Annotated in this window: 53 protein-coding genes and 1 tRNA gene (1 of these 54 running past the window's edge); 38 read left to right on the top strand and 16 right to left on the bottom strand. The window is 72.0% G+C overall.

Annotated features, from left to right (window positions below; all coding sequences use genetic code 11):
• From glp to ACIQZO_RS32790, 6 genes are all read left to right on the top strand, one after another.
• Positions 1-608, top strand: partial view of a gephyrin-like molybdotransferase Glp gene (gene glp, locus ACIQZO_RS32815; RefSeq protein ID WP_403633305.1) — the final stretch only. Its footprint begins 748 nt before the window's first position; only the last 608 of its 1,356 coding nucleotides appear in the window; its start codon lies off the left edge, out of view; it ends in the stop codon at positions 606-608.
• Between the two features lie 73 nt (positions 609-681).
• Positions 682-1,161 carry a cyclic pyranopterin monophosphate synthase MoaC gene (gene moaC / locus ACIQZO_RS32810; RefSeq protein WP_030012065.1) on the top strand — a complete coding sequence of 160 codons (480 nt, stop codon included), beginning with the start codon at positions 682-684 and terminating at the stop codon, positions 1,159-1,161.
• Between the two features lie 89 nt (positions 1,162-1,250).
• Positions 1,251-1,763 (top strand): molybdenum cofactor biosynthesis protein B, encoded by a 513-nt coding sequence (locus ACIQZO_RS32805; RefSeq protein WP_403633444.1) that lies wholly within the window; start codon positions 1,251-1,253, stop codon positions 1,761-1,763.
• Positions 1,764-1,780: 17 nt separating this feature from the next.
• Positions 1,781-2,389: a GNAT family N-acetyltransferase gene (locus ACIQZO_RS32800; RefSeq protein ID WP_403633302.1), complete on the top strand. Its 609-nt coding sequence runs from the start codon at positions 1,781-1,783 to the stop codon at positions 2,387-2,389.
• 178 nt (positions 2,390-2,567) lie between these two features.
• Positions 2,568-3,590 (top strand): hypothetical protein, encoded by a 1,023-nt coding sequence (locus ACIQZO_RS32795; RefSeq protein WP_403633299.1) that lies wholly within the window; start codon positions 2,568-2,570, stop codon positions 3,588-3,590.
• A 78-nt stretch (positions 3,591-3,668) separates the two neighbouring features.
• A tRNA-Ala gene (locus tag ACIQZO_RS32790) sits at positions 3,669-3,742 on the top strand.
• Here the strand turns inward: ACIQZO_RS32790 and ACIQZO_RS32785 are convergent.
• From ACIQZO_RS32785 to ACIQZO_RS32775, 3 genes are read right to left on the bottom strand one after another with little or no spacing between them, the layout of a single operon-like run.
• Positions 3,724-4,428 carry a hypothetical protein gene (locus ACIQZO_RS32785; RefSeq protein ID WP_403633297.1) on the bottom strand — a complete coding sequence of 235 codons (705 nt, stop codon included), beginning with the start codon at positions 4,426-4,428 and terminating at the stop codon, positions 3,724-3,726. The genes ACIQZO_RS32790 and ACIQZO_RS32785 overlap by 19 nt on opposite strands.
• Entirely contained in the window at positions 4,409-5,797 is a 1,389-nt protein-coding gene (locus tag ACIQZO_RS32780; protein ID WP_403633294.1) for a hypothetical protein, read from the bottom strand. Before ACIQZO_RS32780 ends, ACIQZO_RS32785 begins: the two co-directional genes overlap by 20 nt.
• Positions 5,794-6,723: a hypothetical protein gene (locus ACIQZO_RS32775; protein WP_403633292.1), complete on the bottom strand. Its 930-nt coding sequence runs from the start codon at positions 6,721-6,723 to the stop codon at positions 5,794-5,796. The genes ACIQZO_RS32780 and ACIQZO_RS32775 overlap by 4 nt, the downstream gene beginning before the upstream one ends.
• A 72-nt stretch (positions 6,724-6,795) precedes the next feature.
• Between ACIQZO_RS32775 and ACIQZO_RS32770 the strand changes: the two genes are divergently transcribed.
• Positions 6,796-7,113 (top strand): helix-turn-helix domain-containing protein, encoded by a 318-nt coding sequence (locus tag ACIQZO_RS32770; RefSeq protein ID WP_403633289.1) that lies wholly within the window; start codon positions 6,796-6,798, stop codon positions 7,111-7,113.
• A gap of 198 nt (positions 7,114-7,311) precedes the next feature.
• Here ACIQZO_RS32770 and ACIQZO_RS32765 read toward each other — a convergent pair whose 3' ends face one another.
• The gene (locus ACIQZO_RS32765; protein ID WP_403633286.1) at positions 7,312-7,857 is read right to left on the bottom strand and encodes a hypothetical protein; all 546 of its coding nucleotides are present in this window, start codon (positions 7,855-7,857) and stop codon (positions 7,312-7,314) included.
• A gap of 217 nt (positions 7,858-8,074) precedes the next feature.
• Between ACIQZO_RS32765 and ACIQZO_RS32760 the strand changes: the two genes are divergently transcribed.
• Positions 8,075-8,371: a S1 RNA-binding domain-containing protein gene (locus tag ACIQZO_RS32760; protein WP_403633284.1), complete on the top strand. Its 297-nt coding sequence runs from the start codon at positions 8,075-8,077 to the stop codon at positions 8,369-8,371.
• Between the two features lie 131 nt (positions 8,372-8,502).
• Positions 8,503-8,766, top strand: a complete 264-nt coding sequence (locus ACIQZO_RS32755; RefSeq protein WP_403633281.1) for a S1 RNA-binding domain-containing protein — start codon at positions 8,503-8,505, stop codon at positions 8,764-8,766.
• Between the two features lie 94 nt (positions 8,767-8,860).
• Here ACIQZO_RS32755 and ACIQZO_RS32750 read toward each other — a convergent pair whose 3' ends face one another.
• The 3 genes from ACIQZO_RS32750 to ACIQZO_RS32740 all read right to left on the bottom strand — a co-directional run bounded on the left by ACIQZO_RS32750 (position 8,861) and on the right by ACIQZO_RS32740 (position 11,357).
• A complete protein-coding gene (locus ACIQZO_RS32750) occupies positions 8,861-9,142 on the bottom strand; it encodes a hypothetical protein (RefSeq protein ID WP_403633279.1) in 282 nt (93 codons plus the stop codon).
• Between the two features lie 11 nt (positions 9,143-9,153).
• Positions 9,154-10,011 (bottom strand): YwqG family protein, encoded by an 858-nt coding sequence (locus ACIQZO_RS32745; protein ID WP_403633276.1) that lies wholly within the window; start codon positions 10,009-10,011, stop codon positions 9,154-9,156.
• Between the two features lie 347 nt (positions 10,012-10,358).
• Positions 10,359-11,357, bottom strand: a complete 999-nt coding sequence (locus ACIQZO_RS32740) for a linear amide C-N hydrolase (RefSeq protein ID WP_403633274.1) — start codon at positions 11,355-11,357, stop codon at positions 10,359-10,361.
• Positions 11,358-11,644: 287 nt separating this feature from the next.
• On the opposite strand from ACIQZO_RS32740, the gene ACIQZO_RS32735 reads away from it, so the two are divergent.
• Complete coding sequence (locus tag ACIQZO_RS32735) at positions 11,645-12,394, top strand: CoA transferase (protein WP_403633271.1); 750 nt, start codon at positions 11,645-11,647, stop codon at positions 12,392-12,394.
• A 36-nt stretch (positions 12,395-12,430) separates the two neighbouring features.
• On the opposite strand, the gene ACIQZO_RS32730 is transcribed toward ACIQZO_RS32735, so the two are convergent.
• Positions 12,431-12,928, bottom strand: a complete 498-nt coding sequence (locus ACIQZO_RS32730; protein ID WP_403633268.1) for a GNAT family N-acetyltransferase — start codon at positions 12,926-12,928, stop codon at positions 12,431-12,433.
• A 38-nt stretch (positions 12,929-12,966) separates the two neighbouring features.
• Between ACIQZO_RS32730 and ACIQZO_RS32725 the strand changes: the two genes are divergently transcribed.
• Positions 12,967-13,770 (top strand): exodeoxyribonuclease III, encoded by an 804-nt coding sequence (locus ACIQZO_RS32725; RefSeq protein WP_403633265.1) that lies wholly within the window; start codon positions 12,967-12,969, stop codon positions 13,768-13,770.
• On the opposite strand, the gene ACIQZO_RS32720 is transcribed toward ACIQZO_RS32725, so the two are convergent.
• Positions 13,752-14,495 (bottom strand): MerR family transcriptional regulator, encoded by a 744-nt coding sequence (locus ACIQZO_RS32720; RefSeq protein ID WP_403633264.1) that lies wholly within the window; start codon positions 14,493-14,495, stop codon positions 13,752-13,754. The two genes, ACIQZO_RS32725 and ACIQZO_RS32720, sit on opposite strands and share 19 nt — an antisense overlap.
• Before the next feature lie 171 nt (positions 14,496-14,666).
• On the opposite strand from ACIQZO_RS32720, the gene ACIQZO_RS32715 reads away from it, so the two are divergent.
• From ACIQZO_RS32715 to ACIQZO_RS32700, 4 genes are all read left to right on the top strand, one after another.
• A complete protein-coding gene (locus ACIQZO_RS32715) occupies positions 14,667-16,313 on the top strand; it encodes a flavin-containing monooxygenase (protein WP_403633262.1) in 1,647 nt (548 codons plus the stop codon).
• Complete coding sequence (locus ACIQZO_RS32710) at positions 16,310-17,266, top strand: alpha/beta fold hydrolase (RefSeq protein WP_403633260.1); 957 nt, start codon at positions 16,310-16,312, stop codon at positions 17,264-17,266. Before ACIQZO_RS32715 ends, ACIQZO_RS32710 begins: the two co-directional genes overlap by 4 nt.
• On the top strand, positions 17,263-18,147 hold the full coding sequence (locus ACIQZO_RS32705) for an SDR family oxidoreductase (RefSeq protein WP_403633258.1): 885 nt from the start codon (positions 17,263-17,265) through the stop codon (positions 18,145-18,147). The genes ACIQZO_RS32710 and ACIQZO_RS32705 overlap by 4 nt, the downstream gene beginning before the upstream one ends.
• A gap of 76 nt (positions 18,148-18,223) precedes the next feature.
• Positions 18,224-18,400: a hypothetical protein gene (locus ACIQZO_RS32700; RefSeq protein ID WP_403633255.1), complete on the top strand. Its 177-nt coding sequence runs from the start codon at positions 18,224-18,226 to the stop codon at positions 18,398-18,400.
• 113 nt (positions 18,401-18,513) lie between these two features.
• On the opposite strand, the gene ACIQZO_RS32695 is transcribed toward ACIQZO_RS32700, so the two are convergent.
• Positions 18,514-21,795, bottom strand: coding sequence for a S41 family peptidase (locus ACIQZO_RS32695; RefSeq protein WP_403633253.1), 3,282 nt, complete (start codon positions 21,793-21,795; stop codon positions 18,514-18,516).
• 150 nt (positions 21,796-21,945) lie between these two features.
• Between ACIQZO_RS32695 and ACIQZO_RS32690 the strand changes: the two genes are divergently transcribed.
• Positions 21,946-22,536 carry a TetR/AcrR family transcriptional regulator gene (locus ACIQZO_RS32690; protein WP_403633250.1) on the top strand — a complete coding sequence of 197 codons (591 nt, stop codon included), beginning with the start codon at positions 21,946-21,948 and terminating at the stop codon, positions 22,534-22,536.
• A 130-nt stretch (positions 22,537-22,666) separates the two neighbouring features.
• Positions 22,667-24,874 carry an MMPL family transporter gene (locus ACIQZO_RS32685; protein WP_403633247.1) on the top strand — a complete coding sequence of 736 codons (2,208 nt, stop codon included), beginning with the start codon at positions 22,667-22,669 and terminating at the stop codon, positions 24,872-24,874.
• Positions 24,875-24,959: 85 nt separating this feature from the next.
• Here the strand turns inward: ACIQZO_RS32685 and ACIQZO_RS32680 are convergent, their stop codons facing one another.
• The gene (locus tag ACIQZO_RS32680; protein WP_403633244.1) at positions 24,960-25,397 is read right to left on the bottom strand and encodes an SsgA family sporulation/cell division regulator; all 438 of its coding nucleotides are present in this window, start codon (positions 25,395-25,397) and stop codon (positions 24,960-24,962) included.
• Positions 25,398-25,567: 170 nt separating this feature from the next.
• Here ACIQZO_RS32680 and ACIQZO_RS32675 point away from each other — a divergent pair, with 170 nt between their 5' ends.
• The 4 genes from ACIQZO_RS32675 to ACIQZO_RS32660 are packed head-to-tail and all read left to right on the top strand — an operon-like array spanning position 25,568 to position 29,387.
• Positions 25,568-26,638: an energy-coupling factor ABC transporter permease gene (locus ACIQZO_RS32675; RefSeq protein ID WP_403633241.1), complete on the top strand. Its 1,071-nt coding sequence runs from the start codon at positions 25,568-25,570 to the stop codon at positions 26,636-26,638.
• Between the two features lies 1 nt (position 26,639).
• Positions 26,640-27,401 carry a cobalt ECF transporter T component CbiQ gene (gene cbiQ / locus ACIQZO_RS32670; RefSeq protein WP_403633240.1) on the top strand — a complete coding sequence of 254 codons (762 nt, stop codon included), beginning with the start codon at positions 26,640-26,642 and terminating at the stop codon, positions 27,399-27,401.
• Positions 27,389-28,201, top strand: a complete 813-nt coding sequence (locus tag ACIQZO_RS32665) for an energy-coupling factor ABC transporter ATP-binding protein (RefSeq protein ID WP_403633237.1) — start codon at positions 27,389-27,391, stop codon at positions 28,199-28,201. Before cbiQ ends, ACIQZO_RS32665 begins: the two co-directional genes overlap by 13 nt.
• A gap of 34 nt (positions 28,202-28,235) precedes the next feature.
• The gene (locus ACIQZO_RS32660) at positions 28,236-29,387 is read left to right on the top strand and encodes a serine hydrolase domain-containing protein (RefSeq protein WP_403633441.1); all 1,152 of its coding nucleotides are present in this window, start codon (positions 28,236-28,238) and stop codon (positions 29,385-29,387) included.
• Positions 29,388-29,436: 49 nt separating this feature from the next.
• Here the strand turns inward: ACIQZO_RS32660 and ACIQZO_RS32655 are convergent, their stop codons facing one another.
• Positions 29,437-31,086 (bottom strand): penicillin-binding transpeptidase domain-containing protein, encoded by a 1,650-nt coding sequence (locus ACIQZO_RS32655; protein WP_403633234.1) that lies wholly within the window; start codon positions 31,084-31,086, stop codon positions 29,437-29,439.
• Positions 31,087-31,399: 313 nt separating this feature from the next.
• Between ACIQZO_RS32655 and ACIQZO_RS32650 the strand changes: the two genes are divergently transcribed.
• Complete coding sequence (locus tag ACIQZO_RS32650) at positions 31,400-31,663, top strand: hypothetical protein (RefSeq protein ID WP_403633231.1); 264 nt, start codon at positions 31,400-31,402, stop codon at positions 31,661-31,663.
• Between the two features lie 69 nt (positions 31,664-31,732).
• Here ACIQZO_RS32650 and ACIQZO_RS32645 read toward each other — a convergent pair whose 3' ends face one another.
• Positions 31,733-33,502, bottom strand: coding sequence for a dolichyl-phosphate-mannose--protein mannosyltransferase (locus ACIQZO_RS32645; protein ID WP_403633229.1), 1,770 nt, complete (start codon positions 33,500-33,502; stop codon positions 31,733-31,735).
• Between the two features lie 142 nt (positions 33,503-33,644).
• Between ACIQZO_RS32645 and rsmI the strand changes: the two genes are divergently transcribed.
• The 13 genes from rsmI (at position 33,645) to ACIQZO_RS32580 (ending at position 49,601) form a co-directional block, all read left to right on the top strand.
• Complete coding sequence (rsmI, locus tag ACIQZO_RS32640) at positions 33,645-34,520, top strand: 16S rRNA (cytidine(1402)-2'-O)-methyltransferase (RefSeq protein WP_403633438.1); 876 nt, start codon at positions 33,645-33,647, stop codon at positions 34,518-34,520.
• A gap of 139 nt (positions 34,521-34,659) precedes the next feature.
• The gene (locus ACIQZO_RS32635; RefSeq protein WP_403633226.1) at positions 34,660-35,154 is read left to right on the top strand and encodes a hypothetical protein; all 495 of its coding nucleotides are present in this window, start codon (positions 34,660-34,662) and stop codon (positions 35,152-35,154) included.
• Positions 35,155-35,164: 10 nt separating this feature from the next.
• On the top strand, positions 35,165-36,061 hold the full coding sequence (locus ACIQZO_RS32630; protein WP_403633223.1) for a TatD family hydrolase: 897 nt from the start codon (positions 35,165-35,167) through the stop codon (positions 36,059-36,061).
• A gap of 116 nt (positions 36,062-36,177) precedes the next feature.
• The gene (locus ACIQZO_RS32625) at positions 36,178-37,701 is read left to right on the top strand and encodes a ubiquitin-like domain-containing protein (protein WP_403633221.1); all 1,524 of its coding nucleotides are present in this window, start codon (positions 36,178-36,180) and stop codon (positions 37,699-37,701) included.
• Between the two features lie 29 nt (positions 37,702-37,730).
• A complete protein-coding gene (gene rsmA / locus ACIQZO_RS32620; RefSeq protein WP_403633218.1) occupies positions 37,731-38,651 on the top strand; it encodes a 16S rRNA (adenine(1518)-N(6)/adenine(1519)-N(6))-dimethyltransferase RsmA in 921 nt (306 codons plus the stop codon).
• Positions 38,648-39,565: a 4-(cytidine 5'-diphospho)-2-C-methyl-D-erythritol kinase gene (locus ACIQZO_RS32615; protein ID WP_403633216.1), complete on the top strand. Its 918-nt coding sequence runs from the start codon at positions 38,648-38,650 to the stop codon at positions 39,563-39,565. Before rsmA ends, ACIQZO_RS32615 begins: the two co-directional genes overlap by 4 nt.
• 157 nt (positions 39,566-39,722) lie before the next feature.
• Entirely contained in the window at positions 39,723-41,051 is a 1,329-nt protein-coding gene (locus tag ACIQZO_RS32610) for an acyltransferase family protein (RefSeq protein ID WP_403633214.1), read from the top strand.
• A 28-nt stretch (positions 41,052-41,079) separates the two neighbouring features.
• Complete coding sequence (locus ACIQZO_RS32605) at positions 41,080-42,882, top strand: ABC-F family ATP-binding cassette domain-containing protein (protein ID WP_403633212.1); 1,803 nt, start codon at positions 41,080-41,082, stop codon at positions 42,880-42,882.
• A gap of 180 nt (positions 42,883-43,062) precedes the next feature.
• On the top strand, positions 43,063-44,682 hold the full coding sequence (locus ACIQZO_RS32600; RefSeq protein ID WP_403633209.1) for a PQQ-binding-like beta-propeller repeat protein: 1,620 nt from the start codon (positions 43,063-43,065) through the stop codon (positions 44,680-44,682).
• A gap of 43 nt (positions 44,683-44,725) precedes the next feature.
• Entirely contained in the window at positions 44,726-46,438 is a 1,713-nt protein-coding gene (locus ACIQZO_RS32595; protein ID WP_403633207.1) for a PQQ-binding-like beta-propeller repeat protein, read from the top strand.
• A 122-nt stretch (positions 46,439-46,560) separates the two neighbouring features.
• Positions 46,561-47,265, top strand: a complete 705-nt coding sequence (locus tag ACIQZO_RS32590) for a response regulator transcription factor (RefSeq protein WP_403633205.1) — start codon at positions 46,561-46,563, stop codon at positions 47,263-47,265.
• A 112-nt stretch (positions 47,266-47,377) separates the two neighbouring features.
• Positions 47,378-48,337: a UDP-glucose 4-epimerase GalE gene (galE, locus tag ACIQZO_RS32585; RefSeq protein WP_403633202.1), complete on the top strand. Its 960-nt coding sequence runs from the start codon at positions 47,378-47,380 to the stop codon at positions 48,335-48,337.
• 496 nt (positions 48,338-48,833) lie between these two features.
• Entirely contained in the window at positions 48,834-49,601 is a 768-nt protein-coding gene (locus ACIQZO_RS32580; RefSeq protein WP_403633199.1) for a LuxR C-terminal-related transcriptional regulator, read from the top strand.
• Here the strand turns inward: ACIQZO_RS32580 and ACIQZO_RS32575 are convergent.
• Positions 49,560-50,057: a MarR family winged helix-turn-helix transcriptional regulator gene (locus ACIQZO_RS32575; RefSeq protein ID WP_030386194.1), complete on the bottom strand. Its 498-nt coding sequence runs from the start codon at positions 50,055-50,057 to the stop codon at positions 49,560-49,562. The genes ACIQZO_RS32580 and ACIQZO_RS32575 overlap by 42 nt on opposite strands.
• A 161-nt stretch (positions 50,058-50,218) precedes the next feature.
• Here ACIQZO_RS32575 and ACIQZO_RS32570 point away from each other — a divergent pair, with 161 nt between their 5' ends.
• Together ACIQZO_RS32570 and ACIQZO_RS32565 are read left to right on the top strand one after the other, a co-directional pair.
• A complete protein-coding gene (locus ACIQZO_RS32570) occupies positions 50,219-51,076 on the top strand; it encodes a trans-aconitate 2-methyltransferase (RefSeq protein ID WP_403633196.1) in 858 nt (285 codons plus the stop codon).
• A gap of 2 nt (positions 51,077-51,078) precedes the next feature.
• Entirely contained in the window at positions 51,079-51,471 is a 393-nt protein-coding gene (locus ACIQZO_RS32565; RefSeq protein WP_403633194.1) for a VOC family protein, read from the top strand.
• A gap of 89 nt (positions 51,472-51,560) precedes the next feature.
• Here the strand turns inward: ACIQZO_RS32565 and ACIQZO_RS32560 are convergent, their stop codons facing one another.
• A complete protein-coding gene (locus ACIQZO_RS32560; protein ID WP_403633192.1) occupies positions 51,561-52,235 on the bottom strand; it encodes a TetR family transcriptional regulator in 675 nt (224 codons plus the stop codon).
• The gene (locus tag ACIQZO_RS32555) at positions 52,232-53,212 is read right to left on the bottom strand and encodes an acyl-CoA desaturase (protein WP_403633190.1); all 981 of its coding nucleotides are present in this window, start codon (positions 53,210-53,212) and stop codon (positions 52,232-52,234) included. The genes ACIQZO_RS32560 and ACIQZO_RS32555 overlap by 4 nt, the downstream gene beginning before the upstream one ends.
• Before the next feature lie 348 nt (positions 53,213-53,560).
• Between ACIQZO_RS32555 and ppc the strand changes: the two genes are divergently transcribed.
• On the top strand, positions 53,561-56,323 hold the full coding sequence (gene ppc / locus ACIQZO_RS32550) for a phosphoenolpyruvate carboxylase (RefSeq protein ID WP_403633188.1): 2,763 nt from the start codon (positions 53,561-53,563) through the stop codon (positions 56,321-56,323).
• The last annotated feature ends 154 nt before the right edge of the window (positions 56,324-56,477 follow it).

Genomic DNA, 56,477 nt, shown 5'->3' with positions numbered 1-56,477 from the left:
GAGCCATCGCCTACCGGGTCGGCGCCGTCGCGGACGATGCCGACACCCTGCGCTCCACCATCGAGGACCAGCTGATCCGGGCCGACCTGCTGGTCACCACGGGCGGGGTCAGCGTCGGCGCGTACGACGTGGTCAAGGAGGCGCTGTCCTCGGTGGGGCAGTCCGACGAGGGTGAGGACGTCGACGGCAGCCGGATGGACTTCCGCAAGCTCGCCATGCAGCCCGGCAAGCCGCAGGGCTTCGGCTCGATCGGCCCGGACCACACGCCGCTGCTGGCGCTGCCCGGCAACCCGGTCTCCTCCTACGTCTCCTTCGAGCTGTTCGTGCGCCCCGCGATCCGCGCCCTCATGGGGCTGCCGGAGTCGCAGGTGCGGCGGCCGAGCGTGCGGGCGGTACTGACGGCCGACAAGGCGCTCGGCTCCCCGGCTGGCCGCCGCCAGTTCCTGCGCGGCAAGTACGACGCGCAGAGCGGCACGGTCAGCCCGGTCGGCGGATCGGGCTCCCACCTGATCGCCGCGCTGGCGCACGCCGACTCCCTGATGGTCGTACCGGAGGACGTCACCTCGGTGGAGCCCGGGAGCGAGCTGGAAGTGATCCTGCTCGGCTGAAGTGCGGCCGGTGCGGGTAGCGTGTGTCGCACCACACAGGCTCCTCGGGGGCCCAGAGCGGAGCGGCGCAGCAATGAGTACCGAGAGCAGGCTCACCCACATCGACGAGGCCGGTGCGGCCCGGATGGTCGACGTGTCCGGGAAGGACGTCACCACCCGGACGGCGCGGGCCAGCGGACGCGTACTCGTCGCTCCGCGGGTGATCGAGCTGCTGCGCGGCGAGGGCGTGCCCAAGGGCGACGCCCTCGCCACCGCACGGATCGCCGGGATCATGGGGGCGAAGAAGACCCCCGACCTGATCCCGCTGTGTCACCCGCTGGCCGTCTCGGGCGTGAAGGTCGACCTGCGGGTCGCCGACGACGCGGTCGAAATCCTCGCCACCGTGAAGACCACCGACCGTACGGGCGTCGAGATGGAGGCGCTGACCGCCGTCGCCGTCGCCGGCCTCACCGTGATCGACATGGTGAAGGCGGTCGACAAGGGCGCGGTCATCACGGACGTCCGGGTGGAGGAGAAGACGGGCGGCAAGTCCGGCGACTGGGCGCGCTCGTGAACGCCCCGCGCGGCGGCGAGGTGCACAGCCACAGCCACACCTCGACCCCCAGCCACGGCCCCGGGGCTTCGGGCGAGGCCGCGGCGCCCGTGCGGCCGCCGGTCCGGGCCCTGGTCGTGACGGCCTCGAACCGGGCCTCGCAGGGCGTGTACGCCGACAAGGGCGGGCCGCTGCTCGCCGAGGCGCTGGAGCGGCTCGGCTTCACGGTGGACGGCCCGCGGGTCGTCCCGGACGGCGACCCGGTGGAGCAGGCGCTGCGCGAGGGCGTGGCCGCCGGGTACGACGTCATCCTGACCACGGGCGGTACCGGAATCTCGCCGACCGACCGCACCCCGGACGCCACCGCGCGCGTGCTGGACTACGAGATCCCGGGCATCCCGCAGGCCATCCGCGCCGAGGGCCTGGCGAAGGTGGCGACCGCGGCCCTGTCCCGGGGCCTCGCCGGCGTGGCCGGGCACACCCTGATCGTGAACCTCCCCGGCTCGACGGGCGGGGTGCGCGACGGGCTCGCCGTCCTGTCCCGCGTCCTGCCGCACGCGGTCGACCAGATACGGGGCGGCGACCACGCCAGACCGGCGGCACCCTCCGGGAGCACGAACTGAACGGCCCGACCTGGCCGGTGGTCCTGTCGGACGGCGATGTCACGCTCCGGCCGATAAAGCTGCGGGACCAGAAGGCCTGGCGCGAGGTCAACCGGCGCAACCGCGACTGGCTCCGGCCGTGGGAGGCCACGATTCCGCCGCCCGCGCCGTGGGGGCCGGTGATCCAGCGGCCCACGTACCGCCAGATGGTCCGCCATCTGCGGGCGGAGGCGAACGCGGGCCGGATGCTGCCCTTCGTCATCGAGTACCAGGGCCGGCTCGTGGGCCAGCTGACGGTCGCCGGGATCACCTGGGGCTCGATGTGCGCGGGCCACATCGGCTACTGGGTGGACCGCGAGGTGGCGGGCCGCGGCGTGATGCCGACGGCGGTCGCGCTGGCGGTGGACCACTGCTTCGGGAAGGTCGGCCTGCACCGGATCGAGGTGTGCATCCGCCCCGAGAACACGCCGAGCCGGCGCGTCGTGGAGAAGCTGGGCCTGCGCGAGGAGGGACTGCGCCCGCGGTACCTCCACATCGACGGGGCCTGGCGCGACCACCTCGTCTACGCGGTCACGGTGGAAGAGGTCCCCGACGGGCTGCTGCGCCGCTGGCACCGGGCGCGGCACTCGCCGACCCCGCCGAAATAGCGGGGTACGGCCGAACGCGCTAAGCGAATATCTGTTCGAATTAATGGCCTCGAGTAACCGATTCGCCCATAACTTGATCCGAAGAATCACAAAAAAAGTCCGTGATATCAGCGAGATCGCGCGACACACCGGCTCAATTGGCCGATCCCCTCGGCCGCGCCCCTCTACGGTATGAAGTGTGAGCAGCAGCGGCCTCATCTACGCAGTCATTGTCGGGGCCTGGGCCGCCTACTTGGTGCCCATGTGGCTCCGGAGGCAGGACGAGCTGAACGAAGCCCGTCCGACGGAACGCTTCTCCACTGCCATTCGGCTGCTTTCCGGCCGGGCGGGAATGGAGCGCCGTTACGCCAAGGGGCTGCGTGAGCGCGGAGACGAGCAGGCGGAGCCCCACGCGGACCCGGACGCCGCGACGGAAAAGGTTGATTCCGTCGACGCCGACGCCCGGGCCTTTGTCGTGCCCCCGACCAGGGCGGAGCCGAGACCGGCCGCCCACGAACGGGAGCAGCGCGCGGAGCGGGCCCGGCGCGAACAGCGCCTCCAGGCCCTCGCACGCCGCCGGCGCACGACCGCGCTCCTCTTCCTGGTCTTCACCCTCGGCGCCGTCGTCGCCGCGGTGGGCGGCCTGCGCTACCTGTGGGCGCCCGCTGTGCCCGCCCTCCTGCTGAGCACGTACATCGTCCACCTGCGGGTGCAGGAGCGGCGGCGCTACGAGTTCACGATGGACCGGCGGCGCGCCGAGGCCGCCGCGCGGCAGCTGCGCGAGAACCGCCCGAGCCGCCGTGAGCCCGAGGCGGCCTCCGGCAGCGAACCGGACCCTGCGCCACCGGTCTCCCCGCAGGAGGCCGGACGGCGCGCCCTGGTCGAGCAGACCGACCACGCCGAGTGGGTGGACCAGCAGCGCGAGCGCGAGCGCGGCCCCGCCCGCGGTGACAGCTGGGAGCCGGTCCCGGTCCCGCTGCCCACGTACGTGACGGCCCCGGTGGCCCCCCGCGCCACGGGCCCCGCGGCCCCGGACGCCTGGAGCGCGACCCGCTCCAGCACGGCCGAGCCGACGGAACCCCGCCTGCGCGCCCAGCCCGGCCCGGCCAAGCCGGACCCGAAGCCGCAGACCACCCCGCGCCCCCGCGGTCAGGGCCGGGGACGCACCCCACTGTTCGACCAGTACGAGGGCGAGGACCGCCCGCGCGCCGCGAACGAGTGATCGATGACCTGCGCGGACGCTCCGGGATATCGGTTTTGGAGCACCCGCGCGGGGATGCTAATGTTTCACACGTCGCAAGGGCCTGTGGCGCAGTCTGGTAGCGCACCTCGTTCGCATCGAGGGGGTCTGGGGTTCAAATCCCCACAGGTCCACAAACGGCTGTTCTTGAGTAGCTCTCAAGAAACGTCACGAGATCCCGTTCAGCCGAGAGGCTGGGCGGGATCTCGGCGTTTGTGGGGTGTGTTCGAGGTGATGTCCGAACTCGGGCGGGGCCTCGGGCGGTCGCCTGGCGGGGGATCAGCCTGGATTTCGGGGTGGTTCGGGTGCGTGGAGGGTGCCGGGGCTGCTGCTGGGCGTGCGTGAGCCCGGTGTGTGGTGCTGGGATGTCAGGCACTCGTGCCGTCCGTAGCCACCGGCCGGGTGGAGGAATCCCGTTCGCGGTGATGGAGGCTGGAGCGGTTCCCGCGAACTCCGTGATCGCATCGGCAATGCCACTGATGCCTGTGGTGCCGGTGGTCTGGGTCCAGCTGAGGAGCATCTGCAGGTTGGCGCTGCAGATCACCAAGGCGAGAAGGATGGTCCGGCCGTGGGCGAGCCGCTTGCTCGGGTCAGCGATGTTGATGCCGTGGCTCTTGAGCCTCCCGTTCACGCCTTCGATGTTCGCCCGCTCGGGTCGGTAGGCGTCCTGCCAGGTGGGGTGGAGGTAGTGCCGATCCTGGCGGAACTTGTCGAGCTTGCCGAGGTCACCCGGGCGGACGGTGATCGTGGGCTTCTGGCAGATCCTCAGCAGTTCCTTCTTGGGCAGAGCCCGAAGGCGCTCAGCAGGGGGGATCGGCACCGTCGGCTTGGCCGCGGTGTGTGCGGCGGTGGCCCGCCGGTTGGTGAGGTCGACGGCGGCCGGCCGTTGGTGCGGGGATCTGGTGGACCTGGTTGAAGCGGGGGCAGGCCACGGCGGGCGAAGGCCCGCTGGCAGGGCACTGGAGCCGGATCGCGCCGCGCTCGTCCGCGGACTCCTTGAGCCGGAGGAAGTAGGGCTCACGTGCGGTGATCTGCTCGCTGAGCTGGACGTTGTCGTCGATGCCGCGTACGGCATCGTCGTCGAGGCCGTTGGTGGCCTGGGCCAGGGTGGTGGGCATGGCGGGGCAGGCGAGGGAGCCGTCGACGAGCAGGGCACCTTGGTGGGTGCCCTGAATGCCTCGATGCTCCTGCTTGTAGTCAAGGACGAGCTGGTAGCCCAGGCGGCGGGCGGGCTGGGCGAAGTGTTCGGAGATCTGGTCGGTGTAGGCGCGGTCGGAGGCCGGGATCCCGGCCGGGAACCCGAAAGGGACCAGCTTTGTCAGGGCGTGGATCGCGTTCGGTCCGATCCGCTTGCCGGGGGTGTCCAGGACCAGGCCGAGCACGAGCTGCGGGTGCCCGCTCACGCGTTTCCCGGCCTGGGGGTGGCCGGTTGGGTGCCGGCGGCTCGCGGCAACGAGGAGGGTGGCCGAGTGCCCGAAGATCCCTTCGTCGGAGCCCCCGCAGAAGTGCCAGCCGGCCGTGATCTCGACGGAGGCGAGATTGCGTCGTCTGCTGGGCGGGCGGTGCCAGGCGGGGACCGGGGTGGTATCGACGCCGACGTCGCCCCGCCAGCCCTTGAACATGCCACGGCGATGGGCGAGACGGACCGTGGTCAGGACCAGGCGATCGCTGATCTCCTGCAACAGGGCCCTTCGGCGCACGCGCTCGTCATCAACGCCCTCCCAAGCCGCAACAGCAAGCGCTGCCGCATCTGCGGGCAGCCGACGGCGCCGGTCACAGCGGAACGGGTCCAGGGCAGTGGTCAACCGGTCGAAGGACCGGTAGACGCACCGGGTGAACGCGTGCCGACCGTGATCGTCAAGCGGGCCGGGATCCGGAACCCCCAGCCAGCCCCGGGCAGGGGCCCGCAATTCGTCCAGGAGAACGCGGCAGACGTCCGCGAGGCTCGCGCTGCGGTGGTAGTGCAAAGACAGCAGCAGTCCCACGAGCACTGTTCGCACCGGCAGCCCGTCCGGACCGGGGCGGCCCGCCAGCTCGGTATCGATCAACTCCAGCACCCTGGAGCCGTGCAGGAGAGCATCGAGCTGGCCGACCTTCGAGTCCGGGATCTCGAACGGCGCGTCCGTGACCGGCCGCGGCCGGCACTTCCTGATCTCCTCCGGACTCCGCCAGGCTCGGGGCTTGCTCACCTTTCGGGTCCGCGCAGGAGCCGTACGGCGGTCGTGACGTCGACGGGAGGGACCAGATGCTGCCAGCGGGCCAGGGATGCGGCCGAGGCGAGCCCGGCCGCCTGGGCGATCAGATGGTGATCGATGTGCGAGCGCATCAGCTCGACGATCCACGTGGCCCGCGCCCGGCCCACCGACACCGCCGGCAGGCCCTTGGGCGGCCGGTGGATCAGGGACCAGGAGCCGATCAGGTTCTTGGAGTACTCGACGGTCCGCCGGGGCCGGAACAAGTACCCGCCCCCAGCCAGGTCGGCGAGCTCGCCCAGCACCGAGTCCCAGGCGGCCCGGGCCACGAGCGGGACCAGGCGGTCGACCCTTTGGTGCAGCAGGGGCCCTTCCCTGCTGGGACGCCGCAGATCCAGCCCCCGGCTGGCCGCCACCTCCCGCGGCGTCAGTCCCAGACCGGCACCCAGACCCAGCAGCGCCAGCGCATCGGTCCTCTGCTGCCGGGGCAGATGAGCGGCCCAGTGCCGCAGCCCCGCCAACTCCGCCGCGCTGTAGGGCTGGTGCGGACTTGTCTCGGCGTGCATCCGCGCCGGGGCCGCCTCACCGCGTTCGCTCCAGGCCAGCGCGTCCCGTACTCGCAGCAGCCACGTCCGGTACGTCCGCACCGACGACGCTTCGATGTCCCCGGCGCGCGAGAGAACAAACGCGTCGATCACCTCGTTGCGCAACCACGCGTCCGCAGAACGCTCGAGCCCCGCCGCCTCGGCCCACAACGCCAGCCGGCCGGTGACGTGCAGCAACCTCTCCACGTCGTAGGGAACCGCCATCACGCTCGCGACGACCACCGACCTGACCAGCGGCGCGACCTCCTCCCAGAGCGGCGGCGCGGCCCGCGGCCGATACCGGGCGATCTTCGCGGACGTGACGGGATCAAGGACCACAGTCCATGCATACCGGCTGGACAAGCAGCCATTCCACAACTGATCAACTTCAACAGACAAGGTGGTGCGCGCATGGTCGGCGGACGCGCCCGCGCACGCTCCCCCCGGCAACTCACCCAGGATCCGAAAGCCTGGCCCGAGCAGGCCAGCGCCGACCCGGCCGCCGACGCGGTCCGCCAGATCGCCCGAACCCTCGCCCAGGCCCTCGACGGCCACGGGCTGAGTCTGCGGGCAGCCGCAGCCGGCTCCGGCGTCAACCGCCAGGCCATCGCCGACTTGCTGGCCGGACGGTCCTGGCCCGACGTGGCAACCGTCGCCCGCCTGACCCACTTCACCGGCACCACACTGTGGCCGGACAGCATCAATATCGAACGGAAGAGAACGCATTGAGCCTCGATCCGCGCCCGGAATCACCAAACAGCGAACGGGCATAACGAACTTCGTGGCTCCGGACGCCGAGCGGAGAATGCCTCTACTACGCTCGGACGTGCGGAAGCCACCCTCAGCTGGGCGGTCACGCAACCCGGCACCGCCGAGCTGAACCCTCGGCGGTGCCACCCCTGGAATGCCGCACGCTCGCGGCCGTGCTCACGCCATGGCGACCCCGTCCCCCACGTTGCTGCCAGTGGTCGGGGCGATCGCAAACCAGGCCGTAGGGTCCTCAACGACCCGGCCCTCCCGGACCAACGCCTTCAACCGCGACCGGGTCGTCTCCGTCCTCCGCCCGTTCGAGGTATCCGAGACGTCCTCGCCGATCGCCGCGGCAATGTCCTGCGCCTTCATCGCCCGCCCGGCCCCCGCCAGCAGCACCAGCATCCGCTCGCGGGCCACCGCCAACGCCAGCGGCCCCGACGAGACCGGCGGGCCACCCGGATCCGCGACGTCGTCGGGCGGGGCTTCGGACGCCGACGCATCCACGGGGTCCTCGCCGCCAGCTGATCCCTGCTCCTGCGGCTGAGGTTCGTCGCTGTCATCGGCAGTGTCGGCATGGCCTGTGAGGGAGCGCAGGGTTTCCCGTGTGATCGTCAGGTGGGCCAGACGTTCCTCCGCAGTCGCGATCTTCTCGCGAAGCGTGGACAACTCCCCACGCACGATGGCTTCTTCCGTGTCAAGACGCTCGAAGAGCGACGTCATCGCGGCCCTGCCTTCACCCAGCCGGCATCGGGGCCTCGCGGCACTGGAAGCCCCAGCCAAACGTAGGGCGAGCCGCAACAAGATCGCAGAGGGTGACCGCAGATGCTCCCAAACGACCACGCTCGCCCGCCTCGCGTCCGCACTCCTTAGCTGACGGACAACTCGCGCCCGCAATGGCCTTGCCACTGCACGGCCTCTGCGTCGTAGGGCCACGAGCGTGACCGAACCCCACTCGAGCGAGGCATTGAAGAGATTCCTGAACACGCTGCGGGCCGGCGAAGTCCGCACCGGCCGCGTCATCAGCGTTGAGGGCCTGGAGGTACTCGTCGAACTGGACGGGTTCCCTGGTCCCGGGAAAGCGGTGGGTCGCATCCCTCGCGATGATCTGAACCGCAGGGCGATCGGGCATCCACCCGAAGCCGTGAGCATCGGGCAGCGGCTCACCTTCGAAGTGACAGCCGTCGACTGGCAGCAGGAGCGCGTCCGGGCCTCCACATCAGGGGCCCCGAACTGAGCTGGCGGCGGATCGACCATCCCGCAGACGCCGTCACGGCTGGCCAGCGGGTCATCGGCGAGATCATCGACGTAGACACCCGGCGTGGGCAGGTCCAGCTGTCGCTGAAAGCTCTCCAAGAGGACCCGCTCGTGCCCTTCGCGGACCAGGCAGGCATTGTCACGACCGGGCAGGTCACCAAGCTGATCCCGTTCGGAGCCTTCGTCCGCATCGCCGACGGCGTCGAGGGCCTCGTGCACAACACCGAGTTCCGTAACGAGCCCGTCGAGCACCCCGGCCAGATCGTGAGCGAAGGCGACGCGATCACCGTGGGGATCACCGAAGTCGACCTCGTGCGCCGCCGAATCACCCTGTCCACCCGTAATCTGCAGCCGGGCGGGAAGCGATCCACCTGAAGATCAGCCGAGGCCGCGGTGGCCCCTCCACACCAGCTCAGCAGCCCCCACGGCCACCCGCTCCCTACGCGGGAGCGGGAGCCAGGCTGAGCGGCTACGAGTTCTGAAGCTTCACGGCAGCCCACCAGGCAACGAGCTTGTCAGCTGTCAGGTCGATTCCCAGGCCCAAGGGATCGAGCCCGAAGTGCTCCTCCGCCTCGATCCAGAGATACTCGCTGACCTCTGCCCGGCTCGCACCGCGGTGCAGCCTGCCGAGCAACGGTCCGATCAGACAGTCGTATTCGTCTTGCACGAGGTCAGCGACTCCGATGGGGTCCCACTCGTTCAGAAGGAATCGCAGATTCTCCGATTGATCCGCGACCTGTCGAGCTTCCATTCCGATCTCCCTCAGCCGCACTGCCAGGTGAACATGGCCCGGTCGAAGCGGCGCTCGGCCAGATCCTGGGGGCGGATCAGCCAGTACAGAGCTCCGCAATCACCCCACATCATGTCCGCGACATCCTCGCTGTCGAACTGGGCCAGCAGCAACCACTGGCCAACCTCCTCCGACAGCCTCGGGTCGTCCCACGACGTATCGCCGTGCAGGACCGCTTCGGCGACCTCTATCTCCACAGGGTTCTGTATCGAGTGCGCGTGGCCACCGATCTGGTGACCCACCTCGCCGTCGAAGTCCCACACCGCGTCGAGGAACTCCTGCTCACACACCGGGTGGTCGTACCGCTGGCCAAGGGGGGCTTGCGGGGCGAAGGCGTCGCGGATCTGCGGATGCCACGGCTCGGCCGCCGTCATCGCCAACTGTGCCGTCAGGGGCACCGCGCGGTACGGCTGCAGCTCTGCCGGCGCCTTCCGCTCGGACCCGCCGGACACGTGGAGTACGCGGGCACCGGGCCAGCTGTCGCGGTCTTCCGCCAGGACCAGGGCCTCGCCGTCGTCCAACTGGCCGTCAAAGTAGAAGAAGAGCAGCGTCCCCTCGGCCGGGAGGTCGATGTCGAGGCCACCGACGGGTAGTGCTGAGCAGTCCACCGAGGCGATGAATGAGAGCGGCCCGTGCCCCTCCCACGTCGGCCAGTCCACATCGTCCGGCAGCCTCGGCAGCCCACCGAGTCGGCCGATCACTCCGTCCGACCCGACGGCCACCTCAAGGCGCACCGCAGGGCGTAGCAGGCCGACCCACTGCTCCGCCGCGTCGGAGGGCAGGTGCTGCAGAGCGAGATCGCGGAGGGCGCCGGAGGATCCATGTGTCATACGCCCGATCATGCACCACACCACCGACAGGCCACCCGGCCCTCCCCGCCAGCGGGAAACGATCAGCCTTCGAATGGGAAACGATCTTCAAGGCGTCGTATTGGCTCAGGTCAGCGGTACTCGTGAACAGCCCACAAACGACAGTTCGCGAGTAGCTCTCGTGAACGTCAAGAGATCCCGTCCGGTCGAAAGACCGGGCGGGATTTCGGCGTTTGCGGGGTCGATTCGTTACCTGCTCGGGGTGGCGGCCGGCGGACTGATCGTCCGTCAGGCAGGTTCTCGCGGTCCTCGGCCGTCGGAGGCGCCGGGGCGCACGGCGGGCGGCGGGCGGCGGGTGGCGGCCGGCCTCAGAAGGGTGCGGGTGAGGGGGTGAAGCGGTCCGAGACGTTTGCGACCAGGTCGATGTCCTCGGGGTGCAGGGTCATGGTGGGGGCGCCGGGGGATAGGTCGAAGCGGGCGAGTTCGGCCCACAGCAGGTTCGGGCTCGTGGACAGTTCGAAGAAGTACCGCCCGTTGGTGAGGTCGCAGACGGTGCGGTACTCGGTGTTGTAGGTCCGGAACTTCCCCTCGCGGTACGGCGCGCCGAAGGGCACCGAGGCGTTGCGGGTGACCGCAAGGATGGCCGCGACCGCCTGGCGGTCGCCCGCCGGTTCGGGCAGCAGGGCGCTGAAGTAGGCGGCGCGCTGGAAGCGGTCGACGGCGTTGACGTTTCCGGGCAGGGGGACTTCGCTGCCGGGCTCGTCGTGGCCGAGCCCCTGGACGATGCGTACCTGTTCCCGCAGCAGGCGCAGCTGTTCGTCGTAGGCGGGCTCGTTCGTCATGATCGTGTAGCTGCGGTCGTGGTGCACCTGCCGTCGGCCCGCGATGTACTCGATGATCGCGGAGTCCCCCGAGGAGTCCTCCAGGGCCACGTGCACCGTGGCCCGGAAGCCGCGCATCTCGACCGGCACGAGCTGGCAGGTGTCGAGCAGGTCCAAGGCCTCCCGCACGGTGGCTGCGCTGTCCAGCAGGTACTGGATCCACAGGGCGACCTGGAGGCCCGGCCTGGCGGGGTCGCGGGGGCCGAGGTCGGTGCTGTCCAGGTACAGCATGTGCGCGGCGAGGCCTGCTTCGTTGAGGCCGTCGGCCGTTCCGGCGCCGTAGACGGTCGTCACGAGGCTGGCGAACCTGCTCGTCCACCGCAGGGGGTTCTCGCCCACGACGGTCTCGCCCGCGAGCGAGCCGCCGTCGCGTTCCAGCCCGCGGGGAAAGACGGTCAGGACGGGCTCCGTCGACTCCGGCCAGTCCATCGTCCGGCCGGCGAGAACGGCGTGGTCGCTGGTGTTCCACAGGATGCGCGTGCACATGGGTGAGTCCCTCTCTGCGTGAGCCGCACGCATCATCCCCCGGTGGACCGCACAGGTGAGGGGCCCGCCGGCCGGTCGGGGCCGAAAGAACCTGATCGGCCCTGATCGGCCGTGGTGGGCGACGCTGTGCGTGCTCATGCCGACCCGGGCGGCGATGGCCTCGTCGGTGTTGCCGTGACCCTGAGGCGCAGGATCGTGGGCGCAGACGCAGCGGTTCCAGAGCCGCGGCGCCGCATGATCCGGGTGGGGGACATGTCGGCTCCTGCGGCAGGGGGAAGGATTGCGCCATGACGACCAGTGGGGAACGGGACAGCGGGACGGCCCAGGCCTGGAAGGCCCTCGGCGGGGCGCCCGGGCTCGCCGGGCGGGTGCGCTACCGCGGAGTCGGCGACCTGAACGAAGGGCCGGTACCGGTAGGTGAGTTGGCGCGCGCGACCGTCGGGGTGTGCGGGCTGGCCGCGGCGGAGCTGGCTGCGGTACGGGCCGGAGGCGCCGGGCAGGACCTGGCTCCGCCGGTGGTGGACGAGGGCGCGGTGGCGACGGCGTTCGTCAGCGAGCGGCACCTGCGGGTCGAGGGGCGCACCCCGGTGGCCTTCGCGCCGCTGTCCGGCTTCTGGCGCACGAGCGACGGGTGGGTGCGCACGCACGCCAACTACCCGCACCACGAAGCCGCCTTGGTGCGGGCGCTGGGACTGTCGTCGGCGACGCCGGAGGCGCTGCACGCCGCGGTCGTGCGGCGCACGGCCGTCGAGGTGCAGGAACTCGCCTACGGGGAGGGCGGACTCGCCGTCGCCGTGGCACGGGAGTACGGGGGCCCGCAGCCGCTGACGGAACCCGTACGGGTATCAGGGGCGCGGGGACGGACGCTCGGCGATGCGCCGGCCGGCCGGCCCGCCACGGGGGTGCGGGTACTGGATCTGACCCGGGTCATCGCCGGGCCCGTCGCCACGCGGACGCTCGGGCTGCTGGGGGCGGACGTGCTGCGGATCGACTCGCCGCGGCTGCCGGAGGCGGACGACGCGTACGCGGACACCTGAGGCTGGAAGGGGCGCCTCGAGTGCCGGCGGGGCGGATCAGGCGTTTGTGAGGGGTTTTGTCATGCAGCGGCTGGAGTCGTGGTAGCGGTAGTGGCCGAACTTTGTCGACAGGGTGTAGCCCGAGGAGAGGTAGAGGGCTATCGCCTCCGGCTGCTGGTCGCCCGTTTCCAGGACCATGCGGTGGCGGCCCGCCGCGCGGGCGTCGTCCTCCAGGGTGGCCAGGATGCGGCGGGCCAGGCCCAGGCCGCGGGCCTCGGGGACGACGTACATGCGCTTGAGCTCTGCGTCGCCGTTCGCGTAGCCCTCGTCGTTCTCGTCCTGGCGGCGCCAGCCGCCGCTGGCGACCGGGGTGCCCGTGGCGTCGTAGGCCAGCAGGTACAGGCCCTGCGGCGGGGCGAACATCGCGGGGTCGAGGTGGGTGGCGTCGCCCTCACCGTCGTACCGCTCCTGGTACTCCAGCTGGACCTGGTCGTTGAGTTTGACCGCGTCCGGGTGGTCGTACGGCACGGTGCGGAGGTCTATCCGGTGAGACATTCGAATATCGTACGGAACCATCCCGCTATGGTGCTGGGATGCTCACTGTGACCTCCGTGAATGTGAATGGGATCCGCGCCGCCGCCAAGAAGGGCTTCGGGGCGTGGCTCGAGGGATCCGACGCCGATGTGGTCTGCCTCCAGGAGGTGCGGGCCGAGGAGGGGCAGATCCCGGAGGACGTCCGGACCCCCGCGGGCTGGCACACCGTCTTCGCGCCGGCCGCCGTCAAGGGGCGGGCCGGGGTCGCGCTCTACACGCGGCGCGCGCCCGAGCGGGTGCAGGTCGGATTCGGCAGCGCGGAGTTCGACGGCAGCGGGCGCTACCTGGAGATCGATCTGCCCGGTGTGACCGTGGCCAGCCTCTACCTGCCCTCGGGCGAGGCCGGGACGGAGAAGCAGGACGAGAAGTACCGGTTCATGGGGGAGTTCCTGCCGTACCTGGCGGCGCTGAAGGAGCGGGCCGCCGCCGACGGCCGGGAGGTCGTGGTGTGCGGTGACTGGAACATCTGCCACCAGGAGGCGGACCTCAAGAACTGGAAGACGAACCGCAAGAACGCGGGCTTCCTCCCCGAGGAGCGGGAGTGGCTCGGCGCGGTGTACTCGGACGCGGGTTACGTCGACGTGGTGCGGGAGCTGCACCCGGACACCGAGGGGCCGTACTCGTGGTGGTCCTACCGCGGGCGGGCCTTCGACAACGACGCCGGCTGGCGGATCGACCTCCAGGTGGCGACCCCGGGGCTGGCGGCGAAGGCCGTGAAGGCCTTCGTGGAGCGGGCCGAGACGCACCCCGAGCGCTGGTCCGACCACGCGCCCGTGACCGTCGTCTACGAGCTGGGTGCCTGACCGGATCCGGATCCGGATCCGGATCCGGACGCGGTGCCGGCGGCCGTGCCGGCGCCGCCGCCCGAGGCCAGCAGGCGGTCCATCGCCATCGTCAGCTCGGCCTCGACCACGCTCTTGGCCAGCGGGCGCAGCCGGGCGAGCGCGTCGGGTGCGATGTGGGCCGATATGAGCTCGGTGAAGAGCAGGGCCATCGCGTCCGCGTGCTCGCGGACGCGCCGGCCGGTCTCCAGCACCGCCGCCAGCGGGACGCCCTCGCGGACCAGGGCCGAGGAGACGTCCAGCAGGCGGCGGCTGACGTGCACGATCGCGTCGCCGTCGACGGCGAGGTAGCCGAGGTCCAGGGAGGCCGCCAGGTTCTCCGGGGTGACCTCGCCCTCGAAGTAGTCGGAGAGCGCCTCCGGGGTGAGCCGGACCGGGGTCTCCTCGGACCAGCCGATGCCGAGCAGCTCGCCGAGCTGGCCGACGTCGCGGCCGCTCTCGAAGGCGGCGGTGAGCTCGGCGATGCCGCCGAGGGTGTGGCCGCGCTCCAGCAGGCCGGCGATGGTGCGCAGCCGGGCCAGGTGGTGGTCGTCGTACCAGGCGATGCGCCCCTCGCGGCGGGGCGGTGGGAGCAGTTTGCGTTCGCGGTAGAAGCGCAGGGTGCGGACCGGGATGCCGGCCGCCTCGGCCAGCTCCTCCGTGCGGTACTCGCGCACCGTCTTCGCTTGCGTCTCTTCCTTCGCCACGGACGCACCCTATGGCGTACCGGCAGTAACTTTCCGGGTCCGACCCCTACCCATGAGTACGGGGCTGCTCTACTCTCCCGATTGCGCCAGTGATTGCTGGCAGTGTTTCGATGGTGTGGTGCGTTGCGGCGTTGCGTGGCTGGAACTGCGGATGAGCGGAAGGCGGCGGGCATGGGTGGCACGGGTGGCACGGGAGGGCGCGAGGGGCGCGAGCACGTACGAGTGGCGGTGATCGGATCCGGATTCGGCGGACTCGGCGCCGCCGTGCGGCTGAGGCGCGAGGGGATCACCGACTTCGTCGTCCTGGAACGGGCGGGCTCGGTCGGCGGGACCTGGCGCGACAACAGCTATCCCGGATGCGCGTGCGACGTCCCGTCGCACCTGTACTCCTTCTCCTTCGCGCCGAATCCGGACTGGCCGCGGACCTTCTCCGGGCAGCCCGCCATCCGGGAGTACCTGGAGCACGTCGCGGACACCTTCGGGCTGCGCCGGCACATCCGGCTCGACTCCGAGGTGCTGATGATGCGCTGGGACGCCGCCGAGCTGCGCTGGGAGATCGAGACGGCGCAGGGCGAGCTGACCGCAGACGTGGTGGTCTCGGCGACCGGTCCGCTGTCCGAGCCGAAGCTGCCGGAGGTGCCGGGACTGTCCGGCTTCCCCGGCAAGGTCTTCCACTCCGCGCGCTGGGAACACGACTACGACCTCGCCGGCCGGCGCGTCGCCATGATCGGTACGGGCGCCTCCGCGATCCAGATCGTGCCCGCCATCGCCCCCGACGTGGAGCGCCTGACCCTCTTCCAGCGGACCCCGCCGTGGGTGATGCCCCGTACCGACCGGGCGATCTCCGCGGTGGAGCGCTGGCTGCACCGGCAGCTGCCCTTCACCCGCGCCGCGCGCCGCGGACTGCTGTGGGGCATCCGGGAACTCCAGGTCAGCGCCTTCACCAAGCGGCCGAACCAGCTCGGACTCATCGAAGCGCTCGCGAAGGCCAACATGGCCCGGTCGATCAAGGACCCGGCACTGCGCGCCCGGCTGACGCCCTCCTACCGGATCGGCTGCAAGCGCATCCTGCTCTCCAGCGAGTACTACCCGGCGCTGGCACGGCCCAATGTGGACCTGGTCGCCTCCGGGCTGAAGGAGATCCGGGGCTCGGTCCTGGTCGCGGCCGACGGGACCGAGACCGAGGTCGACGCGATCATCTTCGGTACGGGTTTCCACGTCACGGACATGCCGATCGCCGACCGGGTGGTGGGCGCGGAGGGCAGGACCCTCGCGGACGAGTGGAAGGACGGGATGCAGTCGCTGCGCGGGGCGACCGCGGCCGGCTTCCCCAACTGGATGACGATCATCGGTCCGAACACCGGGCTCGGCAACAGCTCCATGATCCTCATGATCGAGTCGCAGCTGAACTACATGGCCGACTACCTGCGCCAGCTCGGCGTGCTGGGCGGGAAGGTCGCGCTGGCCGCGCGCCCCTCCGCCGTGCACCAGTGGAACCGCCGGGTCCAGGCCCGGATGGAGCGGACGGTGTGGAACACCGGCGGCTGCACCAGCTGGTACCTCGATGCGCAGGGCCGCAATACGACGGTCTGGCCGGGGACGACAGGGGAGTTCCGCCGGGAGACGCGCAGTGTCGATCTGGCGGAGTACGAGGTCGTGCGGGCTCCGGACCGCGAGCGGCTCCCGGCCGTCGCCGCGGGTGCCGTCCCGGCCGTCGCCGTGGCGCCGTCGCCGGGGGCGCTGCCCCCGGACCCCCGCGCCTCGCATGCCGGCGAGGCCGGACTCGGTTCGGCCGAGGCCGCCGAGGGTGCCGCGTGAGCCGGCCGGGGCACGTCGTCTCCGGTCCCTACGCCCCGCCCGCCCCGCGGCGCGAGCTCGTCGCCGTCTCCGCCGACGGGGCCCGGCTGCACGTCGAGGTCCACGGGGAGCGGGGCGCGCCGACCGTGGTGCTGGCCCACGGCTGGACCTGTTCCACCGCCTTCTGGGCCGCGCAGATCCGGGCCCTGGCGGCCACCCACCGGGTCGTCGCCTACGACCAGCGCGGGCACGGGCGCAGCCCCGCCGCCCGGACGCACAGCACCACCGCCCTCGCCGACGACCTGGTGGCTGTCCTGGCGGCCACCCTCGCCCCCGGGGAGCGCGCGGTCGTCGCCGGGCACTCCATGGGCGGTATGACGATCATGGCGGCGGCGGCCCGGCCGGAGTTCGCCGAGCACACCGCGGCCGCGCTGCTGTGCAGTACCGGCAGCTCCCGGCTGGTCGCCGAGGCGCAGGTGCTGCCGGTGCGCGCCGGGCGCGCCCGGACCCGTATCACCGGCGCGGTTCTCGGCTCCCGCGCCCCCCTCGGGCCGGTCACGCCGGTCGCCCGGAAGGTCCTGAAGTACGCCACCATGGGCCCCGGTTCCGCGCCGGACAAGGTCGAGGCGTGCGCCCGTATCGTCCACGCCTGCCCCACCGGGGTGCGCCACGCGTGGTCCCAGGTGCTGGCCGGGCTGGACCTGGACGCGGACGTGGCCCGCCTCGCCGTGCCCACCGCCGTCATCGGCGGCACCGCCGACCGGCTCACGCCGATCGTGCACGCCCGCGGGCTCGCTGCCGCACTGCCGAACTGCGTGGGCCTGACCGAGCTCACCGGCATGGGGCACATGACCCCGGTCGAGGCCCCCGAGGCCGTCACGGCCGCCCTGCGCGAGCTGACCGAGCTGTACCTCGACGCCACCGACGCCAACGACACCGGGCTCGACACCACCGAGAAGGAGAAGACGCCGTGAGCGCTCGCAGGAGTCTGGAAGGCCAGGTCGCCGTCGTCACCGGCGCCGCCCGGGGAGTCGGCGAGCTGCTCGCGCGCAAGCTGTCGGCCCGTGGGGCGAAGATCGCCCTCGTCGGGCTGGAGCCGGAGGCCCTCAAGGAGGTCTCCGAGAGGCTGCACACCGACAGCGACCACTGGTACGCCGACGTCACCGACCACGAGGCCATGGCCCGGGTCGCCGAGGAGGTCAAACAGCGCTTCGGCAAGGTGGACATCGTCGTCGCCAATGCGGGCGTGGCCGCCGGCGGGCCGTTCGCCGAATCGGATCCGCAGGCCTGGCGCCGGGTGATCGAGGTCAACCTGATCGGCGGGGCCGTCACCGCCCGCGCCTTCCTGCCCGTACTGATGGAGAGCCGCGGCTACTTCCTCCAGATCGCCTCGCTCGCCGCGATCACCCCGGCGCCGATGATGACCGCCTACTGCGCCTCCAAGTCCGGGGTCGAGGCCTTCGCGCACTGCTTGCGCGCGGAGGTCGGGTACAAGGGGGTGAAGGTGGGCGTCGGTTACCTCTCCTGGACCGACACGGACATGGTGCGCGGCGCCGATCAGGACGAGGTCATGAGGGAGTTGCGCCAGAGGCTGCCGTGGCCTTCGAACCGCACGTACCCGCTGGGGCCGGCCGTCGACCGGATCGTCGCGGGCATCGAGCGGCGCTCGCCGCACGTGTACGCGCAGTGGTGGCTGCGCGGCATGCAGGGCGTGCGCGGCTACCTGCCCGGCATGATCGCGACGGTCGGGCAGCGCGAGATGAAGCGCTTCGAGCCGCGTCTGGGCAGTGTGTCCAAGGGGCTCGTCGGGGCCGGCGGGGCCGCCGACGAGAAGGAGCGCACACAGAGTCACTGATCGAAATGCGCGCTATGTCCGCTCATGCAAGTCTGGTCGAGGCCCCACCACCGACACCCCTCATGGAGTGAACAGCATGGGTATCAAGGACCAGTTCCAGGACAAGGCGCAGGAGCTCGAGGAGAAGGCGCGGCAGGCGCGGCAGCCCGGCAAGGGCGCGCAGGACGAGAGGTCCGCGCGCGCCCCGCAGCCGAAGGACTCGCCGCAGCGGTCGTTCGACGACATCAGCGACGAGCTCGACGACCGGACCTGACGGCCGGACCCCGGCCCGGCGGTCACGGGCCCGCATGCAGCGCCGAGGGGCGCGATCCCGCTGTCCCGGGGATCGCGCCCCTCCCGCGTGCGCCCCTCCCGCGTGCGCCCCGCTCACTCCCTCGGCGGCAGCTTCGGACGACGCCGGTCCGGCACGTCCGTGTAGCCCGGCGACACCGCGGCCGGGTCCTGTTCCAGCAGTTCCAGTGCCAGGTGCACGGCGTCGTCCAGTTGCGCGTGGCGCCCCTCCGCCCAGTCGAGCGGGGTCCGCAGGATCGAGAGGTCCGGCTCCACGCCGTGGTTCTCCACCGACCAGCCGTACTCCGGGAACCAGGCGGCATTCATCGGGACCGTGATCACCGTGCCGTCCCCGAGGGTGTGGCGGCCGGTCATGCCGACCACCCCGCCCCAGGTGCGCTGCCCCACCACCGGGCCCAGGCCCAGCAGTTTGAACGCCGCGGTGATCATGTCCCCGTCCGAGGAGGTCGCCTCGTCGGCCAGCGCCACGATCGGTCCGCGGGGCGCGTTGGAGGCGTACGAGACCGGCTGGGCGTTGCGGGTCAGGTCCCAGCCGAGAATGGAGCGGGTCAGCTTCTCCACCACCAACTCGCTGATGTGCCCGCCCGCGTTGCCGCGTACGTCCACGATCAGCGCGGGCCGGGACATCTCCATCCGCAGGTCGCGGTTGAACTGTGCCCAGCCCGAGCCGCCCATGTCGGGGATGTGGAGGTAGCCGCACCGGCCGCCGCTGATCTCCCGGACCGCCTCGCGCCGCTTGGACACCCAGTCCTGGTAGCGCAGCGGCCGCTCGTCGATGAGGGGCACGATGGCGACCCGGCGGGCCCGGCCCTCGCCCGCCGCCGGCTGGAAGGTCAGCTCCACGGTGGTCCCGCCCGCCGCCGCGAGCAGCGGATAGGGCCCGGCGACCGGGTCCACCGCCCGCCCGTCGACATGGGTGAGCACCGCGCCCTCCCGGATGCCGGTGCCGGCCAGCGGGGAGCGGGCCTTGGAGTCGGAGGACTCGCCGGGCAGGATCCGGCTGACCACCCATTCCCCCTCCCGGGGGAAGAGGTTGGCACCGAGCAGGCCGATCGCGCGCTGGTAGTGCGGGGGGCCCTCGTTGCGGCGTGCGGGGGAGACGTAGGCGTGCGAGGTGCCGAGTTCGCCGAGGACCTCGCGCAGCAGGTCGGCGAACTCGTCGGGGGAGGCGACCCGTTCGACCAGGGAGCGGTACTGACCCAGCACCCCGTCCCAGTCGATCCCGCACATCTTCGGCTCCCAGAAGTACGCGCGGATGATCCGCCCGGCCTCCTCGTAGGCCTGGCGCCACTCGGCCGCCGGGTCCACCTCGTGCAGGATGCGCCGCAGGTCCAGGTAGACGGTCGAGTCGCTGTCGCCGGACTCGGTCGCCGGGACCGCGCGCAGGTCGCCGTCGTCGTTGATCACGAGCCGGGTGCCGTCGCCGCTGACCGCGAACCAGTCCAGTCCCGAGGCCAGTTCGCTCTTGCGGGCCTTGGTGAGGTCGAAGTGCTCCAGTGTCGGCTTGCCGCTGATGTCGGCCGGGTTGGCGAAGGTCTCGCCGAGCGCGCCCGAGATCGGCCAGCGCAGCCACACCAGCCCGCCGCCGTGCACCGGGTACAGGGCCGAGTACTTGGACGCGGCCACCGGGAAGGGGGTGACCCGGCTCTCCAGTCCCTCCACCTCCACGGTCACGGCGCCGTCGCCCTCGCCCGAGTCGCCCTCCGCCAGGTCCAGTCCGCCGGCCGCGGGCCGCCCCTCGGCGGAGAGCGCGAAGGGGGAGGGGGTCGCGGAGGACAGCGGCACCAGGTACGGGCGGCAGCCCAGCGGGAAGGAGAGGTCACCGGTGTGCACGTCGTAGACCGGGTCGAAGCCGCGCCACGACAGGAAGGCCAGGTAGCGCCCGTCCCGGGTGAAGACCGGGTTCTCGTCCTCGAAGCGGCCGTTGGTGACGTCCACGATGACCCGGGAGCCGGGGCCGGAGATCCGGGCCATCTTGATCTGCCGCAGCGAACGCCCGATGCCCGGGTGCGACCAGGTCAGCCAGGCCCCGTCGGGGGAGAAGGCCAGGTCGGTGACGGGGCCGTTGATGGACGCGATCAGCTCGGTGACCTCGCCGTTGGACTCCTCGGTGGCGTCGATGAGCAGCAGCCGGCCGTCGTTGGAGGCGATGGCGAGCCGCTCGCCGTCCGGGTCCGACAGCAGTTCGGTGACCCGCCCCAGCTGGCCCGAGGCCAGCCGTCGGGGCGCCCGCTCGCCGGAGGCCCGAGGAAGGTAGGCGATCTCGATCGCGTCCTCGCCCTCGGCGTCGGTGATGTAGGCGACCTGCCCGCCGCTGCCGAGCATCTCCGGCAGCCGCACCCGTACGCCCGGGGTGTCGGCGATGGTCCGGGCCGGGCCGTCGCGGTGGGTCAGCCAGTACAGGCTGCCGCGCACGACGACGGCGCTGGCCCGCCCGGTGGCGTCCACGGAGAGCGAGTCGACATGGCTGGCGGCGGGCACCTGGTACGTACGCCGGCCCGCGCGCGGGCCGGCGAGGCGGACGTCGAGGCGGCGCGGGACGGCGCCGCGGTCCAGGGAGTCGACGAGCCAGAGGTCGCCGGCGCACTGGTAGACGACGCGCGAGCCGTCGCTGGAGGCGTGCCGGGCGTAGAACTCCCCGTGATCGGTGTGGCGGCGCAGATCGGTGCCGTCGGGCAGACAGGAGTACAGGTTGCCGATGCCCTCGTGGTCGGAGAGGAAGGCGATCCGGCCGCCCACGAACATCGGGGAGTCGAGGTGGCCCTCGATGTCCTCCAGCAGTCGCTGCCCGTGCAGCCACAGCCGCCCGGTGGCGCCGCCGCGGTAGCGCTTCCACGCGGCGGGCTCGTGCGGGGGCTTGCCGGTGAGCAGCAGGGAGTGCCGCTCGCCCTCCTCGGTCTCCCGCACCTGGATGTCGGAGACGGGACCCCACGGAAGGCGGCCGCCGGGACTGCCGTCGGTCGGGAGGGTGTAGGCCCAGGCGAAGTAGGAGAAGGGCTGGCTGTGCGAGGACACGGCCAGGATGTCGCTGCGGCCGTCCTCGTCGGGCGGGGTCCAGCCGCAGGCGCGGGTGTCGAGGGCGCCCCAGTAGGTGAGCTGGCGGGCGGGGCCGCCGTCGACCGGGGCGAGGTGGATCTCGGGGTCGAGGCTGCGCCAGCTGGTGAAGGCGATGTGCTTGCCGTCGGGGGAGAAGCGCGGGTGGCCGACCCGGGTCCGGTCGACGGTGATGCGCCAGGCCCGTCCGGGCGTCTGTCCGTCGGGGACCAGCGGGGCGACCCAGAGGTCGTCCTCGGTGGCGAAGCAGAGAAGGTCGTCGTGCAGGTGCGGGAACCGGAGGTACGCGACGTCGTGACTCACCCCCCAATGCTTTCCGCGCGAGGGGGCCCTGGCAACTCGTACAGGTGATCCATGCCACCCCGTCAAGCGAAACGGAACGGTTTCGTTTCGCTAGGAGTGGGGGTATGGTCTTAAGCGTACGGAACAGTTTCGATCGGGCGGGAGGCGGAGATGACCGAGGCGATGGCGGCTCGGCGCAGCCGGATCACCCCCGAACGGCAGGCCGAACTGCACGAGGCGGTCCTCGACCTCCTGCGTGACGTCGGCTACGAGGCGCTGACCATGGACGCGGTCGCCGCCCGTACGAAGTCCAGCAAGGCCACGCTCTACCGCCAGTGGGGGAGCAAGCCGGAACTGGTCGCCAAGGCCCTGCGGTGCACGCAGCCGGTCTCGCTGCGCGAGATCGACACGGGCACCCTGCGCGGGGACTTCGCGCGCATGGTCGAGCACTCCGACGACGCGCAGATGGCCAAGGACACCGCACTGATGCGGGGTCTGGCCCATGCCGTGCACGAGAGCCCGGAGCTGCACAAGGCCCTGCGCGACCTGCTGGTCGACCCGGAGATCAACGGTCTCCAGGCGATGCTGCGGCGTGCGGTGGACCGGGGCGAGATCCGCCCGGACTGTCCTGCGCTCGACTTCGTACCGCACATGCTCATCGGGGCGTTCATCGCGCTCCCGCTGATCGAGGACCGCCCGGTGGACCGGGCCTTCCTCGGTGACTTCATCGACGCCGTGGTCTTCCCCGCCCTCGGCGTCTGATCCCCGAACCTCCCCGTCCCCGCACTGCCTCCGCGCTGCTCCTGACACGCCGCTCTCGTCGTCGGGCCGGCTCTTCACGCCCTGATCCGATCCGGATCCATCCCACGACCTGAACGGGAGAACCACCGACGTGGCTACCTTCCTCTACCGACTCGGCAGGGGCGCCTTCCGGCGCCGCGGCCTCGTCGCCCTCCTCTGGGTGGCGCTGCTGTTCGCCGCCGGCTTCGGTGCGGCCTCGGCGAGCGCGCCCACCTCCGGCTCGTTCTCGATACCCGGTACGGAGGCCCAGAAGGCCTTCGACCTGCTGGACAAGCGCTTCCCGGGCATGGCCGCCGACGGCGCCACCGCCCGCATCGTCATCAAGGCCCCCGAGGGCGCCAAGGTCACCGACCCCGGCCCCAAGGCCGAGGTCCAGAAGATCGTCTCGGGTCTGAAGACCGGACCGGGCGCGGCCGAGATCTCCTCCGTCGCCGACCCGTACGAGGCCCAGGCCGTGAGCCAGGACGGCTCCACCGCCTACATCAGCGCCAAGTACAACGTCAGCGGCATGGAGTTGAAGGACCCCACCCGCGACGCGCTCAAGGACTCGGGCGAGGGCGCCAAGGCCGCGGGCCTGAACGTCCAGATCGGTGGTGACGCGCTGATGGCGGCCCCCGAGACCGGCTCCGGCGAGATCATCGGCATCGCGGTTGCCGCGATCGTCCTCGTCATCACCTTCGGCTCGCTGATCGCGGCCGGGCTGCCGCTGCTGACCGCGCTGATCGGCGTGGGCATCGGCGTCTCCTCGATCACGGCGCTGGCCAACGTGCTGGACCTCGGCAACACCACCGCCACCCTCGCGACGATGATCGGCCTCGCGGTCGGCATCGACTACGCCCTCTTCATCGTCTCCCGCTACCGCGCGGAGCTCGCCGAGGGCCGTGAGCGCGACGAGGCCGCGGGCCGCGCCGTCGGCACCGCCGGCTCCGCCGTCGTCTTCGCCGGTCTGACCGTGGTCATCGCCCTGGTGGGCCTGGCCGTCGTCAACATCCCGATGCTGACCAAGATGGGCTTCGCGGCCGCGGGCACCGTGGTCATCGCCGTGCTCGTCGCGCTGACCCTGGTCCCGGCCATCCTCGCCTTCGCGGGCAGGAAGGTGCTGCCCGCGGGTCAGAAGAGCCGCCTGTTCGGCAAGGGCAAGCCGGTCGGCGCCGACGGGCAGAAGAAGCCCAACGGCGGCACCCGCTGGGCCCGCTTCGTCCTGCGCCGCCCCGTCGTGGTGCTGCTGGCCGGTGTGATCGGCCTCGGCATCATCGCCATCCCGGCGACCAAGCTGGAGATGGGCCTGCCGGACGACGGCGCCCAGCCGGTCTCCACAACCCAGCGCCAGGCGTACGACCTGCTGTCCGACGGCTTCGGTCCGGGCTTCAACGGCCCGCTGATGGTGGTCGTGGACGGTGACAAGGCCCTCGCCGACTCCACCGCCGACCGGATCAAGGGCCTGGACGGGGTCGTCGCGGTCACCCCGCCGACCCTCAACGAGGCCGGCGACGCCGCGGTGATCACCGTCATCCCGAAGGACCGCCCGTCCTCCACGCACACCGAGGAACTGGTCCACGAGATCCGCGACGGCAGCGGTGACGACGTCCTCGTCACCGGCGCCACCGCGATGAACATCGACTTCTCACAGAAGATGAACGACGCGCTGCTGCCCTACCTGGCGCTCGTCGTGGGTCTCGCCTTCCTGCTGCTGATGCTCGTCTTCCGCTCGATCCTGGTCCCGCTCAAGGCGGCCCTCGGCTTCCTGCTCTCGGTCGTCGCCGCCCTCGGCGCCGTCGTCGCGGTCTTCCAGTGGGGCTGGCTCGGCTCGGTCTTCGGGGTGGAGCAGACCGGTCCGATCATGTCGATGATGCCGATCTTCATGGTGGGTGTCGTCTTCGGCCTGGCCATGGACTACGAGGTCTTCCTCGTCACCCGCATGCGTGAGGCGTACGTCCACGGCGAGCGCCCGGGTCAGGCCGTGGTCACCGGTTTCCGGTACAGCGCGCGGGTCGTCGTGGCCGCCGCCGTCATCATGATCGCGGTGTTCGCGGGCTTCATCGGGGCCAGCGAGCAGATGGTCAAGATGATCGGCTTCGGTCTGGCCGTCGCCGTCTTCTTCGATGCCTTCGTGGTCCGCATGGCCATCGTCCCGGCGGTGCTCGCACTGCTCGGACACAAGGCCTGGTGGCTGCCGAAGTGGCTGGACCGGCTGCTGCCGAACGTGGACGTGGAGGGCGAGAGCCTGCGCAAGCACCTGGAGAAGTCCGCGGATTCCCCGGAGGGCCCGGACAAGGACCGCGAGCTGGTCAACGCCTGAACCTGACGGCCCGTACGGGCCCACAGGACAGCCCGGCCCCGTACCGCCCGATCATCGGGTGGTACGGGGCCGGGCCCGTCTGCGCCTAACGGGTGGTGGCGGCCGCGGCCGCGGCCGGCGCGACGGGCGCGGCCGGAGCGGTCGGCGCCGTGGGGGCGTACGTACGCCGCAGGAACCGGCGCAGTGCGGCGATGTCGAACTGCACCACGGCGACGCCCTCGGGGGAGTGGAACTCGACGACCGCCTGGACGCGGCCGCAGGGCCAGACCCGTACGTCCCCGGTCCCGGTCGGGGCCTGGAGGCCCGCTTCCAGGAGGGCGCGGGGGAAAACCCACTCGTTGTCGGTTGCCTCGGGGGACAGACCCGCCGGGAAGACGATCCGCACGGCCAGCGGTTCGGCCGCGGTGAAGCGCAGGGCGACCGGGATGGTCCGGTAGAGGGGATCGTCCGTGATCACACGGGCACGGACCCGCTCCTCGACGGCGCCGGCGGTGGCTGGTGGATTCTCGGCGGTGGCTGACATCGACAAGACTCCTCGAAATCGCAATATTTGCGTCCGTTTGTCCTGTCCAGACTCGCACATTCCCACGAAAGCGCGCGCTTCTATTTGTGATGCGTCCGCTCTTGCCAACGATTTGCAACTGGGCACTATGGTTGAACAGCTAAAGACTGAGTAAGAAGCGGAGCCCTTCCATGCATGTGCCCGACGGATTCATCAACGCACCCGTGTCGGTGGCCGCCGGAGCGGTGGCCGCCGCCGCTGTGGCCGTCAGCCTCCGCGGCGCCCGCCGCGAACTCGACGAGCGGACCGCCCCGCTCGCCGGTCTCGTCGCCGCCTTCATCTTCGCCGTCCAGATGCTGAACTTCCCGGTCGCCGCGGGCACCAGCGGCCACCTCCTGGGCGGAGCGCTCGCCGCGATACTCGTCGGCCCCTACACCGGCGTGCTGTGCGTGTCCGTCGTCCTGCTCATGCAGGGCATCCTCTTCGCCGACGGCGGCCTGACCGCCCTCGGTGTGAACGTCACCGTCATGGGCGTCGTCACCGTCGTCGTCGCCTACGCGATCTTCCGCGGGCTGCTCGGGATCCTGCCGCCCACCCGCCGCTCCGTGACCGTGGCCGCCTTCGTCGGCGCCCTGCTCTCGGTGCCCGCGGCGGCCGTCGCCTTCACCGCCGTCTACGCCGTTGGCGGCACCACCGACGTGCCGCTGGGCAAGGTGCTCACCGCCATGGTCGGCGTGCACGTGCTCATCGGCATCGGCGAGGCCGCCATCACCGCGGCGACCGTGGGCGCCGTGATCGCCGTACGCCCCGACCTGGTGCACGGGGCCCGCGGGCTGACCGCGCCGCTGAAGCTGCGCGTCGACGGCGCACTGGTCGACGCACCGGCCGCGGCCGCCGTGCCCGCGGCCACCGCTGCCCGTGCCGGCGCCGGTTCGACGAAGAAGGTGTGGGTGACCGGCCTGGTCACCGCCCTCGTGCTCGCCGGTTTCGTCTCCTTCTACGCCTCCGCCGACCCCGACGGCCTGGAGAAGGTCGCCGCGGACGAGGGCATCGACGAGAAGGTCGAGGACCACGCCGCCGCGGGCTCCCCGCTCGCCGACTACGGCGTCAAGGACGTCGACGACGCCCGCCTGTCCGGCGGTCTCGCCGGGGTCATCGGCGTCGGCGTGACCGTCGTCGCCGGTACCGGGATCTTCTGGGCCGTGCGCCGCCGCCGGACCGAGGACCTGACCGCCACCGCCACCTCCGTCTCGGCAGGCTGACATGGGAGCCGGCCACGCCCACAAGCTCTACCGACAGGGCGACTCGCCGGTCCACAGCCTGCCCCCGCACTGCAAGCTCGCCGCGACCCTGGCCTTCGTCGTGGTCGTCGTGTCCACACCGCGCGAGGCGGTGTGGGCCTTCGGCCTGTACGCCGTCCTCCTCGCGGCTGTGGCGGCCGCGGCCCGGATCCCGGCCGGCTTCCTGCTGCGGCGGCTGCTGATCGAGGTCCCGTTCGTGGCCTTCGCCGTGCTCATGCCCTTCGTGGCCGAGGGCGAGCGGGTGCAGGTGCTCGGCATGTCGCTGAGCGTCTCGGGCCTCTGGGGCGCCTGGAACGTCCTCGCCAAGGGAACCCTCGGCGTGGCCGCCTCCGTCCTGCTCGCCTCGACCACGGAGCTGCGCTCCCTGCTGCTGGGCCTGCAACGGCTGAAGCTGCCGCCGCTGCTCGTGCAGATCGCCTCCTTCATGATCCGCTACGGCGATGTGATCAGCGACGAGCTGCGCCGGATGTCCATCGCCCGCCGCTCGCGCGGATTCGAGGCGAGCGGCATCCGGCACTGGGGGGTGCTGGCCAAGACCGCCGGGGCGCTGTTCATCCGCTCCTACGAACGCGGCGAGCGGGTCTACCTCGCGATGGTCAGCCGCGGCTACGCCGGTTCCATGCCGGTGATCGACGAGGTCGTGGCCACCCGCGCCCAGTGGGCGTACGCGGCCGTGCTCCCGGTGACGGCGTTCGCCGTCTGTCTGATGGGATGGACGCTGTGACTCCTCCTTCCGCCTCCGCCGCCTCCGCCGCCTTGGCCCCCTCCCTCCAGGTGTCCGGCCTCGCCTACGCCTACCCGGACGGACACCAGGCCCTCTTCGGGGTGGACCTGGCCGTCGGGCGGGGCGAGCGGGTCGCCCTCCTCGGACCCAACGGCGCCGGCAAGACCACCCTGGTGCTGCACCTCAACGGGATCCTCACCGGCGGGGTCGGCACCGTGGCCGTGGCCGGGCTCCCGGTGGAGAAGCGGAACCTCGCCGAGATCCGCCGCCGGGTCGGGATCGTCTTCCAGGACCCCGATGACCAGCTGTTCATGCCGACCGTCCGCGAGGACGTGGCCTTCGGCCCGGCCGCCGCCGGAATGCGCGGCGCGGAGCTGGACGAGCGGGTCCGCGCGGCCCTGGACCAGGTCGGCATGGCCGACTTCGCCGACCGGCCGCCGCACCACCTGTCCTTCGGCCAGCGCCGCCGCGTCGCGGTGGCGACCGTCCTGGCCATGCGGCCCGAGATCCTGGTCCTGGACGAACCCTCGTCCAATCTGGACCCGGCCTCGCGCCGCGAGCTCGCGGACATCCTGCGCTCGCTCGACGTGACCGTGCTGATGGTGACGCACGACCTGCCGTACGCGCTGGAACTGTGCCCGCGCTCGGTGATCCTCAGCGAGGGGGTCATCGCGGCGGACGGCCGCACGCAGGAGCTGCTGTGCGACGAGAAGCTGATGCGGGCCCACCGGCTGGAGCTCCCCTTCGGCTTCGACCCCCGCTCGGTCGCGGCGCCGGTGGCACGGGGGCCGGTGGCATAAGCGCCGGTCGGAGGTTGTTGGACCGATCGTGGACATGCAGGGTGTGGTGGCGGCGGGCTTCGAGCCCGTCCGGGACGCGTTCGTACGCAACTTCGAGGTGCTCGGGGACCGGGGCGCGGCCGTGGCCGTCTACCGGGACGGCCGCAAGGTCGTCGACCTGTGGGGCGGCACGCGGGACGCGGGGGGCGCCGAGCCGTGGGCCGAGGACACCGCGCAGATCGTCCGGTCCGCCACCAAGGGCGTGGCCGCGGCCGTGCCGCTGCTGCTGCACCAGCGCGGACTGCTGGACCTGGACGCGCCCGTGGGCTCGTACTGGCCGGAGTTCAAGGAGGGCGGCAAGGAGCGGATCCTGGTCCGCGACGTGCTCGCGCACCGCGCGGGCATACCGGCGCTGGACCGGGGGCTGACCGCCGCCGAGGCCGCCGACGGGGTGTCCGGAGCGCGCGCGGTCGCCGCGCAGCGGCCCTTCTGGGAGCCGGGCACCGGGCACGGCTACCACGCGCAGACCTACAGCTGGCTGCTCTCCGAGCTGGTGCTGCGGGCCACCGGCCGCACCCTGGGCTCCGTCCTGGCGGAGGAGATCGCCGAGCCGCTGGGCCTGGACTTCTGGATCGGCCTTCCGGAGACCGAGGGCCACCGGGTGGGCCGGGTGGCCCCGGTCGAGCCGCCCGAGAGCGCGGGCATGCTGCGCACGCGGCCGCGGCGCAACGTCTCCGAGGCCTACGCCGATCCGCAGTCCCTCACCCGCCGGGCCTTCGCCGCCATCCACCCGCTGCCCGACGAGAACGCCGCCGCCTACCGGGCCTCCGAGCTCCCCGCCTCGAACGGTATCGGGACGGCCCGCGCCCTGGCCCGCTTCTACGGGGCCACGATCGGCGTCGTCGAGGACGGCGCACGGATCTTCACCCCGGCCACCACCGAGCTCGCCGCCCGGGAGCACTCCGCCGGGCCGGACCGGGTGCTGGTCGTGAACACCCGCTTCGGCGCCGGCTACATGCTGCACGGACCGGCCTCGCCGCTGCTCTCGCCGGCCTCCTTCGGCCACCCCGGCCGCGGCGGGTCCCTGGCCTTCGCGGACCCGGAGGCGGGTATCGGCTTCGGCTACGTCACCAACGCCCTGGCCAAGTCGGTCACCGCGGACCCGCGGGCGCAGGCCCTGGTCCGGGCGCTGCGGTCAGCCCTCTGACGGCGACGCGACCCGTTCCGGCGCGGGCCGTGCGCGTCGCCGCCCTCGGTCAGCCCGCGTTCAGCACCTGGGCGACGATCGGGCCCGCCGCCTCGCCGCCGTGGCCGCCGCCCTCGACCATCGCGGCCGCGGCCACGTCGCCGCTGAAGCCGGTGAACCAGCTGTCCGGGCTGTCCCCGGCGCCGCCGACCTCCGCCGAGCCGGTCTTCGCGCCCTTGTCCGAGCCGCCGACCGAGGACATGGCCTCGCTCGCGGTACCGCTGGTCGCCGTCAGCTTCATCATGCCGACCAGCTGCTGCTGTACCGAGGACTTCATTTTGCGCTTCGCCGTGGCGACCGTCCGGCCGTCGAGCTCCGGCGAGACCAGCAGCGGCTGGCGGAAGACGCCGGTGCGGGCGGTCGCGGTGATGGAGGCGACGTTCAGCGGGTTCATCGTGATCTTTCCCTGGCCGATGTACCCGGCGGCCTCCTCCGCGCCGGTCGCCACCGGAACCTTTCCGTCGGAGGACGGGATCCCCGTCTTCCAGTCCAGGTCGATGCCGAAGACCTCCGTGGCCTCCTTGGACAGTGCCGCGTCGTCGCGCACGCCGTCGATCGGCTTGATGAAGGCGGTGTTGCAGGACCGGGCGAAGCTGGTCGCGAAGGTGGCGCCCGGCGCGTCGAAGTTCTTCAGGTTGTGGAAGGTGCGGCCGCCCCAGACCGCTTCCTTGGTGCATTCGGCGGGCTTGTCGGCGGCGACCAGACCACGGTCCAGCAGCATCGCCGCCGTCACGATCTTCATCGTGGAGCCGGGGGCCCGTTTGCCCCGCATCGCCGCGTTGAAGCCGTCCTTGCGGTTGTTCGCGACGGCCAGGACATGTCCGTTGCTCGGCTGGACGGCGACCACCGAGGCCTCCGGGAACTTGGAGACCGCCTGTTCGGCCGCCGCCTGAACCTTCGCGTCCAGATACGTTTTGAGGGTGCTCGGCTCGCCCTCGACCAGGGTCAGCAGGGTCCGCTTGGGCGCCTCCTTGGCGGCCGGCTCGATCCACACCTCGGCGCCGGCCTTGCCGCCGGCCTTGCCGCCGTAGGTCTGGCGCAGCTCTTCGAGGACCTGGCGCAGCGAGGGGTACTTCTGCGCGGTCAGCTCCTCGCCGTTGCGGTCGACCGCCTTGACCGGCGGGTTCGCCGGGGCGCCCGCGCGCAGCGTCTCGTCCTTCTGGAGCTGCGGGTGGATCACCGAGGGCTGCCAGTCGACCAGCGGCTTTCCGCTGGTGAGCCCGCGGACCACGGTCAGTTGGGAGTCGTAGGCCAGCGGCTTGGTGGTGCCCTCGTAGGTGATCTCCGCCTCGACCTTGAAGGGCACGGTAGTGCCGTTCGGCGTACCGGGGGTGATCACCGCCTTGGACACGTACGCCCTGGTCCTGAAGTCCCCGACCGCGGCCTGCGCGGCCGCGGCGTTGTTGGTCAGGTCGGCCGCCACCCGCCCGTCCCCGGCCGCCCATGCGGCCAGGAAGGCCTTGGCGGTCTTCGCCGTGTCCTTCTCGCTGACCGGCCCGCTGCCGGCCTCGGCGGTGGTCTCGCCGTCCTTGCCGTCCGTACCGCCGTCGTCCCCGACGAGCGCATACACCCCGTACCCCGCGCCGCCGAGCATCGCGAGGAACACCCCGCCGACGATGGCACCTTTCGCAGCCCCGTTCACCTGTGTACCTTCCCCCATGAACCGACGGTTCTCTGAACGTGTTCAAAGAACCCTTGGTTCGGACTTTACGCTGCGCTGCGTTCCCGTATGCGGGTTGTTACCGGACCGGAACATCTGAGCGAAGCTCGTTCGGTACCGGCCGCCCCCTTCGGCCTGGCGGGCGGGGCGAAAATGCGTGCACCGGCGTCGTGTTCTAGCGTCGGAAGGGCGAGGGTGACCGATGCCCCCGAGCCGGTCGCCCCCCGGAGTGCCCGCTCCGCGCCGCCGCCCCCGCCCGCGGTCCGGCGCATCCCCTGACCGCGCGACCGACCGAGAGAGCAGGTGCGTCCGTATGCGTCCGTCGGCTCGAATCCCCAGCATCCTCGCAGGACTGGCGCTCGCCCTCGGCGGCGTCGCCGTCGCCGCCCCCTCCGCCCACGCGGACGTGAAGGCCTGCGAGCAGTACGTCGCCAAGCACGCCCCGAAGGCCACGGACGGCGCCGCGGAGGCCTGCTACCAGGGGCAGATCGGCAACCTGACCAGCTGCAACGCCAGCCTGGTCGCGGTCGGAGCCTCCAAGGACGTCGCGTCCTCGGCCTGCGAGGCGTCCCGCTAGCGGCAACGACAAGGGCCCCGACGCCGCCCGGCAGCCATCGGGGCCTGTGCCCTCGCCCGCTCCGCTCCGCTAGACCCAGGTGTCCAGCCACATGCGGCCGCGCCAGGAGTCCATCGGGAGGGTCTGGCCCGTGTAGATCGGCCAGAAGTAGATGAAGTTCCACGCGATCAGCAGGACCAGCACGCCCGCGCCGATCGCGCCCAGCGCCCGTCGGCGCTCGCTGGAGCCGGCCGGGCCCAGCAGGGCGCCGATCATCATCGCCACCGCCAGGCACAGGTACGGGACGAAGACCACCGCGTAGAAGTAGAAGATCGTCCGCTCCTGGTAGTTGAACCAGGGCAGCAGACCCGCCGTCAGCGCGCACGCGATCGCGCCCGCCCGCCAGTCGCGGCGGAAGAACCACCGCCACAGCACGTACAGCAGCGCGAAGCAGCCCGCCCACCACAACAGCGGGGTGCCGAGGGCCAGCACCTCGCGGGCGCACTTGCCCGCCTCCGTCGCCGGGCAGCCGTCGGTGCCGGGCTCGGGGGACTCGTAGAAGTAGGAGACGGGACGGCCCAGGACCAGCCAGCTCCACGGGTTGGACTCGTAGGTGTGCCCCGAGGTCAGGCCGACGTGGAAGTTGTAGACCTCGGTCTCGTAATGCCACAGGCTGCGCAGCCACTCCGGCAGGAAGCCGAGCGAGCCGGCCTGGTCGTTCTTGGCCGCCCAGTCGCGCAGATAGCCGCCCTTGCCGTTGTCCGGGCTGAGGATCCAGCCCGACCACGAGGCCAGGTACGTGACGATCGCGACCGGGACGGTGGAGACGAAGGCGGGCAGCGCGTCGCGGCGCAGCATCGAGGCGTACGGAGCACCCGCGCCCGCCGTGCGGCGCGCGGCGGCGTCCCACAGGACGGTGAGGACGCCGAAGAAGGCGAGGACGACGAAGCCGTTCCACTTCGTGCCCGCCGCCAGACCCAGGCAGACGCCGGCGAGGATCCGGTACGGCCGCCAGCCCAGCCGCAGCGTCTCGGCGATCTTCGCGTCGGGCCGGGTGCGGCCCTCCTCGTCCACCGGCAGCGCGTCCGCGAGCCGGGCTCTGGCCCGGTCGCGGTCGATGAGCAGCGCCCCGAATGCGGCCAGCACGAAGAACATCAGCACCAGGTCCAGCAGCGCCGTGCGGCTCATCACCAGGTGCAGGCCGTCCACCGCGAGCAGCGCGCCCGCCAGACAGCCGAGGAAGGTCGAGCGGAACAGCCGCCGTCCGATCCGGCACAGCATCAGTACCGACAGGGTGCCGAGCACGGCGGTCATGAACCGCCAGCCGAAGGGGGTGAAGCCGAACATCCACTCGCCGAGCCCGATCACCCATTTGCCGACGGGCGGGTGCACGACGTAGCCCGGATCCGTCGGGAGGGCGACCCCGGCCGGGTTGGCGAGGATCGACTTGTCGATGTCCTTGGGCCAGCTCGCCTCGTAGCCCTGCTTGATCGTGGCCCAGGCGTCCTTGGCGTAGTACGTCTCGTCGAATATCACCGCCTTCGGGCTGCCCAGGTGCACGAACCGCAGCACCCCGGCGACCAGCGCCACCAGCGCCGGCCCCGCCCACGAGACGATCCGCTGCCAGGTCCCCCACACCTCGGGCACCAGCCCGAAGCTCATCCACAGCTGCTTGGACGGCCTGGCGTACGGGGGCACCAGCCGGGTACGCACGTCCGCGCACGCGGCCGGGCCGGCGGGCGGCGCGTAGCCGAAGCCGCGCAACCGGCGCAGCCAGGTGGACGGATCGTCTTCGCGTCCCACCGGGGAGGCGGGCGGGGCCCCCGCGGGGCTGGGCGGCGGCGTCGCGGTACTGGTCACCGGCACATCGTAGGGAAGAGATCTGTGTGCGCCACCAGTGGCGGGGGGCGTCGGGGCACCGGGCTGAGAGGATGGGCGGGTGACGACTGACCAGCCCCGCGGTACCGAGCCCACCCGAACCGCCGCCACGGCCGAAGGCCCGATGGGCACGCTCGTGCTCGCCGGCACCCCCATCGGCGACCTGACGGACGCCCCGCCGCGTCTGGCGGCCGAGCTGGAGCGGGCCGACGTGATCGCCGCCGAGGACACCCGGCGGCTGCGCCGGCTGACCCAGGGGCTGGGCGTGCACACCACCGGGCGCGTCCTGTCGTACTTCGAGGGCAACGAGTCGGCGCGCACCCCCGAGCTGGTCGAGGCCCTGGTCGGCGGCGCGCGCGTCCTGCTGGTCACCGACGCCGGCATGCCCTCGGTGTCCGACCCCGGCTACCGGCTGGTCGCCGCCGCCGTGGAGAAGGACATCAGGGTCACCGCCGTCCCCGGGCCGTCCGCGGTGCTCACCGCGCTCGCCATGTCGGGGCTGCCCGTGGACCGGTTCTGCTTCGAGGGGTTCCTGCCGCGCAAGGCGGGGGAGCGCCTGAGCAGGCTGCGCGAGGTCGAGGGCGAGCGGCGCACGCTCGTCTACTTCGAGGCCCCGCACCGGCTCGACGACACCCTGGCCGCCATGGCCGAGGTCTTCGGGGCCGACCGGCGGGCCGCGGTGTGCCGCGAGCTGACCAAGACGTACGAGGAGGTCAAGCGCGGCGGGCTCGGCGAGCTCGCCGCCTGGGCCGCCGAGGGCGTGCGCGGGGAGATCACGGTCGTGGTCGAGGGCGCTCCGGCGGCCGCGCCCGGCGACGTGGACGCCGAGGAGCTGGTGCGCCGGGTGCGGGTGCGCGAGGAGGCCGGCGAGCGGCGCAAGGAGGCCATCGCGGCGGTCGCCGCCGAGGCGGGCGTACCCAAGCGCGAGGTGTTCGACGCGGTCGTGGCGGCAAAGAACGCGGCACAAAAGGTGCCGCAGGCAGGTAAAGAGCTTGCCTGAAAGGCAAAGCTCAGACCGCGCACCGGGCACTTTCGAAATGAGTCGCCCAAGGGCCGTCCAACAGTAGACAGGGCCTGATGCGCTCCCGCCCGTAGAGGCGTCCACTGGCAATGGCACCAGTGGAACAAGAGGAGCTGGCATGAGTGAGATCGCAGACACCCCGGTACCCGTCCCCGCCGCAGTCCCTGTCGCTGTGTCCGCCACCGACGTGCACACCGTGCACGAGGCCTACTCCTTCGCGTGCATGAAATGCGGCTACGGCTGGGAGCAGGCGTACGCGATCGAGCACCACGTCGACGCCAAGGGCGAGCCGTTCATCATGTACAAGGCCGATGGCGAGCGGGTGCCCTCGCCGCTGTCCAACCCGACCTGCCTGAACTGCGGCGGACACGTCGTACGGATCATGCGCGCCGGCCAGGTCTCCTCGGTGATGGGCATGATCGACCACCTCTACCACCACCAGATCGCCCCCGGGATCGCCGGACCGGTACCGGCCGGGGTGAACGTCCCCCGGCCGCCGAAGCAGCGCAGGGCGCCCCGCTCGCCCGCCGCCCCCGGGCCCGTGGCCCTCGAGCCGGCCGGGGAGCGCGGGGGCCTGCTCTCCCGCCTGAAGGGGTTCTTCCGCCGGTCATAGGATCGGCCGTATGAGCACACGCGTGGAGAAGACGCAGACGCAGGCCAAGGACGCACCGCCGCCGCTGCCCGAGCCCCTTCGGGTGGCGGTCGCGGACTCGCACACCCACCTCGACATGCAGTCCGGCACTGTCGAGGAGGGCCTTGCGAAGGCCGCCTCGGTGGGCGTGACCACCGTCGTCCAGGTCGGCTGCGACGTGAAGGGCTCCCGGTGGGCCGCCGAGACCGCGGCCGCCCATGCGAACGTCCACGCGGCCGTCGCCCTCCACCCGAACGAAGCCCCGCGCATCGTCCACGGGGATCCGGACAACTGGTCGCGCCAGGGCGCCCGGGCGGGCGGCGGCGAGTCCGCGCTGGACGAGGCCCTCGCCGAGATCGAGGCGCTGGCCGCGCTCGACCACGTCAAGGCGGTCGGCGAGACCGGCCTGGACTACTTCCGCACGGGTCCGGAGGGCATGGCCGCGCAGGAGCGGTCCTTCCGCGCGCACATCGAGATCGCCAAGCGGCAGGGCAAGGCCCTGGTCATCCACGACCGGGACGCCCACGCGGACGTGCTGCGCGTCCTGCGGGAGGAGGGCGCCCCCGAACGGACCGTCTTCCACTGCTACTCCGGGGACGCCGAGATGGCCCGCGAGTGCGCGGCCGCCGGGTACTACATGTCCTTCGCCGGGACCGTCACCTTCAAGAACGCGGGCGCGCTGCGTGAGGCGCTGGCCGTGGCCCCGCAGGAGCTGGTGCTCGTCGAGACGGACGCGCCGTACCTGACCCCGGCGCCGTACCGCGGACGGCCCAATGCGCCGTACCTCATTCCGCTGACGGTCCGGGCGATGGCCGCGGTCCGCGGTATCGACGAGGACGCGATGGCCACCGCGCTGGCGGCCAACACGGCCCGCGCCTTCGACTACTGACGCCCCGCCCGCCCCGACACGCTGTGTAGCCGTACGGCTTTGGAGCGTGACGGCTCCTCCGCTAGGGTGCCGTGCCCGCACTCAGAGGGTGCCGGATCACCAGTGGAGCGAGCGTCGTGAGCGATACGCAGGGCAGTCACCGCCGTGGCGGTCCCGTCCCCGAGGCGTACGAGGCCCAGCCCTTGGCCTGGCCGGCAGGTTCGGGCGATCCCGTCCCCGCCCCGTGGGACCCCCGGCCCGCGGTCCCCGTCCCGCGCGGCGGGCGCCGCCGCCGGGCCGCCCTGTCACCGGCCGAGCTGGCGGAGGCCGACACCCTGGCCGCGGCGCCCGCGGCGCCCGTGGCGCCCGTGGCGCCCGTGGCGCCCGCGGCCCCCGCAGCGCCCGGGTCGGGCCGCCGCCGGGCCGCGAACCCGGCGGGCCCCGCCACGGCGCCGGCCGACACCCTGGCCGTGGCACCCGTGGCACCCGTGGCACCCGTGGTGCCGGGCCAGGGCGCGGGGACCGGCCGCCGCCGCGCCCGGGGCCGCGGCCTGCCCGACCGGCCCATCGGCACGAACTGGCGGCGGATCGTGCCGCAGGCCCTCGTCGTCGCCTTCCTCGCGGGCGGCACCACGGCGTTCGTGGCCGCCGACAAATCGGTACGGCTCACCGTGGACGGAGTCCCGCGCACCCTGCACACCTTCGCCGACGACATCGGCGAACTGCTCGCCGCCGAAGGACTCGGCGTCGGCCCCCACGACCTCGTCGCCCCCGCCGCCCGCGCACCCCTCGAAGACGGCGAGGAGGTCGTCGTCCGCTACGGCCGCCCCCTGCGCCTGACCCTCGACGGGCAGCAGCGCCAGGTGTGGACCACCGCCCGCACCGTCGAGGGCGCGCTGCACCAGTTCGGCATCCGCGCCGAGGGCGCCTACCTCTCCGCCCCCCGCACCGCCCCCGTCCCGCGCGCCGGGCTGGCCCTCAGCGTCCGCACCGAACGCAGCGTCACCTTCATGGCCGACGGCCGCGAACGCACCATCCGCACCAACGCCGCCACCGTCCAGGAGGCCCTCGACCAGGCCGGCATCACCCTCCACGGCCAGGACACCACCTCCGTGCCCCCCACCGACTTCCCCCGCGACGGCCAGACCGTCACGGTGCTGCGCATCACCGGCACCCGCGAGGTCCGCGAGGAGCGCATCCCGTTCGAGACCGAGAAGGTCAAGGACCCCGAGCTGTTCTCCGGCACCGAGGTCGTCGAGCGCGCCGGCCGACCCGGGGCGCGCAGGGTCACGTACAGCCTGCGCACCGTCAACGGGGTCCGGCAGAAGCCGCGGCCCATCGCCGACGAGGTCGTCCGCGAACCGGTCAGCCAGCTCGTCAAGGTCGGCACCAGGGCCCTGCCGAGCTCCGTCACCGGCGCCGACGGCCTCAACTGGGCGGCCCTGGCCCAGTGCGAATCCGGCGGCCGTCCCTCCGCCACCGACGCCTCGGGCACCTACGGCGGCCTCTACCAGTTCGACGTCCGCACCTGGCAGGGCCTCGGCGGCAGCGGACGCCCGCAGAACGCCTCGGGCACGGAACAGACGTACCGGGCGAAGAAGCTCTACGTGCAGCGGGGGGCGAGCCCGTGGCCGCACTGCGGCCGCAGGCTCACGTCGTAGCGAGCACGCCGATCTGAGACGCTTTACCGGTGAGCACCGCAGAGCAGCAGCCCGAGAACCCCGAGAACACCCCTCCTTCCGTGTCCGACGCCCTCCTCGGCCCGGCCGACATCAGGGAGCTGGCCGCCGCCCTCGGCGTACGCCCGACGAAGCAGAAGGGGCAGAACTTCGTCATCGACGCCAACACGGTGCGCCGGATCGTGCGCACCGCTGAGGTCCGCCCGGACGACGTCGTCGTCGAGGTCGGCCCCGGGCTCGGCTCGCTGACGCTCGCGCTGCTGGAGGCCGCGGACCGGGTCGTCGCCGTCGAGATCGACGACATCCTGGCCGCCGCGCTGCCCGCCACCATCGAGGCGCGGATGCCCGCGAGGAAGGACCGCTTCGCGCTGGTCCACTCCGACGCGATGCTCGTGACCGAACTGCCCGGCCCGCCGCCGACCGCCCTCGTCGCGAACCTGCCCTACAACGTGGCCGTCCCCGTCCTGCTGACCATGCTCGACCGCTTCCCGACCATCGAGCGCACGCTCGTGATGGTGCAGGCGGAGGTCGCCGACCGGCTGGCCGCCGAGCCGGGCAACAAGGTCTACGGGGTGCCCTCGGTCAAGGCCAACTGGTACGCGCACGTCAAGCGCGCCGGTGCCATCGGCCGCAAGGTCTTCTGGCCCGCCCCGAACGTCGACTCCGGTCTCGTCTCGCTGGTGCGCCGCACCGAGCCGATCAGGACGACCGCGACCAAGGCGGAGGTCTTCGCGGTCGTGGACGCCGCTTTCGCCCAGCGCCGCAAGACGCTGCGCGCCGCGCTGGCCGGCTGGGCCGGATCGGCGGCGGGCGCGGAGGCCGCGCTGGTCGCCGCCGGTGTCTCGCCGCAGGCCCGCGGGGAGTCCCTGACGGTCGAGGAGTTCGCGGCGATCGCCGAGCACAAGCCCGCGGCGGAGAGGCCCGCACTGTGAGCGCGCTCCGGGCGGCCGTGACCGTACGGGTCCCCGCCAAGGTCAACGTGCAGCTCGCGGTGGGCGCGGCCCGCCCCGACGGCTTCCACGACCTGGCCAACGTCTTCCTCGCCGTGTCGCTGTTCGACGAGGTGACGGCCACCCCGGCCGACACCCTGACCGTCACCTGCGAGGGTCCGGACGCAGACAAGGTCCCGCTGGACCGCACCAACCTCGCGGCGCGCGCCGCCGAGATCCTCGCGGCCCGGTCCGGCATCGAACCCGCCGTCCACCTCCACATCGCGAAGAGCATCCCGGTTGCGGGCGGCATGGCGGGCGGCAGCGCGGACGGGGCGGCCGCCCTGCTGGCCTGCGACGCCTTGTGGGGCCTGGACACCCCGCGCGCCGAACTCCTCGGCCTCTGCGCGGAGCTCGGCAGCGACGTCCCCTTCAGTCTGGTCGGCGGGGCCGCGCTCGGCACCGGCCGGGGCGAGCTGCTGACCCCGGTGGAAGCCGGGGCGTTCCACTGGGTCTTCGCGGTGGCCGACGGGGGGCTGTCCACGCCGGCGGTGTTCCGCGAGTTCGACCGGCTGGCCGAGGCGGAGGGTACGCGGATCCCGGTGCCGGTGGCCTCGCCGGTGCTCCTGGCGGCCCTCGCGTCGGGCGACGCCAACGCCCTGGGCGCGGCGCTGGCCAATGACCTCCAGGCGGCGGCGCTGTCGCTGCGGCCGCCGCTGGCGCGGACGTTGGCCGCGGGCGTGGAGGGTGGTGCGCTGGCCGCGCTGGTCTCCGGCTCGGGGCCGACGACGGCGTTCCTGGTCGCGGACGAGGAATCCGCCGCCAAGGTCGCGGCCGCGCTCGAGGCCTCCGGCACCTGCCGAGCCACTCACGTGGCGTCCAGCCCGGCTCCGGGTGCGACGGTCCTGCCGTCCTGACCCTGCGGGCCGGTTGCCGGGGGCGCTGCCCCCGGACCCCCGCGCCTCAAACGCCGGCGGGGCTGGAACAGCGCGGCGGAGCCCCGGGCAGTACTCAGGCGGGAGTTGAGTATCCGCGCCCTGTCGGGGGACGGCCCGCGAGGGCGACCGTGGGGTCATGACAGCCACCGCACGGGCCCTCGCCGACGCGACGCCCGCCGACCGCGACCGGTACGTCGACCTGCTGCGCGTCGCCTCGCTCGGCACCGTCATCGCCGGGCACTGGCTGATGGCCGCCGTCAGCGCCGACGGGATAGGGAATCTGCTCGCCCTCGTGCCCGCCCTCCAAGTGCTCACCTGGGGGTTGCAGATCATGCCCGTCTTCTTTTTCGTCGGCGGGTTCTCGCACGCCCTGTCCTACCGTTCCCTCGCCCGCCGCACCGACGGCCCCGTCTACGCCGTCTTCCTGCGGGCCCGGCTCCAGCGGCTGCTGCGCCCCACCCTCGTCTTCGTCCTGGTGTGGGCGCTGCTCGCGCTCGCCGTGCAGCTCGCCGGCCGCGGCGGCGGTCCGCTGACGGGGGCCGCGCTGCGGCTGGTCACCCAGCCGTTGTGGTTCATCGGGATCTACCTGGCCATGGTCGCCTTCACCCCGCCGCTGCTGAAGCTGCACGAGCGTTACGGCTGGGGGGCCTTCGCCGCGCCGGCCGGGGCGGCCGCGCTGGTCGATGTACTGCGCTTCGCGCTCGGGGTCCCGTACGTGGAGTTCCTGAACTTCGCCTTCGTCTGGCTCGCCGTCCACCAGCTCGGCTTCCTGCGCGCCGACGGCCGGATCCGCCGGCCCGCCGTCCTCGCCGCCGCGGGTCTCGCCTCTGCCGCGCTGCTGGTGGCGTACGGCCCGTACCCGCTGTCCATGGTGGGGATGCCCGGCGAGAAGGTGTCCAACATGGCCCCGCCCACCCTGGCTCTCCTGTGCCACGGCCTGTGGCTCGTCGGCGCCGTCCAGCTGCTGTCCCGGCCCGCCACCGCCTGGCTGGGCCGCCCGCGTGTCTGGCGCGGGGTCGTCGCGGCCAACGGCCTCGCCATGACCGCCTTCCTGTGGCACCTCACCGCCATGCTCGCCGTGTACGGGATCCAGCTCGCCCTCGGCCTCGGCCTGCCGGCCCCCGCGACGGCCGCCTGGTGGGCGCAGGCCCCGGTACGAGTGCTGGCCGCGGCCGTGGTCACGGGCGTGCTCGTCGCGCTGTTCCGCCGTTTCGAGGCGCCCCGGCCGACTGTTCCCGCCCCGGCCCGGCGCACCGGCGGGCCGCTGGCCGCCGTCGGGATCACCCTGTGCCTGCTCGGCATCCTGGGCCTGTCCATGACCGGGCTCGGCGGTCTGCTCGACGGGCACAGTGCCACGCTGATCGCCCTGCCCGTCACCGCGCCGGCCGCGATCGCGATGGCGCTGGGCGGCTGGTATCTCGTGGAACGGTCCGCCCCGGCCCGGAGGGTTAGGCTGGGGGGCTGATCCACACCCTTTCCCTGGAGCGCGTCTGATGGCCGTCAATCTGGTCAATGTCGAGGCAGTCAGCAAGGTGTACGGCACACGTACCCTGCTGGACGGCATCTCCCTCGGCGTGTCCGAGGGGGACCGGATCGGCGTCGTCGGCCGCAACGGCGACGGGAAGACCACCCTCATCCGCATGCTCGCCAAGCTGGAGGAGCCCGACACCGGCCGGGTCACCCAGCTTGGCGGCCTGCGCATGGGCGTCCTCACCCAGCACGACTCGCTCGACCCCTCGGCCACCGTCCGCCACGAGATCATCGGCGACATGGCCGACCACGAGTGGGCCGGCAACGCCAAGATCCGCGACGTGCTGACCGGACTCTTCGGCGGCCTCGACCTGCCCGGCTTCGGCCAGGGCCTCGACACCGTCATCGGCCCGCTCTCCGGTGGCGAGCGCCGCCGGATCGCCCTCGCCCAGCTGCTCATCGCCGACCAGGACCTCCTGATCCTCGACGAGCCCACCAACCACCTCGACGTCGAGGGCATCTCCTGGCTGGCCAAGCACCTTCAGGAGCGCCGCTCCGCGCTCGTCTGCGTCACCCACGACCGCTGGTTCCTCGACCAGGTCTGCACCCGCATGTGGGACGTGCAGCGCGGAGACGTGCACGAGTACGAGGGCGGCTACAGCGACTACGTCTTCGCCCGCGCCGAGCGCGACCGGATCGCCGCCACCGAGGAGTCCAAGCGCCAGAACCTGATGCGCAAGGAGCTGGCCTGGCTGCGCCGCGGCGCCCCCGCCCGGACCTCCAAGCCCCGCTACCGCATCGAGGCGGCCAACGAGCTGATCGCCGACGTGCCGCCGCCGCGCGACACGTCCGAGCTGATGAAGTTCGCCAACGCGCGCCTGGGCAAGACCGTCTTCGACCTCGAGGACGTCAGCGTGCACGCCGGGCCCAAGGAGCTGCTCAAGCACCTCACCTGGCATCTGGGCCCCGGCGACCGCGTCGGCCTCGTCGGCGTCAACGGCGCCGGCAAGACCTCCCTGCTGCGCGCCCTGGCCGAGGCCGCCCGCACCCAGGGCGAGATCCAGCCCGCCGCCGGAAAGGTCATCGTCGGCAAGACCGTCAAGCTGGCCTACCTCTCGCAGGAGGTCGGCGAGCTCGACCCGTCCCTGCGCGTCCTGGAGGCCGTCCAGCGGGTGCGCGACCGGGTCGACCTCGGCAAGGGCCGCGAGATGACGGCGGGCCAGCTCTGCGAGCAGTTCGGCTTCACCAAGGAGAAGCAGTGGACGCCGGTCGGCGACCTCTCCGGTGGTGAGCGGCGCCGCCTGCAGATCCTGCGCCTGCTGATGGACGAGCCCAACGTCCTCTTCCTCGACGAGCCCACCAACGACCTCGACATCGAGACCCTGACCCAGCTGGAGGACCTCCTCGACGGCTGGCCCGGGTCGATGATCGTGATCTCCCACGACCGCTTCTTCATCGAGCGCACCACCGACACGGTGATGGCGCTGCTCGGCGACGCCAGCCTGCGGATGCTGCCGCGGGGTCTGGACGAGTACCTGGAGCGCAGGCGGCGGATGATCGAGGCGGCCGCCCCGGCGCCCGCCCAGGCCTCCACCGCCGCGAAGTCCACCGCCTCGGGGGACTCGCGTGCCGCGAAGAAGGAGCTGCAGAAGATCGAGCGGCAGCTGAACAAGCTGTCCGACCGAGAGGGCAACCTGCACGCCCAGATCGCCGAGAACTCCACCGACTACGACAAGGTGGCCAAGCTGGACGCGGACCTCCGCGAACTCCTCGCGGACCGCGACGATTTGGAGATGCGCTGGCTGGAGCTGGCCGAGGAGGCCTGAGCGGGGGCGGGGCGATCAGTCCCGTACCGACCCGTTCCGCGGGTCAACTGGCCGGATAACGGCGGCGTCACGGGCCGGTCCTCCCTTGGGAACAGGGGGCGGACCGGCCCGATGTATGAGCGCTGTCAGTGATAGAAAGGTCATCCTCCCCACCCCCACCTATGCCGAAAGCGTGCGCTGATGACCGAGCCGCCCCAGCCGCCGAACCAGCCACCGACACCTTCCGGTTACGGACACCTGCCCGGCCCGCCGCAGCAGGGCTACGGGTTCCCGCCGCAGGGCGAGAACCCGTACGCGCAGCAGCCCGGGTACCCGCCGCAGCCGCCCACCGTGCAGCAGCAGCACGCGGGCCCCGGCCACCCGCCGCCCCCGCCCGGCGGCCCCGGTACGCCGCCGAAGAAGAAGGCGGCCGTCCTGATCGCGGCCTCGGTGGCCGCCGTCCTGGTCCTGGCCGGCGTCGGCTACGTCGCGTTCTCCGGCGACGACAAGGACGGCAAGCCGATCGCGCAGGAGTCCACCGACGCCAAGCCGTCCGGCTCCTCCTCCGTGGACAAGGGCAACGGCAACGGGGACGGTGGCGCCGAGCGGACGGACCTCAACTCCGGCCGCAAGCAGGGCGAGGACAAGGCCCTCTGGCTCAAGACCGCCAAGATCGACGGCCCCGGCATGGGCGTCGACTCGGCCGGCCAGTGGGTCGTCGGCGACACCGTCGTCAAGACCGTCTGGAAGAACCTCACCGGCTACTCGGTCACCGACGGCAAGGAGAAGTGGACTCTCCCCTTCCCTGCCCTGATCTGCTCCGTCGCCCCGCAGACCACGGCCGAGGGCCGGACGGTCGTCATGTACCGCGACAGCGAGGGCGAGAACGCCACCTGCACCCAGCTGCGCGTCGTCGACCTCAAGACGGGCAAGGAGGTCTGGTCGAAGGAGGTGCCCAAGGAGGGGCTCTTCGACATCTTCACCAGCCCCACCCTGTCCATGATCGGCGACACGGTCACCGTCAGTCGTGGCGGAACCGCCAGCGCCTTCAAGATCAGCAACGGTGACAAGCTCTTCGCGAGCCCCCGGGGCGAGGGCTGCAACCCGGACTCCTACGAGGCCGGCAACGGCAGGATGATCGCCCTCGCCACCTGCTCCGACGAGGAGTCCTCCGCCGAGGTCCACGGCATCGACCCCGTCACCGGAGCGAAGGCCTGGGCCTTCCGGCTCCCCGCGAAGTTCAAGGTCACCAGCATCTACTCGGTGAACCCGACCGTCATCGACATCGGCAACGAGCAGACGAAGCAGCGCTCCATCGTGGTCCTGGGACCCGACGGGAAGCAGACCGTCACCCTCGCCGGCGAGGGCAGCTTCGCCGTCGGCTGCGGCGACACCGGCCTCTTCCGGTCCCTGGCGACCTGCCCCTCCGCCGCCGTCGACGGCAACACCCTCTACCTGCCCACCGCGGCGGCCGCCGGCGCGGCCAACGAGATCGTCGCCTTCGACCTGGCCACCGGCAAGGACAAGTGGCGCACCCCGGCCGGCGACAAGCGCACCCTGACCCCGCTCAAAGCCGTGAACGGGCAGCTGATCGCCTACCGCAAGGCCGAGTCCGACCAGGGCGGCGAGGTCGTCTCGATCCCGGCCGCGGGCGGCACGCCCACCGCGCTCCTGCGCCACCCCTCGGGCCCCGCCGCCCCGATCGAGAGCACCTTCCACACCCCGAAGCTGGACTACGTGGACGGACGGTTCTTCATCTCCTCCACCCACCTGCGGGCCCAGGGCCAGGACGAGAAGCTCCTGATGGTCTTCGGCAAGTGAGAACGCGTCCAAGCAGCCGCCCACCGAGAGGCATGAGCAACCGATGAGTACCCCGCCGCCCCCCAGCCAGCCGCCGTCCGGCGGCTTCGGAGCGCCGCAGGACCCCCCGCCGGGCGGGTTCGGCGCGCCCGTACCGCCGCCCGGACCGGCCGCCGCTCCGCAGGCCGGGCCCCCGCAGCAGCCGCCGAGCGCGCAGCCCGCGTACGGCTACCCGCAGGCGGGCCCCGGCTACGGCTACCCGCAGCAGCCCGGCACCCCGCCCCCGTTCGGCGCGCCGCCCGTACCCGCGCCCCCGGCCCAGTCCCCGGCCGCGGGCGGCGGCAACGACAAGCGCACCCAGCTGATGATCGTCGGCGCGGCCCTGCTGGCCATCGTCCTCATCGTCGGCGGCGGCCTCTGGTACACCTCCGGCGACAGCGGCGCGGACGACAGGGCGGACGGCGGCCCCACCGCCTCCCCGGGCAACGACAAGCCCCAGGACCTCGTGCCCGGCACCGAGAAGGTGCCCGGCAACCCGAAGTCGAAGGCGCTGCTGAACCTGCCGAGCCCGGTTCCGCCGGACGTCGCCACCGTCGCCGGCTCCTGGCTGACCGACTCCACCTACGTCAAGTCGGATCTCTCGAAGGTCGTCGGCTACAACCTCGTCGACGGCGGCAAGAAGTGGGAGCTTCCCCTCCCCGGCGAGCTCTGCGGCGCGACCAAGCACGTCAGCGAGAACAAGACGGCGGTCCTGTTCAAGGCCACCGCGGCCACGCCCGAGAACAAGTACCCGCAGTGCACCGAGGTCGGTGTCATCGACCTGGAGAGCGGCAAGCTCGTCTGGTCCGGCAACGCCAAGAGCGCCACCGGCGGCGACAAGCCCGTCTCCCTGAACACGGTCACCCTCAGCGGCAAGACCGTCGCCGCGGCCGGCATCTCCGCGGGCGGCACCGCCTGGAACCTCGCCGACGGCAAGTCCCTGTGGCTGCCCAAGGTCGACGGCGAATCCTGCCGTGACGTCGGCTACGCCGGCGGCGAGGCCCTCGCCGCCATCCGCAAGTGCGGCCAGAGCCCCAACTACACCCTGTACGGACAGCTCCTCGACCCGACCAGCGGTGCGCCCACCGCCTCGTACAAGCTCTCCCAGGGCATCGAGGACGCGTCCATCGTCTCCACCAAGCCCCTGATCGTGGCTGCCGACGTCGGCAAGACCGCGAAGAACGCCACGGGCGTCAGCGACCTCTTCGTCATCGACCCCAAGGGCGAGCTGAAGGCCCGTATCCCGCTCGCCTCCGGAGACTTCGCCGGCAAGTGCGGACTGGACGTCGAGAAGTGCGTCAACATGGTGGTCGGCAACGGCAAGCTCTACCTGCCGTCCTACGAGCACCAGGGCCAGGCGGCCGGCGGCCGCACCAACGAGCTGCTCTCCTTCGACCTGGAGACCGGCAAGCAGACCACCGACCGCGCCGACGCGGGCGAGCGGTACACGATGTTCCCGCTGCGCATGGACGGGTCGAACATCATCGCGTACAAGAACCCCCCGTACGACAAGGGCGGTCAGATCGTCAGCATCGACAGCAAGACGATGAAGGAAACCCTGCTCATGGAGAACCCGGAGGACAAGGCGAGCCAGCGCGCCGAGAGCGCGTTCTCGCCCGAGTACTCCGAGTACCGCTACCACGGCGGAAAGCTGTTCATCTCGCGTACGACGGTCAGCAAGCCGTACTCGGACAAGGCCGACCCGGAGTACCTCTTCGTGTCCTTCAGCGCGAGCTGACGCACACCGCCGAAAGCCCCCGAACGGTCCGCACCGATCGGGGGCTTCTGCGCGGTATCCCCCTCCTACCGTCGAACAAGCGTGTAGCTTGCCGGGTCAGAAGGGTGGGGGGTGGTTCCTCAATGGGCGTACGGGTCGTGGTGGTCGACGAGCACCGGCTGCTGGCCGAGGCACTCGCCTCTGCCCTGAAGCTGCGCGGCCACCGGGTACTGGCCGCGGCCGCCCCGGCCGCGGGCGCCGCGGAGCTGGTCATCAGCCGTGCCCCGGAGGTCTGCCTCCTCGGCACCGCCACCCCCGCCGAGCCCGGGGTCTTCGAGCCGGTCGTCCGCATCAAGCGGGAGCGTCCGCAGATCGCCGTGGTCGTCCTGGGCCCGGTACCCAGCCCGCGCGGGATCGCGGCCGCCTTCGCCGCCGGCGCCTCGGGGTACGTACGCCACGACGAGCGCATCGAGGGCGTGGAGCGGGCGCTGGCCAAGGCCAGGGCGGGGGAGGTGGCGATCGCCCCGCAGCTGTTGCAGGGGGCCTTCGCGGAGCTCCTGAACCCGGCCGCCCAGCCCGACGACGAGGGCAGCCGGCTGCTGCGGCTGCTCACCCCGCGCGAGGTGGAGGTGCTCGTCCGGGTCGCCGAGGGCGAGGACACCCGGCTGATCGCCGCGGGCATGGAGATCGCCCCGAGCACCGCCCGTACGCATGTGCAGCGGGTGCTGATGAAGCTGGGCGTGGGCTCGAGGCTGGAGGCGGCCGCACTGGCCGCCCGCACCGGCTTGCTGGACCGGGCGCTGCCCGCGGCGCTGCCCGCGGCGCCGTCCGCCGCCGCGCGCGGCTGACGCCCGGGCGCGGACCGGCCGCCGATTTCCCCATGGGCGCGGAATCGGGTAAGCCAGTCCTCAAGCACGTGCACGCACCCGCGCGTGCTCCCCCGCGAGAGGCAGTAGGCGAGTGAGCAAGTACCTGGTAACCGGTGGCGCCGGATACGTCGGCAGCGTGGTCGCGGCCCACCTCCTGGAGGCCGGCCACGAGGTGACCGTCCTCGACGACCTGAGCACGGGCTTTCGCGTAGGGGTCCCGGCGGGCGCCACGTTCATCGAGGGCCGGATCCAGGACGCCGCCCGCTACGTGGACTCCTCCTACGAGGCGGTGCTGCACTTCGCGGCCTCCTCGCAGGTCGGCGAGTCCGTGGTGAACCCGGGCAAGTACTGGGAGAACAACGTCGGCGGGACGCTGGCCCTGCTGGCCGCCATGCGCGGGGCGGGCGTGCGCAAGCTGGTGTTCTCCTCCACCGCCGCCACCTACGGCGAGCCGACGGAGGGCCTGCTGACGGAGGCCTCGGTGACCGCGCCGACCAACCCGTACGGCGCCTCGAAGCTGGCCGTCGACCACATGATCGCGGGGGAGTGCGTGGCGCACGGCCTGGCCGCGGTGTCCCTGCGCTACTTCAACGTGGCCGGGGCATACGGGGAGTTCGGCGAGCGGCACACCCCCGAGACGCACCTGATCCCGCTGGTCCTCCAGGTCGCCCTGGGCGAGCGGGAGTCGATCTCGGTGTTCGGCGAGGACTACCCGACCCCGGACGGCACCTGCGTACGCGACTACATCCACGTCGCCGACCTGGCGGAGGCCCACCTGGCCGCCCTGCGGGCCGCCACCGGTGGGGAGCACCTGATCTGCAACCTGGGCAACGGCAACGGGTTCTCGGTCCGCGAGGTCGTCGAGACCGTCCGCAAGGTCACCGGCCGGGACATTCCCGAGGTGGTCGCGCCGCGCCGGGCGGGCGACCCCGCGATGCTCGTCGCCTCCGCGGCCACGGCCCACGAGCGGCTCGGCTGGACGCCCAGCCGATCCGACCTCACCGGCATCATCTCGGACGCGTGGAACTTCGCGCGCACGCACACTTCCTGAGCCTTCCGGACCCCGGAACCCCTGGTCCCCGTCCGGTCCCGCACGTCCTGCGCGCCCCCCGCACCCCGATCGGTGCGGGGGGCGTGTGCGTGTCGGCCGTGCGCTGCGGGCGGGCGCCGCGCGCGGGCGCCCGGCGTGCACACGCCGGGTGAAATGCCCCCCGTGCAACTGCCCGCGGCACACGCCGGTACCGAAGCCGCCATCAGGACCTTCGGAACAGTCGATTTCAAGCCACCACAAAGCCGGTTCGCAGCGCCCGCCCCGGAAAATCCCTGGGAAAACTTCTGCTATTCGGCCAACCGCCGGACGCCCCCGGGCCTACGCTGATGCGTGACACCGGTGGGGGCCGGTGTTGATTCAGGGGTCGAGACAAGTCGGGTACGTCGTCCGGTCCGGGGTAATGCAGAAGTGTCACGGCGGCGGCCGGGGCAGCTGCGGATCACCCGGTCCGGGCGCCGTACCCGCCGTCGTCCGTTCCCCTACCCTTGGGGGTTTTGTGGTTCGTATCCGGGTTCTCGTCGTCGACGATCACCGCATCTTCGCCGAATCGCTCGCAGCCGCGCTCGCGGCCGAGCCGGACGTGGACGTGTCCGCGGCCGGCAGCGGCCCCGCCGCGCTGCGCTGCCTCGAACGCGCGGCGGCCGAGGGCCGTCGCTTCGACGTCCTGCTGGTCGACGCCGATCTCGGCGCGGCCCCGGGGGCCCTACCCGCTCAGCGGGAGTCGGGCTCCGGGGCGCCGCCGCCCGGCTCGGACGGGATCGCGCTGGTCGCAGGGGTGCGGGTGACCCACGCCGGGGTCCGCACGGTCGTGCTCGCCGAGCGCGACGACCCCCGCCGGGCCGCCCTCGCGCTCCAGGCGGGAGCCTCGGGCTGGGTGGCGAAGGACTGCTCGCTCTCCCGGCTCCTGGCCGTCATCCGCGGGGTCCTGCGCGAGGAGACTCATCTGCCGCCCGCCCTGCTCACCGGGGTGCTCCGGGAGCTGACCGCGGCGCGCAAGCACCGTACGGACAGCGAGCGGCTGGTGGAGTCGCTGACCCCGCGCGAGCGCGAGGTGCTGCGCTGCATGGTGGCGGGGCTGGGCCGCAAGGACGTGGCGGCGCGGCTGTTCCTGTCCCCGCACACGGTCCGCACACACATGCAGAACGTGCTGGGCAAGCTCGGGGTGCACTCCACGCTGGCCGCGGTGGCCCTGGCCCGGCGGGCCGGTGTGCGGCCGGCGGACCTAGCCGGGGATGTTGTCGAACGGAGCGGTCAACTGGCGTAGCAGCCCGGCGAGATCGCCGCGCTGGTTCTGCGAGAGCTGGGCCAGGATCGCCCGCTCCTGGGCCAGCAGCCCGGCGAGGGCCTGGTCGGCACGGTCCCGTCCCTCGGGAGTGAGCCGCACCAGGACCCCCCGGCGGTCGCTGGGGTCCGGGAGCCGCTCGACGAGGCCCTTCTTGGCGAGCCGGTCGATGCGGTTGGTCATGGTGCCGGAGGTGACCAGGGTCTGGGTCAGCAACTGGCCGGGAGAGAGCTGATAGGGCGCGCCGGCGCGCCGCAATGATGTCAGGACGTCGAACTCCCACGGCTCCAGGCCGTGCTCGGAGAAGGCCAGCCTGCGGGCGCGGTCGAGATGGCGTGCGAGCCTGCTGACGCGGCTCAGTACCTCGAGCGGTTCCACGTCGAGGTCAGGGCGCTCCCGCCGCCATGCCGCCACCAGTCGGTCGACCTCGTCCTCCATGCCGATCAGTGTAAGGGGTCTGTCGATGTGAAGTCTCTTCATACCAAGTATCTCGATTACGAGTATCTTGACATCGAGATATAATTGCCGCGAGCATGGGGCATGGAGGGGGCCGGAACGGATTCCGCTTCCGATCGCCCCGCCAGCAGGGAGGCTCGAACATGTATTCCGATACCGCGCGCGCCGGGACCCCCACGTCCACCGCGCCATCCGCCCCGACCTGGGATCCCCAGCAGTACCTCCGGCACTCGGGCCACCGCACACGGCCCTTCCTCGACCTGCTCACCCGCATACCCGAACTCCCCCTCGGCCCCGCCCGCATCGCCGACCTCGGCTGCGGCCCCGGCAACGTCACCACCCTCCTCGCCGACCGCTGGCCCGAGGCCCGCATCACGGGCTTCGACCTCTCCCGGGAGATGCTCCACCGCGCGAAGGAGGAGTACGCCGGGCCCACCCCCGGCGGCGGCAGCCTCGACTTCCGTCACGGCGACCTCGCCACCTGGCTGCCCGAGGAGCCCTACGACCTGATCGTCTCCAACGCCGCCCTCCAGTGGGTCCCCGGCCACCCCGGCTCCTTCGGCGCCTGGATCAACGGGCTGCGCCCCGGCGGCACCTTCGCCTTCCAGATCCCCGGCAACTTCACCGCCCCCAGCCACGCCCTGCTCGCGGAGCAGTGCGACACCCCGCGCTGGCGGGCCCGGCTCGCCGGTCACGGCGCCCGCTACATCCATCTCCTCGAACCCGCCGAATACCTCGCCCGGTTCACCGAGCTCGGCTGCTCCGCCGACATCTGGGAGACCACCTACCACCAGCTGCTCCAGGGCCCCGACCCCGTACTCGACTGGGTCAAGGGCACCGCGCTGCGACCCGTCCTCACCGCCCTCGGCGACGACCGCGAGGCCGTGGACGCTTTCCTCACCGAATACCGCGACCGGCTGCGCCCCGCCTATCCGACCGGCCCGCGCGGCACCGTCTTCCCGTTCCGCCGCATCTTCGCCGTAGCCCGCAAGGAGGCATGACCGTGCTCACCGCAGTCGACCATGTGCAACTCGCCGCTCCGCCGGACTCGGAGGACCGGCTCCGCGCGTACTACACGGACGTCCTCGGCATGACCGAGATCCCCAAGCCGCCCGTCCTCGCCGCCCGCGGGGGCTGCTGGTTCGCCGCCGGGCCCGTCCAGCTGCACCTCGGCGTGGAGGAGGACTTCCGGCCCGCCACCAAGGCCCACCCGGGGCTGCGGGTGACCGACATCGAGGCGTACGCGAGCAGACTGCGGGAGCGGGGGGCCAAGGTCGTCTGGGACGACAACCTGCCGGGCCACCGCCGCTTCTACTCGGAGGACCCCGTCGGCAACCGGCTCGAATTCCTGGAGCGGCACCGCCCCGACCCGGCGGCGCTGGAACCCTGCGCGTAGGCGGCACGACACGACGGCGCTCCGTCACCGGATCTCCGGTGACGGAGCGCCGTCGTGCTGCTCCGTCCGTGCTGCTCCGTGTGCGGGGCTCAGTTCTTGCGCCGGCCCACCAGCTGCGGCTTCGACTCCAGCTTGTCCAGCCCGTGCCAGGCCAGATTCACCAGGTGCGCCGCGACCTCCGCCTTCCTGGGCTTGCGCACGTCCAGCCACCACTGCCCGGTCAGTGCCACCATTCCGACCAGCGCCTGTGCGTACAGCGGGGCCAGCTTGGGGTCGAAGCCCCGCGCCTTGAACTCCAGACCGAGGATGTCCTCGACCTGCGTGGCGATGTCGCTGATCAGCGAGGCGAAGGTGCCGGTGGACTGGGCGACCGGGGAGTCCCTCACGAGGATCCGGAAGCCGTCCGTGTAGGACTCGATGTAGTCGAGGAGCGCGAAGGCGGCCTGCTCCAGCAGCTCCCGCGGGTGCCCGGCCGTCAGCGCTCCGGTCACCCCGTCCAGCAGCTGGCGCATCTCGCGGTCCACGACGACCGCGTACAGGCCCTCCTTGCCTCCGAAGTGCTCGTACACCACCGGCTTGGACACCCCGGCCTTCGCCGCGATCTCCTCCACCGAGGTGCCTTCGAAGCCCTTCTCCGCGAACAGCGTCCGGCCGATGTCCAGCAGTTGCTGGCGCCGCTCCGCGCCCGTCATCCGGACCCGGCGGCCGCGCTTGGGCTTGTCGCTGCTGGAATTACTGCCGTCGATCGCCACGCCCCCCATCATGCCGCGTTCGACTCGTTTTCCCTGCGCCGGGCGTCGATGCGGGCCGCGGACGGCCAGCGCACGTCCGTTGCCCAGCCCAGCTGTTCGAACCAGCGGATCAGCCGCGCGCTGGAGTCGATCTGGCCGCGGAGCACACCGTGCCGCGCCGAGGTCGGTTCGGCGTGGTGCAGGTTGTGCCAGGACTCGCCGCAGGAGAGCACCGCGAGCCACCAGACGTTGCCGCTGCGGTCCCGGGACTTGAACGGCCGCTTGCCCACCGCGTGGCAGATGGAGTTGATCGACCAGGTCACGTGGTGCAGCAGTGCGACCCGGACCAGGGAGCCCCAGAAGAACGCCGTGAACGCACCCCACCAGGACATCGTCACCAGGCCGCCCACCAGCGGCGGGATCGCCAGCGAGAAGATCGTCCAGAAGATGAAGTCCCGCGAGATCCGGCGGATCGCCGGGTCCTTGATCAGGTCGGGGGCGTACTTCTGCTGATCGGTCTGCTCCTCGTCGAAGAGCCAGCCGATGTGCGCCCACCACAGCCCCTTCATCAGGGCCGGCAGCGTCTCCCCGAACCGCCACGGCGAATGCGGGTCGCCCTCGTGGTCGGAGAACTTGTGGTGCTTGCGGTGGTCCGCCACCCAGCGCACCAGCGGCCCCTCCACCGCCATCGACCCCATCACGGCGAGCGCGATCCGCAGCGGCCGCTTCGCCTTGAAGGAACCGTGCGTGAAGTAGCGGTGGAAACCGATGGTGATCCCGTGGCAGGCCAGGAAGTACATGAAGACCATCAGGCCCAGGTCGAGCCAGCTCACCCCCCAGCCCCAGGCCAGCGGGACCGTCGCCAGCAGGGCCACGAAGGGAACGGTGATGAACAGCAGCAGAGCGATCTGCTCGATGGACCGCTTGTTCTCGCCGCCGAGGGTCGCGGACGGCGTAGATGTCTCGGAGGGCGCGGACGCACCCTCGATCAGATCGGGACTGGTGGTCATGGGTGTCCCCTGGGGGGTGAGAGAAGTCGGCAGGCTCCCTGGTTACGGACCCTACGGACCCGTAACCTACGGCAACGTAAGTATGGCGCAGCCGGTTCCCGAGGCAAGAGGGGCGGCGCCGGGAGACGGAGCGCGCGCGAGCTGTTCACGCGCCGCCTGGTGAGACGTTTGCCCAGGCACACGGATCGGACACCTATCCTGGTCCCGTCGGACAGCGCGGTCCGCACGGGCAGCCCGAGCTGCGCATCAGGAGCGGAGACCCGCCCGGACCGAGTCCGGGGAGGGTCGCCGCACGTCGCCGGGAGCCCACCGCCCAGTAGCGCTCGAACACTGCAAGGAGCCGCACCTGTGAGCAGTGCTGACCAGGCCCCCCAGGGCCAGGCCCCCGTCACCCCGGCCGACACCGCCAACGCGGAACTGCGCGCGGACATCCGCCGCCTCGGCGACCTCCTCGGGGAGACCCTCGTCCGCCAGGAGGGCCAGGACCTCCTCGACCTCGTCGAACGCGTCCGCGCCCTCACCCGCACCGACGGCGAGGCCGCCGCCGCCCTGCTCGGCGACACGGACCTGGAGACCGCCGCCAAGCTCGTACGCGCCTTCTCCACCTACTTCCACCTCGCCAACGTCACCGAGCAGGTGCACCGCGGCAAGGAACTGCGCGCCCACCGCGCCGCCGAGGGCGGGCTCCTCGCCCGCACCGCGGACATGCTGAAGGACGCCGACCCCGAACACCTGCGCGAGACGGTCAAGAACCTCAACGTCCGCCCGGTCTTCACCGCGCACCCCACCGAGGCGGCCCGCCGCAGCGTCCTCAACAAGCTGCGCCGCATCGCCACCCTGCTGGAGGAGCCCGTCACCGGCGCCGGCGACCGCCGCCGCCACGACCTGCGCCTCGCCGAGAACATCGACCTCGTCTGGCAGACCGACGAGCTGCGCGTCGTGCGCCCCGAGCCCGCCGACGAGGCCCGCAACGCCATCTACTACCTCGACGAGCTGCACGCCGGCGCCGTCGGCGACGTACTGGAGGACCTCGCCGCCGAGCTCCAGCGCGTCGGCGTCGAGATCCCGCCCGGCACCCGCCCGCTGACCTTCGGCACCTGGATCGGCGGCGACCGCGACGGCAACCCCAACGTCACCCCCGAGGTCACCCGCGACGTGCTGATCCTCCAGCACGAGCACGGCATCACCGACGCCATGGAACTGATCGACTTCCTGCGCGGACTCCTCTCCAACTCCATCCGCTACACCGGGGCCACCGAGGAACTCCTCGCCTCCCTCCAGGCCGACCTGGAGCGCCTCCCCGAGATCAGCCCGCGCTACAAGCGGCTGAACGCCGAGGAGCCGTACCGCCTCAAGGCCACCTGTATCCGGCAGAAGCTCCTCAACACCCGCGAGCGCCTCGCCAAGGGCACCGCCCACGAGGAGGGCCGCGACTACCTCGGCACCGCCGAGCTGCTCACCGACCTCACCCTCATCCAGACCTCCCTGCGCGAGCACCGCGGCGCGCTCTTCGCCGACGGCCGCATGGACCGCACCATCCGCACGCTGGCCGCCTTCGGCCTCCAGCTCGCCACGATGGACGTGCGCGAGCACGCGGACGCCCACCACCACGCGCTCGGCCAGCTCTTCGACCGGCTCGGCGAGGAGTCCTGGCGCTACGCGGACATGCCGCGCGACTACCGGCAGAAGCTCCTCGCCAAGGAGCTGCGCTCCCGCCGTCCGCTGGCCCCCACCCCGGCCCCGCTCGACGCCGCCGGCGCCAAGACCCTCGGTGTCTTCGGCGCCGTCAAGGACGCCTTCGAGAAGTTCGGCCCCGAGGTCATCGAGTCGTACATCATCTCGATGTGCCAGGGCGCCGACGACGTGTTCGCCGCCGCCGTCCTCGCCCGCGAGGCCGGCCTGATCGACCTCCACAGCGGCTGGGCCAAGATCGGCATCGTCCCGCTCCTGGAGACCACCGACGAGCTGCGCGCCGCCGACGTCATCCTCGACGAGATGCTCGCCGACCCCTCCTACCGGCGCCTGGTCTCCCTGCGCGGTGACGTCCAGGAGGTCATGCTCGGCTACTCGGACTCCTCCAAGTTCGGCGGCATCACCACCTCCCAGTGGGAGATCCACCGCGCCCAGCGCCGGCTGCGCGACGTCGCCCACCGCTACGGCGTGCGCCTGCGCCTCTTCCACGGCCGCGGCGGCACCGTCGGCCGCGGCGGCGGCCCCTCGCACGACGCGATCCTCGCCCAGCCCTGGGGCACCCTGGAGGGCGAGATCAAGGTCACCGAGCAGGGCGAGGTCATCTCCGACAAGTACCTCGTCCCCTCGCTGGCCCGGGAGAACCTCGAACTGACCGTCGCGGCCACCCTGCAGGCCTCCGCCCTGCACACCGCGCCCCGCCAGTCCGACGAGTCCCTCTCCCGCTGGGACGCGGCCATGGACGTGGTCTCCGACGCCGCGCACGCCGCGTACCGCGAGCTCGTCGAGGACCCCGACCTGCCCTCGTACTTCTTCGCCGCGACCCCCGTCGACCAGCTCGCCGACCTGCACCTGGGCTCCCGGCCCTCGCGCCGCCCGGACTCCGGCGCCGGTCTCGACGGCCTGCGCGCCATCCCCTGGGTCTTCGGCTGGACCCAGTCCCGCCAGATCGTCCCCGGCTGGTACGGGGTCGGCTCCGGCCTCAAGGCCCTGCGCGAGGCGGGCCAGGAGGACGTCCTCACCGAGATGGGCGGACGCTGGCACTTCTTCCGCAACTTCCTGTCCAACGTCGAGATGACGCTGGCCAAGACCGACCTGCGGATCGCCCGGCACTACGTCGACACCCTCGTGCCCGAGCACCTCAAGCACGTCTTCGCCCGGATCGAGGCCGAGCACGAGCTCACCGTCCGCGAGGTCCTGCGCATCACCGGAGCCGAGGAGCTCCTCGGCTCGAACCCGGTGCTCCAGCAGACCTTCGCCGTGCGCGACGCCTACCTGGACCCGATCTCCTACCTCCAGGTCTCCCTGCTGGCCCGCCAGCGCGCGGCCGCGGCCCGGGGCGAGGAAGCCGACCCGCTGCTCGCCCGCGCCCTGCTGCTCACGGTCAACGGCGTCGCCGCGGGCCTGCGCAACACCGGCTGAGCAGCCGCGGGGCCCGTACGGCCCGCACCGCCCCCGGCACGACGAAGCCCCCGCACCGAACGGCGGGTTCTAACGATCCCCGCAACACCCTGGATTCAGGGAGTTGCGGGGATCGTGGATTTTGAGGTGTTGAAGGCGAGGTTCTTCGAGGCGT

Source organism: Streptomyces sp. NPDC097617 (genome assembly GCF_044761485.1).
Classification (GTDB): domain Bacteria; phylum Actinomycetota; class Actinomycetes; order Streptomycetales; family Streptomycetaceae; genus Streptomyces.
This window is presented reverse-complemented; position numbering and strand designations above follow the sequence as displayed.

Coding starts and splice junctions, on each gene's coding strand:
- moaC (WP_030012065.1), top strand. CDS start 682: ATGAGTACCGAGAGCAGGCTCACCCACATCGACGAGGCCGGTGCGGCC.
- ACIQZO_RS32770 (WP_403633289.1), top strand. CDS start 6,796: ATGGTCGGCGGACGCGCCCGCGCACGCTCCCCCCGGCAACTCACCCAG.
- ACIQZO_RS32765 (WP_403633286.1), bottom strand. CDS start 7,857: ATGACGTCGCTCTTCGAGCGTCTTGACACGGAAGAAGCCATCGTGCGT.
- ACIQZO_RS32750 (WP_403633279.1), bottom strand. CDS start 9,142: ATGGAAGCTCGACAGGTCGCGGATCAATCGGAGAATCTGCGATTCCTT.
- ACIQZO_RS32745 (WP_403633276.1), bottom strand. CDS start 10,011: ATGACACATGGATCCTCCGGCGCCCTCCGCGATCTCGCTCTGCAGCAC.
- ACIQZO_RS32740 (WP_403633274.1), bottom strand. CDS start 11,357: ATGTGCACGCGCATCCTGTGGAACACCAGCGACCACGCCGTTCTCGCC.
- ACIQZO_RS32735 (WP_403633271.1), top strand. CDS start 11,645: ATGACGACCAGTGGGGAACGGGACAGCGGGACGGCCCAGGCCTGGAAG.
- ACIQZO_RS32730 (WP_403633268.1), bottom strand. CDS start 12,928: ATGTCTCACCGGATAGACCTCCGCACCGTGCCGTACGACCACCCGGAC.
- ACIQZO_RS32725 (WP_403633265.1), top strand. CDS start 12,967: ATGCTCACTGTGACCTCCGTGAATGTGAATGGGATCCGCGCCGCCGCC.
- ACIQZO_RS32715 (WP_403633262.1), top strand. CDS start 14,667: ATGGGTGGCACGGGTGGCACGGGAGGGCGCGAGGGGCGCGAGCACGTA.
- ACIQZO_RS32700 (WP_403633255.1), top strand. CDS start 18,224: ATGGGTATCAAGGACCAGTTCCAGGACAAGGCGCAGGAGCTCGAGGAG.
- ACIQZO_RS32690 (WP_403633250.1), top strand. CDS start 21,946: ATGACCGAGGCGATGGCGGCTCGGCGCAGCCGGATCACCCCCGAACGG.
- ACIQZO_RS32680 (WP_403633244.1), bottom strand. CDS start 25,397: ATGTCAGCCACCGCCGAGAATCCACCAGCCACCGCCGGCGCCGTCGAG.
- ACIQZO_RS32675 (WP_403633241.1), top strand. CDS start 25,568: ATGCATGTGCCCGACGGATTCATCAACGCACCCGTGTCGGTGGCCGCC.
- cbiQ (WP_403633240.1), top strand. CDS start 26,640: ATGGGAGCCGGCCACGCCCACAAGCTCTACCGACAGGGCGACTCGCCG.
- ACIQZO_RS32665 (WP_403633237.1), top strand. CDS start 27,389: ATGGACGCTGTGACTCCTCCTTCCGCCTCCGCCGCCTCCGCCGCCTTG.
- ACIQZO_RS32660 (WP_403633441.1), top strand. CDS start 28,236: ATGCAGGGTGTGGTGGCGGCGGGCTTCGAGCCCGTCCGGGACGCGTTC.
- ACIQZO_RS32655 (WP_403633234.1), bottom strand. CDS start 31,086: ATGGGGGAAGGTACACAGGTGAACGGGGCTGCGAAAGGTGCCATCGTC.
- ACIQZO_RS32650 (WP_403633231.1), top strand. CDS start 31,400: ATGCGTCCGTCGGCTCGAATCCCCAGCATCCTCGCAGGACTGGCGCTC.
- rsmI (WP_403633438.1), top strand. CDS start 33,645: ATGGGCACGCTCGTGCTCGCCGGCACCCCCATCGGCGACCTGACGGAC.
- ACIQZO_RS32635 (WP_403633226.1), top strand. CDS start 34,660: ATGAGTGAGATCGCAGACACCCCGGTACCCGTCCCCGCCGCAGTCCCT.
- ACIQZO_RS32630 (WP_403633223.1), top strand. CDS start 35,165: ATGAGCACACGCGTGGAGAAGACGCAGACGCAGGCCAAGGACGCACCG.
- ACIQZO_RS32610 (WP_403633214.1), top strand. CDS start 39,723: ATGACAGCCACCGCACGGGCCCTCGCCGACGCGACGCCCGCCGACCGC.
- ACIQZO_RS32605 (WP_403633212.1), top strand. CDS start 41,080: ATGGCCGTCAATCTGGTCAATGTCGAGGCAGTCAGCAAGGTGTACGGC.
- ACIQZO_RS32600 (WP_403633209.1), top strand. CDS start 43,063: ATGACCGAGCCGCCCCAGCCGCCGAACCAGCCACCGACACCTTCCGGT.
- ACIQZO_RS32595 (WP_403633207.1), top strand. CDS start 44,726: ATGAGTACCCCGCCGCCCCCCAGCCAGCCGCCGTCCGGCGGCTTCGGA.
- ACIQZO_RS32590 (WP_403633205.1), top strand. CDS start 46,561: ATGGGCGTACGGGTCGTGGTGGTCGACGAGCACCGGCTGCTGGCCGAG.
- ACIQZO_RS32575 (WP_030386194.1), bottom strand. CDS start 50,057: ATGGAGGACGAGGTCGACCGACTGGTGGCGGCATGGCGGCGGGAGCGC.
- ACIQZO_RS32570 (WP_403633196.1), top strand. CDS start 50,219: ATGTATTCCGATACCGCGCGCGCCGGGACCCCCACGTCCACCGCGCCA.
- ACIQZO_RS32560 (WP_403633192.1), bottom strand. CDS start 52,235: ATGATGGGGGGCGTGGCGATCGACGGCAGTAATTCCAGCAGCGACAAG.
- ACIQZO_RS32555 (WP_403633190.1), bottom strand. CDS start 53,212: ATGACCACCAGTCCCGATCTGATCGAGGGTGCGTCCGCGCCCTCCGAG.